This window comes from Pseudarthrobacter defluvii (genome assembly GCF_030323865.1).
In the GTDB taxonomy this organism is placed as follows: Bacteria; Actinomycetota; Actinomycetes; order Actinomycetales; family Micrococcaceae; genus Arthrobacter; species Arthrobacter sedimenti.
The window spans coordinates 1,984,989-2,041,862 of record NZ_CP066362.1 but is presented as its reverse complement, the minus strand read 5'-3'; the positions used below and the strand labels follow the sequence as shown (position 1 = coordinate 2,041,862).

Here is a 56,874-nt window from a genome sequence, read left to right as displayed (position 1 = left end):
CGCCCTGGCTGGAGTTCACGATCAGTGAACCCTCCTTCAGGGCCACGCGGGTAAGCCCGCCCGGGAGCACCCAGACGTTGTCGCCGTCGTTCACCGCGAAGGGCCGCAGGTCCACGTGCCGTGGGCCGAACTTGTCCCCGCCCAGGGTGGGAACCGTGGAGAGCTGCAGGACCGGCTGGGCGATCCAGCCGCGGGGGTCGGCGATGATCCGCTGGCGGAGGGCGTCCAGTTCGTCGTTGGAGGCGTCGGGGCCGATGACCAGGCCCTTGCCGCCGGAGCCGTCCACGGGTTTGACCACCAGTTCCGCGAGGTTGTCCAAGGTGTACTCCCGGGCTTCCTTCTCCTCGAGGCGGTAGGTGTCCACGTTGGCGATAATGGGCTCCTCGCTGAGGTAGTAGCGGATCAGGTCAGGCACGTAACTGTAAACCAGTTTGTCGTCGGCAACGCCATTGCCCACCGCATTGGCGATGGTGACACCGCCGGCACGGGCCGCGTTGACCAGTCCGGGGCAGCCGAGCATGGAGTCCGAGCGGAACTGCAGCGGGTCCAGGAAGTCGTCATCGATCCGCTTGTAGATCACGTCCACCCGCTGCTCGCCGGCGGTGGTCCGCATGTAGACGCGGTTTCCGCGGCAGATCAGGTCGCGGCCCTCCACGAGCTCCACGCCCATGAGGCCGGCCAGGAGAGTGTGCTCGAAGTAGGCGCTGTTGAACACGCCGGGAGTCAGGACGACGACGGTGGGATCGTCAACACCGGCCGGCGCGGTTTTGCGCAGGGCAGAGAGCAGCCGGCGGGGGTATTCCTCCACCGGGCGGATGAGCTGCTGGCCAAAGGCTTCGGGCAGGCCCTTGGCCATGGCGCGCCGGTTCTCCAGCACATAGCTGACGCCGGAGGGCACCCGGACGTTGTCCTCAAGGACCCGGAAGGTGCCGGCGGCGTCGCGGACAACGTCGATGCCGGAGATATGCACCCGGACCCCACCCGCCGGCTCGAAACCGTGGACCTGCCGGTGGAAGTGGGCGCTGGTGGTCACCAACTGGCGTGGAATCACGCCGTCGGACACCACCGTCATCTTGTCGTAGACATCGTTCAGGAAGGCTTCCAGGGCGCGCACCCGCTGCGCGACGCCGCGTTCCAGGACATCCCACTCGGCTGCCGGGATGACCCGCGGCACGATATCAAGCGGAAAGGGGCGTTCCTCACCCGCGTAGTCGAACGTGACACCGCGGTCCAGGAAGGTGCGGGCCATGGAGTCCGCGCGTGCGCTGACGTCCGCCAGGGAGAGCTTCCGGAGTGCCTCCGCCACCTGCCCGTACGAGTCCCTGGCCTGTTGCCCGGGGGCGAACATCTCGTCGTAGGCCCCGGTGCGGCCAGCGGCCTCGGAGTAATCCTGGAATAGGTCTGACATGTCCAATAGCCAACCATCTTTTTGTTTCGAATTCATTGACAGCCACCCATTGTGGCGTGTTGACGCAAAAGGCCCGGTTCGTACTTTACTGGCCTCTTCGGGCACAGTAGGTGAGTGCCAGTCAGCAGAAGCCTCCCCGAACCGGGCCATGGCCGTTTCCGGCCCCTCCTGGCGCAGTTGGCGCCGGGCCTGCTGACCGCGGCAGCCGCCGTCGGCGCGGCATTCCTGGTGCATGGACTGCTGCCTGCACTCCCCGCGATGACCCTGGCCGTGGTGCTGGGGGTGCTCGCCGCCAACCTTCCCGGCGCCGCCGGATGGACCGAAGGGCGGGCACGGCCGGGGTTGGACTTCGCGGGCAAGCACCTGATGCGCGCTGGCATTGTCCTCCTGGGATTGAAGGTCAGCGTCATGGACGTCCTCGGTTTGGGGTGGCTGTCGCTGCTGCTCATCGTGGCGGTGGTGGCCGCCAGTTTCGGCGGGACGTACGCCATCTCGCGCCTCTTCCGCCTCCCGCCGGTGACCTCGCTCCTGGTGGCAACCGGGTTCTCCATCTGCGGGGCTTCCGCCATCGGCGCCATGGCCGCCGTCCGCCGGATCCGGCACGCCGAAACCGTCCTGCCCGTGGCCCTGGTGACCCTCTGCGGAACGCTCGCTATTGGTGTCCTGCCCCTCGTCGCCCATCCCCTGGGGCTGACGGCGGCCGTGTTCGGCGCCTGGACCGGCGCGTCCGTGCACGATGTGGGCCAAGTGGTGGCCACGGCGCAAACCGCCGGGACCGCTGCCCTGGCGATCGCCGTCGTCGTCAAACTCACCAGGGTGCTGCTCCTGGCGCCCGTTGCCGCCATGGCGGGCGCGCACCACCGGCGGGCTGCGCGGTCCGTTGGCGCCGCAGAGGGCAGCACGGCGAAGATGCCGCCGGTAGTGCCGCTGTTCGTGGTGGGATTCGTCGCCATGGTGGCGCTCCGCTCCACGGGCTGGCTCCCCGGAGGCTGGCTTGAGACCGGGGCCACGCTGCAGGACATCCTGTTGGGCGCGGCGCTGTTCGGACTGGGGTCGGCGGTGCGGATCCGCAGCCTCCTCCACACCGGCGGGCGGGCTCTCCTGGCCGCTCTTGCCTCCTGGTTCCTGATTGCCGCGCTGGGCCTGGGGGCCGCATTCCTCATCGCCGGATAATCGAGCCCAACAGCCCGTGATTAGATAGCCGTGTGTCGAATGAGAATCTGCAGCGCCGTGAAGCCGCCGAACGTTCAGCCCTGATCAGCACCACCAGCTACGACATCTCCCTGGATGTCCGGCAGGCAGCTGACCCGGCCGTCCCGGGCTACACAAGCCGCAGCGTCATCACCTTCACGGCAGAGCCCGGCTCCAGCACGTTCCTGGACTTCATCGGCAGCAGCGTGCACAGCGTGCTCCTCAACGGCAAGGGACTGCCGGTGGAGGACGTGGTGCACGGGGCACGGATCCGGCTGGACAACCTGCGGGCCGAAAACCAGGTGACGGTCACCGGAACGGCTCTGTACAGCCGCTCAGGCGAGGGCATGCACCGGTTCGTGGACCCCGCCGATGGCCAGTGCTACCTGTACACCCAGTACGAACCCGCCGATGCCCGACGGGTGTTCGCCAATTTTGAACAGCCCGACCTCAAGGCCACCTACACGTTCCACGTCATGGCCCCCGCGGACTGGCAGGTGGCCTCCAACGGCGCCGAGGCGAACCGCACACTGCTCACCAGCGACCCCGCCACCGCCTGCTGGGACTTCGCCACCACCCTGCCCATGTCCACCTACATCACCACCGTCCTGGCCGGCCCATATTTCAAGGCCGAGGACCGCTGGCAGGCAACGCTCGACGACGGGACCCGCCTCGACGTCCCGTTGGCCCTCTACTGCCGCGCCTCCATGGCCGGATCCTTTGACACGGACCACCTCTTCGATCTCACCAAAAAGGGCCTGGACTTCTTCAACCGGCTCTTCGACTACCCGTACCCCTGGGGCAAGTACGATCAGGCCTTCGTCCCCGAGTACAACCTCGGCGCCATGGAGAACCCGGGCCTGGTCACCTTCACCGAAAGCTACGTCTTCACCTCCCGGGCCACCGACGCCCAGTACCAGGCGCGGGCAAACACGCTGCTGCACGAGATGGCCCACATGTGGTTCGGGGACCTGGTGACCATGCAGTGGTGGGACGATCTATGGCTCAAGGAATCGTTCGCCGACTACATGGGGACGCTCGGCGTTGACCGGGCCACGGACTGGGACACGGCGTGGGTGAACTTCGCCAACAAACGCAAGGCCTGGGCCTACGTGCAGGACCAACTGCCCACCACCCACCCCATCGTGGCGGACATCCCGGACCTCGAGGCGGCCAAGCAGAACTTCGACGGCATCACCTACGCCAAGGGCGCCTCGGTCCTCAAGCAGCTGGTGGCCTACGTGGGGTTTGACGCCTTCATCGCCGGCTCCCGGGAGTACTTCCGGAAGCACGCCTTCGGGAACACCTCGCTGGCCGACCTGCTGGCCGCACTGGATGCAGCCTCCGGGCGCGAGCTGTCCGGCTGGGCCAGGCAGTGGCTGCAGACGTCAGGGATTTCCACGCTGTCCCTGGACTTCGGTTCGGAAGATGCGGCGGAAGGCACAACAACGGACGACGACGGCACGCTGGGCGGGGTGGCCATCGTCCAGGAAGCAACGGACCCGGTCACGGGACGGGAGGAGCTGCGACCGCACCGCCTCCGCGTTGGTTCCTACGACTTTGACGCCGACGACGCACTGGTGCGCACCGGCAGCATCGAAACCGATGTGGCCGGTGCCCGGACGGAGCTCCCCCAGCTCGCCGGACAGCCGAGGCCTGCGCTCCTGCTGGTCAACGATGACGACCTGACCTACGCCAAGGTGCGGCTGGACCCGGCCTCCGAGGCAACGGTCCGTGCATCGCTGGACAGGATTACCGATCCCATGACCCGCGCCCTTTGCTGGACGTCGCTCTGGAACTCCGCCAGGGACGGCGAAAGCCCCGCATCGCTGTACGTGGACGCCGTGGCCGCCTTCGCCCCGGCCGAAACCGGCGTCGGCGTCCTGCTGAACGTCCTCGACAACGCGACGACCGCCGCCGAACGCTACACGCCCCTGGACAGCAGGGATGAGGTGCGTTCCGCCTTCCTGGCAGCGGCCGCCGCCGAACTGGACCGGGCCACGCCCGGTTCGGACCAGCAGCTGGCCTGGGCCCGCACCCTGGCCACCCTGAGCCGGCATGACGGGAGCCTCCTCCCCCGCCTCCGCGGCCTGCTGGACGGCAGTGCTCCCGTGGAGGGGCTCGCGGTGGACGCCGAGCTCCGCTGGCACCTGTGGCATGCCCTCGCCGCCAATGGGCAGGCCGGCGCGGAGGAACTGGACGCCGAACTGGCCCGGGACACCACCGCGTCGGGCCGGGCAGGACATGCCACCGCCATGGCGTCCCGGCCGGACCCTGCCGTCAAGGCCGCGGCCTGGGACGCGGCAGTCCACGGGACAGAGCTCTCCAACCAGATCCTCACGGCGACCATCAGCGGCCTGGTTACCGCCCCGGCGGCTCTGCTGGAACCTTACGTGGAGCCCTACTTCGACTGCCTGCGCACGGTGTGGGCCGGGCGCAGCATCGAGATTGCCAGCCGGATTGTCCGCGGCCTTTACCCGGCGGCGCAGGACCTGGCAGCGGGCACCCGTCCCGAAGAGCATCCGGTGGTCCAGCGGACGGATGAGTGGCTCGCCGCCAACCTGGACGCGCCGCATGCCCTGCGCCGGATCATCATCGAGCAGCGCAGCCACCTGCTGCGCGCACTCACTGCACAGGCCGCCGTCGTGAATTCATCGACACCGAACCAGCCTGCGCACTGACGCCCGGATTCGGTGCGCAGGGACAGTCCCTGCGCACCGACCGGGGACGTCCCTGTACGGGTAAGGTTGCGGAACCTGAACTCAGGGGACGCGGTGGAGCCACTCCTCCGTGCCGAACTTGCTTGCCACCCGTTCCTCTGCGGCTGCCAGCTCGTGTCCGGCCAGCTGTGATGGCGTAGCTCCGTAGCGCTGGCTGAACACCTCGATCATCGCCTCGATGATGGCCATCCGGGCAAGGCCCGTCTGGCGGCGCAGCGGGTCCACACGCTTCTTGGCGCTGCGGGTGCCCTTGTCGGAGAGCTTCTCCTTGCCGATCCGGAGGACCTCCACCATTTTATCGGCGTCGATGTCGTAGCTCATGGTGACGTGGTGCAGCATGCCGCCGTTGGCCAGGCGCTTCTGGGCGGCTCCGCCGATCTTGCCCTGGTCGGTGGCGATGTCATTGAGCGGGATGTAGAAGGCGTTGATGCCGAGTTTTTCCAGCGCGGCCATGACCCAGGCGTCGAGGAACGGGTAGGAGTCGGCGAAGCTCAGGCCGTCCACCAGGGTCTGGGGCAGGTAGAGCGAGTAGGTGATGCAGTTGCCGGCCTCCATGAACATCGCTCCCCCGCCGCTTATGCGCCGGACCACGTTGATGCCATGCTTGGCCACGCCGTCGGGATCCACCTCATTCTGCACGGACTGGAAGCTGCCGATGACCACCGACGGCTCCTGCCAGTCCCAGAAGCGCAGGGTGGGGGTGCGCTCGCCCGCGCCGACAGCCTCCGTGAGCACCTCGTCCAGGGCCACGTTGATTTCGGTGGGCAGCACGGTGGGCGCGATGATGTTCCAGTCGTGGTCTCCCCACGAGGTGGCCTTGGCCAGGGCGCGGCGGACGGTGACGGCCACAGCGTCCGCGGAGAAGCCGAACATTACCGCCCCGGCCGGCAGCGCCGCCGTGACGGCGGCAGCGAGGTCCTTGGCAGGGGTGGTCTCCGGGAGCCCGGTGAGGGCGCGGTTGATGTCCGCCAGTGCCTCGTCCGGTTCCAGGAAGAAGTCGCCGCTGACGGAGACGTTGGCAAGGGCGCCGTCCACGACGTCGAGGTCCACCACCACGAGTTTGCCGCCCGGAACCTTGTACTCGCCGTGCAGGCGCTGTTTGGCGGCGGCATCACGGGCGGGGAAAGCTGACTCAGTCATGCTTCCCATCCTGCCCCAAGAAGGCAGCGTCACGTTAACGCGGAAAGCCCGCACCGTTTCCGGTGCGGGCTTTCCGTTGAAAGCTTGGGCGAAGGAATTACTTCTTGCCGCCGAAGCCCTTGAAGCGAGCGTTGAAGCGCTCGACGCGGCCTGCAGAGTCCATGATGCGCTGCTTGCCCGTGTAGAACGGGTGGGACTCGGAAGAGATTTCGACGTCGATGACCGGGTAGGTGTTCCCGTCTTCCCACTCGATGGTCTTGGAGGAAGACACGGTGGAGCGGGTCAGGAACTTGGTGCCGGAGGCCAGGTCGTTGAAGACAACAGCTTCGTACTTCGGGTGGGTATCAGACTTCATAATGGGACCTTTGTTCGCGCAGCTGGATTTTGCCAGCTGCCAGGTATGAATGGGATGGCTGGGCTCTGTTGCATCAGCCGAAGCTGAAAAAGCAGGACAACCAGCTATCCATCATAGCCGATGCCAGTGGGGCTGACGAACCCTGCAGCCTGCGCTAGGTCCGCGCGCGGAGTTCCCAAAAGGCTACGGCGGACGCGGCGGCCACATTGAGCGAATCCACGCCGTTGCGCATGGGAATTTTGACGGCGAGGTCGACGGCGGCAAGCGTCTCCGGGCTCATGCCTGCGCCTTCGGTGCCAAGCACCAGGGCGAGCTTGTCCAGGTTGCGGGACGCGACGGCGTCCACGTCCTCCGCATCCGGCGTCAACTCCAACGCCGCAACGGTGAAACCGTGATCCTTCAGCACCTGCAGGTCGCCGGGCCAGTTGTGCAGGCGTGCCCAGGGAACCTGGAACACCGTGCCCATACTGACCCTGACGCTGCGGCGGTAAAGCGGATCGCCGCACCTCGGGGAAACCAGGACGGCGTCGATATCCAGCGCAGCTGCGGAGCGGAAGATGGCGCCCACGTTGGTGTGGTCCACGATGTCCTCCAGCACCGCCACCCGGCGGGCCCCGGCCAGAAGCTCCGGCAGCGGCACCGGGGCGGGTCGCTGCATCGCCGCCATGGCCCCGCGGTGGAGGTGAAACCCGGTGATTTCCTCCAGCAAGGCAGCCGAGCCGATGAACGCCGGAACGTCGGGGTACGCCGTGAAGACGTCGTCGAGGTCCGCCATCCACTTTTCGGCGAGGAAGAACGACCGTGGCTGGTGTCCGGCGGCCAGAGCCCGGCGCAGCACCCGTGAGGATTCGGCGATGTACATGCCTTCCGCCGGTTCGCGGAGCTTCCGCAGGTGTACGTCGGTCAGGGTGGTGTAGTCGCTGACGCGGGGATCGTCGGCGGATTCGAGGTAGTGGAAAGTCACCGGGTGATTATTGCAGCAGGTTGGCGATCATGACGGCCAGGGCCACGATGCCCAGGCTGAAGATCACGGCACGCAGGACCCGGGGCGACAGCTTGCGGCCCACTTTTGCGCCCATGAGGCCGCCGATGGTGGAACTCACAGCGATCAGCAACACCACCAGCCAGTTGACCCGGTCGAAGGCGAACAGCAGGTAGGAGATGGCTGCCACCATATTCACGCCGAGGACCAGGAAGTTCTTCATGGCGTTGGCGTTCTGGATGGTGCCCTTGAGGAACACGCCCAGGATGCCCACCAGCAGGATCCCCTGCGCTGCCACAAAGTAGCCTCCGTACACGCCGGCCAGGTACACCAGCACCACCAGGAGGATCCCGTGGCGTTTATCCTTGGCGGCCTGCGCCGGATCGGCCTCGCGCCTGCGGACCCAGTCCTGCAGCCGCGGCTGGAACACGACCATCAGCATGGCCAGGACCAGCAGGACCGGGGCCACGTAGTGGAAGACCTTTTCGGGCAGGTGAAGCAGCAGATATGCCCCCGTGATGCCGCCCAGCACAGACGCCGGCAGCAGGCGCATGACCTGCCGTCCGCGGCCGGCCAGTTCCCGCCGGTACCCGAAGGCCCCGGCGCCCGTGCCGAAGACCAGGCCCATGGCGTTGCTCATGGAGGCCGTCACCGGGGCCACGCCCAGGGCGATGAGCACCGGGAAGGTGACCAGGGTGCCGGAGCCCACCACCGCATTGATGGTGCCGGCCCACAGCCCGGCGATGAACACAATGATGCTGCTGAAGAATTCCAAGGTAGTTGCGCAGGCCTCTGCTAGCGGCGTGCTGTGGCGGTGTAGCGTCCCGCGTTCTCGCTCACCGCAAGCGGCAATCCAAAGGTGGTGCTGAGGTGTTCTTCGGTCAGGACCTCGGTGATGGGTCCGGCAGCCACCACTCCGCCGTCGCGCAGCAGCATGGCGTGGGTGAATCCCGGCGGGACCTCCTCGAGGTGGTGCGTGACCAGGACCATGGCCGGAGCGGCCTCGTCCCGGGCAAGCTCGGCGAGCTTGTGGACCAGCTCTTCGCGGCCGCCCAGGTCCAGTCCGGCTCCCGGCTCGTCCAAAAGGAGCAGTTCCGGGTCGGTCATGAGGGCGCGGGCGATCTGGACGCGCTTGCGTTCGCCTTCGGACAGGGTGGCGAAGGTCCTGTTCAGCAGCGGGCCCATGCCCCAGTCGTTCAGCAGGCGGAAGGCGCGCCGTTCGTCGTCGCGCTCGTAGCCCTCCCGCCAACGGCCCGTGACGCCGTAGGCGGCCGTAACCACGACATTCAGGACGTTTTCGTGTTCGGGAATCTGGGTGGCAAGGGCTGCGGAGGAGAGCCCGATGCGGGGCCGGAGTTCGAAGACGTCAACGCGGCCCAGGATTTCGTCGAGGATGCCGGCCGTGCCACTGCTCGGGTGGAGCCGGGCCGCCGCGATCTGGAGGAGGGTGGTCTTGCCGGCGCCGTTGGGGCCGAGGATGACCCACCGTTCACCCTCGTTGACCTGCCAGTCAACCTTGTCCAGCAGGGTCTTCTTACCTCGGACAACGCTGACGGAGTCCAGTTCCAGAACATCACTCATAGGAGTAGACACTAGGACAAAAAAGAAGATGACTGATAACCGGTGTGAAGGGTGCCTAACGGCCTTGCGGCAGCGGCCCGCAATGAATTCAAGCCACCCGTTCACCGCTGGCTAAGATTGCAGGCATGACTTCGAACGTGACTGCGGTCAGCTATGGCCTGAATATGACCTCCGCCGGGCTGGAGCAGTTGCGTTCCGTCCTTGCCTCCCAGGGCGCCGAGGTGCTGGCTGAAACGGCGTCCGGCGACGACCGCTACCAGGTCCAGGTTCTTGAACTGGTCCTTCCCGACGCGACCGCTGCGAGGCTTGCCGCACTGCGCCGGGCTGTGGCGGAGGCTGCAACGGAGGGTCTTGACACTGCCATCGTACCCGCCGACCTTCGCACCGCGGCCCGCAAGCTGCTGATCATGGACGTGGACTCCACCCTGATCCAGCAGGAAGTCATCGAGCTCCTGGCCGCCTATGCGGGCAAGCGGGAGGAGGTCGCGGCAGTAACCGAAGCTGCGATGCGGGGTGAGCTGGACTTCGCCCAAAGCCTCCACGCCCGTGTGGCCGTACTCGCGGGGCTGCCTGCCGACGTCGTCCATTCCGTCCGCAAGGAAGTGAAGCTCAGCGAAGGCGCCGACCAGCTGGTGTCCGCGTTCAAGGCCGCGGGCCACGCCGTTGCCGTGGTGTCCGGGGGATTCAACCAGATCCTCGAACCGATCGCCGCCGACCTGGGCCTGGACTACTGGCAGGCCAACGAGCTGGAAATCGTGGACGGGGCGCTGACCGGGAAGGTGCTGGGCGCCGTGGTGGACAGGGCGGCCAAGGAAAAGTACCTGCGGGAGTGGGCTGCCGCCGAAGGGATCGCCCTTGAGCACACCGTGGCGGTGGGCGACGGCGCCAACGACCTGGACATGCTCGGCGCCGCCGGCATCGGAGTGGCCTTCAACGCCAAGCCTGCGGTCCGCGCCGTGGCCGACGCCGCCCTCAACATGCCATACTTGGACGCCGTCCGCCACGTCGCCGGCGTGTAGCAGTACTGCCCACCGACCCTCGTGACGCCGAGTGGCTAACTACTGGGCAAGACGGAACTTTGCGGGCCGTATTGGGGCTGCAGAATCTTTTGCCAGCAGCGCCTGGCGTCCGGGCAGCGGGGTAAAGGCCGGGATACGAGTGTCTTCTCCGGGACGGTCCGCCGTAAAGTCAGGCCTTTAGTCTCAAATTTTATTGACCCGCGCGCTGCTAGGGTCGGCACCATGGCGTCGCCCAAGACCGTTGCTGCCATTGTTACGTTCAACCCCGATCCGCAGCGACTCAAAGACAACCTTGAAACCCTGCCGCCGCAGGTTGATGAGCTACTGATCATCGATAACGGATCAAACAACCTTGCAGAGATCCGAGCCCTTATAAACGAATTGGAGTGTCCACACCTCATAGCCAACGGCATCAACAGAGGTATCTCGGGGGCTCTAAACCAAGCTATGGAGTGGTCGGAGGGTCGTGGTGCTGGCTGGGTGCTGCTGCTCGATCAGGACTCGGTTCTTGCCCCGGGGTCGGTGGCAATACTCGGGAAAGCCCTGAAACCCGGGGTTGCCGTCGCCTCCCCCGCCATCGTGGACCGCAATAATTCCGCCACGCATAGCCCGGAAGGGGGCCAGCAACAAGTCGACTACTGCATCACTTCTGGGTCATTGTGCGATATATCTGCGTGGCGAACCGTGGGAGGATACGACGAAACCCTCTTCATTGATTTCGTTGACTTCGACTACTGCATCAGGCTCCGGATGCTGGGTTACTCCTTGGTTCGGGACGGCGACGCAGTTCTACTCCACGAAATAGGCAGGATCACCAAGCACGGTCGGCTGACGGCCTACAACCACTCGGCGTTTCGGCTCCGGCACATGGCCAATGACATGCTTGCCTACGCACACAAACACCGGAAGTCCCCGGCTCATCTCAAGGTGCATCAGCGGGGCATATTCGGCACCTACGCCGTGTTTGCCGCGAAGGCGCTGGTTATATTCCTGTTCGAAGACAGCAAAGTGCACAAATTCAAGGCACTTGCTGCCGGATCAGCAGTAGGAACCCTCAACTTGATTCGAAGATCAATAGGTAACTGACCCAATCGTCCGCAGACCCAGTACGCCTGCGACTCCGTGGGCCAGGCCCGTGGACAACTCTGAAGAGCCCTAAACATGCCATACCTGGACGCCGTCCGCCACGTCGCCGGCGTCTGACTCCCCTCTAACTGCAGATGGCCCCGGCCACCGGGTTAACCGGCGGCCGGGGCCATCTGCAAACTACTGTTAGCTGGAAGCTTCCGCGCTCTTGCCGAAGTAATCCGCTCCGCCGGCGTATTCGGTGTGGCCGGACTCGACGTCGGCCGTTGCCATCCCTGCCACAACCTGCGCGAACTCCTCCACTGAGTACAGCTTCCCGGCTTCCGCGCGCCGGGCCTCGATGGCGCCCGGGGTGGAGCGGTCCAGGAGCGTGGCGGTGACCGTGCCTTCGATCATGTCGCCGGACACCACCACCAGGGAGATGCCCTTCTCCGCCAGGTTCGGGATCAGTTTACGCAGGGCGTCCTCGCCGGCGCGCTTGCTGCGGGCCACCGGCTCGTAGGCCGGCATGGTGGGGACGGTGTTGATGAAGTGGGCCTGGTGGCTGGTCACGAAGACCACCCGCGACCCTTCCTTCATCAGGGGCACTGCCGCATTGAGCATGTTGATCTGCGCGTCGCGGTTCAGCTTGAGCGCATAGTCCTCGCCCATGCCGGTTTCCATGCCGCCGGAGGCGTTCAGGACCAGGATGTCCAGGGACCCGAAGTTCTCCATGGCGGCGCTGGCAAGGGCCTGCACGCCTTCCTGGGTGGTGAGGTCCGCACCCACGGCAACGGCCCGGCCGCCCGCGGCTTCGATCCCTTGCACCACTTTGTTGGCACGTGGTGCCTTCTGGCGGTAATTGACCACGACGGCGGCGCCCTCCGATGCCAGGATCTTGGCTACGTCAGCGCCAATGCCACGCGATGATCCAGTGACGATCGCCGTCTTGTTATCCAGCAGTCCCATACAAGCTTCCTTTGTTCGAAACATCTAAATCGTTGTGGCCTGCAGTCCATCATGCCAGCGGCCCCTGCCGATATCCCCTGTCTGATTTCGACAAAGAAGGACGCAGAGACTAGTTTCCTGCGGCGCCTGCCCTGCGGAGGCGGAGACCGGCAGGGTCAGTGGCCCATGCCCAGGCCGCCGTCCACCGGAATAACAGCGCCGGAGATGTAGGCGGCCTCGTCACTGGCGATCCAGCGGACCACGTTCGCCACCTCTGCGGCCTCAGCGAAGCGGCCGGCCGGGATGCTGGCCAGGTAGTCCTTCTGGGTGGCCTCAGGCAGTTCCGCGGTCATGTCGGTGTTGATGAAGCCGGGCGCCACCACGTTGGCGGTGATGCCGCGGGAGCCCAGTTCGCGGGTAAGGGACCGGGCGATGCCCACCAGGCCGGCTTTGGAGGCAGAGTAGTTGATCTGGCCGGGCGCGCCGTAGAGGCCGGAAACCGAGGAGATGAGGACCACGCGGCCCTTCCGGAGCCGGATCATGCCCTTGGAGGCGCGCTTGATCACCCGGAAGGCTCCGGTCAGATTGGTATCGATGACAGACGTGAAGTCGTCCTCGCTCATGCGCAGGAGCAGGGTGTCCTTGGTGATGCCGGCGTTGGCCACCAGGACTTCCACGGGACCGTGGGCCGCTTCCACTTCCTTGAATGCGGCGTCCACCGAGGCTTCGTCGGTGACGTCCGCCTTGACGCCGAGGATTCCTTCCGGAAGCTGCGTTTCGCTGCGGTAGGTCACGGCCACTTTGTCGCCATTGGCCAGGAACGCCTGCGCGATGGCCAGGCCAATACCGCGGTTGCCGCCGGTCACCAGGACGCTGCGGGGGGCGGACGCTGTTTCTGTCATAGGGGTGCTCCGGAATTCTGCGGCAGGCTGGGCCGCGGTAGCGGGGTGTGGTTTGGGCTGCCTCCGATCTTAGCGGCAGGGCCGCGGCGGGTTTGGGCAGCACTGCCGATGGTGCGAGAATTAAGGGAAGCCTTTGGAGCGTGATCATCCACCGTGACCCTTGAAAACCATGCGGGACGTTCCGCGCCCGGAGAACCGGGCCGGTTCTCCGGCGACGCCGAGGTCCACAGCATTACGGACGCCGCGGCCGCACATTCGGAAGATATGCGCCAGCGGATGATCAAGTACGCCCTGGCCATGGGGATCCGCATGGTCTGCCTGATCCTGATTTTCGTGGTGGACGGGTGGTTCAAGGTCATACCGGTTATTGGCGCGGTCTTCCTCCCGTGGTTTGCCGTGATTATTGCCAACGGCAGCGACAAGGCGGAGACGCCCAGCGACCTGCTGCTGGATTCGGCTCCGCTGGCCGAGCTTGAAAGCCCGCCTCCCCCGGCCAGCACAGACGAACCGGAAAGCGCCGTGCTCCAGGGCGAGCTGGTGAAGGACGATGACCAGGAGCGCGGAGAGCAGGGGCAGGCTAAATGAGCATTTTCGATTTCGCAGCAGGATCTGACGTCGCGTCGGAGACCGCGCTGTGCTCGCGGAAGGCGTGCAGGGCGCAGGCGTCCTGGCAGCTTCTCTGGAACAACCCCAAAATCCACACGCCGGAGCGGCGCAAGACCTGGCTGGCGTGCGCCGACCACCGGGATTGGCTGGAGGACTACCTGCAGACGCGCGGGCTATGGAAGGAAACCCTTCCCCTGGCCGGGGACGGCGGATCGCTGGAGCAGGACATCTGAATGTATCGTTTCCTTTTTTCCAGCAAGTGGCTGGGCTATCTCCTGCTGGCCGCCATCTTTGCCACCGCCTGTGTTTTCCTGGGCCGCTGGCAGATGGACCGGCGCGCGGAGACCCTCGCCGAAATCAACCGTGTGGTCAGCAATTACTCGGCCGCGCCCGTCCCCTTCGCCCAGGCACGGGACCAGTTCAACCAGCTGGACCCGGCGAAGGAGTGGACCCAGGTTGAGCTGAAGGGAACCTACGACACCGCCGGAGAACGGATTGTGCGCAACCGGCCGCTCAACGGCCAGCCAGGCTACGAGATAGTGGTCCCTTTCCGCCTCACCACGGGTGAGACAGTCGTCATCGACCGGGGTTGGTTGCCCATCGGCAACAAAAATCCGGGCAGCCCCGATTCGGTGCCTTCCCCTCCCCCAGGTGAGGTGACCGCCGTCGTGCGTTTGAAGCACGGTGAGCCCGAGCTTCAGCGCGGAGCCCCCGAAGGGCAACTGGCGTCCATCGACCTCCCCACGTACGCTGCGCAGCTGGGCTACCCGCTGATGACCGGCGCATACGGCCAGCTTGCCTCGGAAACGCCGCCGGCCGCCGAGATGCCCGTTGCCTTCCCTAAACCGTCCACGGATGAAGGGACGCACCTGTCCTACTCCCTGCAGTGGTTCGCTTTCGGCGTGCTCATGTTCGTCGGGTTCGGCTATGCGGCGCGGCAGCAGGCGCGGAACGCAGCGATCGACGCCGAGGATGAGGAGTTGCTTGATGATGGGGCCGTGCACGCCGCGGTGACCCCCCGCCGTCGGCCGCCTGCCCCGCGCAAGCGGAAGAAGGCCACCGCCGAGGAAGAAGAAGACGCCCTCCTGGACGCGCAGGGCTACTGAGGCATGGAGAAGTACGACGGCGGCCCGGTCGCCTTGGTCCGTTCCGCTTTGGTGAGGGCGGGGCTCGACGACACCGTGCGCACCTTTCCGTCGGGAGTGCCCACGGCGGCCGCAGCAGCTGAGGCCCTGGAATGCGACCTCGCCGCGATCACCAACAGCCTGATCTTCGAGCTCAGCGGGGAGCCCCTGCTGATCCTGGCCAGCGGCGCGGCCCGCGTGGACACTGCGCTGGTCGCGGCGCAGCTCGGCACGGGCAGAATCCGCCGCGCCTCCCCTGCCTTCGTGCTGGAACACACCGGCCAGGAGGTAGGTGGCGTGGCACCTGTGGGCCACCCGAAAAAGATCCGGACCCTGCTTGACGAATCCCTGCAGCCCCACGAACTGCTGTGGGCCGGAGCGGGAGACCACAACTCGATGTTCAGCATCACCTACACCCAGCTCCGGAGCATTACCGGGGCGCTGGAACTGCAGGTGCGCTAAGCCAGCGTGATCAGGTCCAGGTAGTCCTCGTTCCAGAGGTCCTCGACGCCGTCCGGAAGCATGACGACGCGTTCCGGGTTCAGGGCTTCAACGGCGCCTTCGTCGTGGCTTACCAGGACGACGGCGCCGGTGTAGTTGCGCAGGGCGCCCAGGATTTCGGCACGGCTGGCGGGGTCCAGGTTGTTGGTGGGCTCGTCGAGGAGCAGGACGTTGGCGCTGGAGGCGACGATGGTTGCCAGGGCCAGGCGGGTCTTCTCGCCGCCGGAGAGCACTCCGGCCGGCTTGTCGACGTCGTCACCGGAAAACAGGAATGAGCCCAGGATGCCGCGCACCTCGGCGTCCTTCATGTCGGGTGCGGCTGAGCGCATGTTTTCCAGGACAGTCCGGTGGTGGTCCAGGGTCTCGTGTTCCTGGGCGTAGTAGCCCACCTTGAGGCCGTGGCCGGGGATGACTTCGCCGGTGTCGGGGGCGTCCACTCCGGCGAGCATCCGCAGCAGGGTGGTCTTGCCGGCACCGTTGAGGCCCAGGATGACCACCTTGGAACCGCGGTCGATGGCCAGGTCCACATCGGTGAAGATCTCCAGGGACCCGTAGGACTTGCTGAGCCCGTCCGCTGTGAGCGGGGTTTTGCCGCAGGGTGCGGGGTCCGGGAACCGGAGTGCTGCCACCCGGTCCTGCTCGCGGACCGCTTCCAACCCGCTGAGCAGTCGCTCGGCGCGCTTGGCCATGTTCTGGGCTGCCACAGCCTTGGTGGCCTTGGCCCGCATCTTGTTGGCCTGGTCCATGAGGACCTGCGCCTTCTTTTCGGCGTTGGCACGTTCGCGCTTCCGGGCGCGCTCGTCGGTCTCCCGCTGCAGGAGGTAGCGCTTCCAGTCCATGTTGTAGAAGTCGATCTGGGCACGGTTGGCGTCCAGCAGGAACACCTTGTTGACGGTGGCTTCCAGCAGGTCCGTGTCGTGGCTGATCACGATCAGGCCGCCCTGGTGGTTTTTGAGGAAGTCACGCAGCCAGGCGATGGAGTCGGCGTCGAGGTGGTTGGTGGGTTCGTCGAGGAGCATTGTCTCGGCGTCCGAGTAGAGGATGCGTGCCAGCTCGACACGGCGGCGCTGGCCACCTGAGAGTGTTTTGAGCGGCTGGTTCAGCAGCCGGTCCGGGAGTGCCAGGTTGGAACAGATTGACGCAGCCTCGGCTTCGGCCGCGTAGCCGCCGGCCGCGAGGAATTCGGATTCCAGCCGGTCGTACCGGCCCATGGCCTTCCGCTGGACCTCGGCGTCCTCGCTGGCCATTTCGTCGTGCGCCTTCCGGAGCTTGCCGACAACGATGTCCAGGCCGCGGGCGGAGAGGATGCGGTCCCGTGCCAACTGCTCCATGTCCGGGGTACGGGGGTCCTGGGGCAGGTAGCCGATCTCGCCGCTGCGCGTGACCTTACCGGCGGCGGGAAGCCCTTCGCCTGCAAGGACACGGGTCAGTGTGGTCTTGCCGGCACCGTTGCGCCCCACCAGGCCGATCTTGTCCCCCTTGTCGATGCGGAAGCTCACCTGGTCCATCAGGAGCCGGGCGCCGGCACGCAGTTCAAGATCCTGGACAGTAATCACAGCAGGTAAGGCCTTTCACAACAGGGAACGCCACGGTCCGCACACGGAGTGCCAGGGGACGCTGGGGCAGAGTGGCCGTGAGAACGGCACAGTCCAGTCTACCGTCCGGCAGGCGGCGGACCATCCATACTGCATCCAGGGGAAGGATGCCGTCGGCTTAACTGCCATTTCGGGCCCGGTCCGTCAAGGACAATGAGGACATGGAATTCGACCGGCTGCTGCAAATCCGCCGCATCTACGCGCAGCCTGCAGCCTTGGAGCTGCCGCGCGGGCGGGAGATCGTGGCACGGTGGCCGGGAGCCGACGTCGTTCCCGTGGAGAACCATTGGAACATCCCCGACCTCCACGGCGACGAAACCAACGTGCCGCGGTGGTCCCGGATCAAAACCGAGGCGCTAGTCCTCGGGGTCAAGAAGTCGCTGACCGTGAAGCCGAACGGCAGGTCAGCGGACTTCATTGCCCCCTCCACGGCCAACGGATGTGCCATGGCGTGCGCCTACTGCTATGTTCCGCGGCACAAGGGCTACAGCAACCCGGTCACCGTTTTCGCCAATATCGAGCAGATCGCCGGGGCGCTGGAACGGCACGCCACGCGCCAGGGACTCAAGCTGGAGCCTAACCAGTGCGACCCCGAGCTCTGGGTCTATGACATTGGTGAAAATAGCGACTGCTCGGTGGACGCGCTGATCAGTGACAACGTGGAGGACCTTGTCATGCTGTTCCGGGAACTGCCCAATGCCAAGCTGTCCTTCGCCACAAAGTTCGTCAACCGGCACATGCTCGGCTGGAACCACGGGGGCCACACCCGGGTCCGCTTCTCGCTGATGCCGGCGGACCTGGCGAAGTCGGTCGATGTGCGGACGTCCCCGGTGGCGGAGCGGCTGGCGGCCATTAACGACTTCGTCGACGCCGGCTACGAGGTACATGTGAACTTCTCCCCCGTGATCATTACTGACACGTGGCTGGCCGACTGGGAGGAGCTGCTGCGCCAGTTGGACGCCGCCCTGACCCCTGCAGCCAAGGCGCAGCTGGCCGCAGAGGTCATTTTCCTGACCCACAATGAGCAACTGCACGAGGTCAACCTGGGCTGGCACCCGCAGGCCGAAAACGTCCTGTGGCGCCCTGACCTCCAGGAGGCCAAAGTCTCCTCGAATGGTTTTAGCAATGTTCGGTACCGGGCGCGTGCCAAGGCAGGCTACGTCCAGCAACTGACTGCGCTGATTGGCAGGATCGCGCCTTACTGCCGGATCCGGTACGCGTTCTAAGCACTGCGCTCCCCGGCCGGCTGGCCCGCCCGCGATGGAACGGAAGACTAATGGCCTGCCGGACCACCGCCGTCGGGCGTTTCTCCTGCCGCGCCGTGCCCGTGATCCTTCGCCTTGCCGAAGGGCAGCACTTTCAGGAGCGGGCCAATTACAGCCATGACCACCAGGCCCCACGCGAGCCCGATCACCGCTGAGCACAGGGTGTCCACGAGCCAGGCCAGGAAGCCGCCAACGACGGCAACGCCCGCCACCGGGTGCTCGAGTGCGTGGATCAAGTCATAGGGCGCGTGCCAGCCAAGGTCGTGTGCCCCCTGCACCATAATGTGGCCGCCTACCCAGAGCATCGCGATCGTTCCCACGAAGGTAATCGCAGCCAGTACGGCCGGCATGCCCCTTACCAGCAGGTGGCCAAAGCGCTTGGCGCGCGCAGAATCCTTGGCGGCAAGATGGACTCCAATATCGTCCATCTTCACGATCAGCCCGACGGCGCCGTACACAAGCACTGTGATGGCAATCGCCACCAGGACCAGAATGAAAGCCCGGACCCAAATGGATTCAGTCGCCACCTCGTTCATGGAGATGACCATGATTTCGCAGGACAGGATGAAGTCGGTGGTGATAGCGCCCTTGACGACAGTGGCCTCCGCGTCATGCCCGCGTTCCACAGCCGGCGCTTCCTCGGCCTCATGGTGGCCGCCGCGCAGCTTGTGCCAGACCTTCTCCGCGCCCTCATAGCAGAGGTAGGTGCCGCCCAGCATCAGGATGAACGGGATGATCCAAGGGATGAAGGCGCTGATCAGCAGGAGCGCCGGAAGAATGATCAGGAGTTTGTTCCGGATGGAGCCCCAGAAGATCTTCTTGATCATGGGCAGCTCGCGCGACGGGTCCGCCCCGGACACATACTGCGGGGTGACGGCGGCGTCGTCAATTACGACGCCGGCGGCCTTGGTACCAGCCTTGGCGGCACCGGCTGCCACATCGTCTACCGAGGCTGCCGCGATGCGGGCCAGGGCGGCGACGTCGTCCAGCAGGGCGACGAGCCCGCCGCTCACAGGTGGCCTCCGCCTGGCTGGGGACCGGACGGTTGTGCGTGGGTGGGTGCGTGCGTGATGGGCATGTTCGGAGTATATGGCAGCAGGGCGTAGGCCCTCTCACCCGCTCGGGGGCGAGGTGCTCAGTTTCCGGTGGACTTCTTGAGTTCCTGGGCGAACATCACAATGATGCCGCTGGGACCACGGACGTAAGTCAGCTTGTAGATGTCTCCGTAGGTTGCGACGCCCCGCAGCGGGCGGCATCCATGCTTCGCCGCGATCTCCAGCGAGGCGTCAATGTCGTCGACCGAAAAGGCAACGCGGTGCATGCCGATTTCGTTCGGCAGTGTGGGGTGTGTGTCGATGGCGGCAGGATGGATGTACTCGAAGAGCTCAAGCTGGCCTCTGCCGTCCGGGGTCTGGAGCACGGCGATTTTTGCGTGGTTGCCGTCAAGGCCCACGGCGGTGTCGGCCCACTCCCCGCTGACGGTGTCACGGCCCAGGACCGTAAGCCCGAGGTCAGTGAAGAACGCGATGGCCTCTTCCAGGTCACGAACCGCGATTCCGACGTTCTCAAGTTTGATCGGCATGTGCCACAGGCTACCAACTCACGAACTCCTGGTCAGTGGACCGAGTACCTGACAAACCGGCCGAAATAATGCGTCTCCGTAAGAACCATTAGCTGATTCAGATCATTCTTCGTCCTGATGATCGCCTGCGTTACGGTGCAGGAAAACATCACCTACGGCTTCGAGAACGCCCTGAACTACAGCAGCGATGACTTCCACGAGCACGGACATGCGAACAGAATACGACGGCGCGCACGGAAGTTGCGCGGAGTCCAGTCCGTACCCGATCGGCATATGAGCAGGCCGTGGGCTCGTGAATTGGACGCTCGCAGGGCCGCGGCTTGCTTGCCGACTAATCTTTGTTCAACGAGAAAAACTTCCTTGGGGGATGTATGCAAAGCCCACTGTTCCCTCGGTCTTCAGGCTGACGGTTATTTTACCGAGGTCCGCGAGGTCTCCACCGAAAACAGCCTCAAGGCATAAGCCCATTCTTTGCCGGACAACCACTCGCTGCCTGCAGCCGGAGGGCAATGAGTTCTGCCCGCCCTCGCGGTCGGTCCAAGACCTGGAACGGGAAAAGCTGCAGCAGCACTAAAGGTCCTCGACTCAGTACTTGTAGAAGCCCTCCCCCGAGGCGACCCCCAGCTTGCCCTGGTCGATGTAGTGCTCCTTCAGGTACTGGGCGAACGCCTGGGAACCGGCATCCGGCGAGGAAGAGGCGATGTTGTACGCCGTGGTGAGGCCGACGACGTCGTAGATCTGGAACGGTCCGGTCGGGGCCCCCGTGGCGATGCGCCATGTCTTGTCAATGGTGTGCGGGTCGGCGACGCCCTGCAGCAGCAGTCCGGCGGCCGCGTTCAGCAGCGGAACCAGCAGCGAGTTCAGGACGTATCCGGCCTTCTCCTTCCTGATCTCGATCGGTTCCAGTCCGCTGTTCCGGGCAAAGTCCACAACAGCGGCGAACACCGCCGGGTCCGTCTCCGCGGTGCCCATGACCTCGGCGATGTTCTGCGCCCAGATGTTGTTGGCGTAATGGAGCGCGAGGAAGCGGTCCGGGCGTCCGGTGAAGTCTTTCAGGTCACTGGGCAGCAGGGTGGACGAGTTGGTCGCGAAGATGGCTTTGGCCGGCGCCAGCTCCGCGAGCTTGCGGTAGACGTCTCGTTTGAGTTCCAGCAGCTCGGGAACGGCTTCGATCACGAGGTCCGCGTCGACGACGGCGTCCCCCAGGTCTGCGGTGAGGCGGAGGTTTGCCAGGGCTGCTTCGGTCTTGCCCCCGGTAGCGCCGGCTACCTGTGCCCGGTAGACCCCGGCGAGGCGGGTGAAACGGTCCCGCGCCTTGGCAAGCGCGTCCTCGTCGACGTCGTAGGCGGTGACTGCGAAACCGTGGAATGCGGCCTGGAAGGCGATCTGGGAGCCGAGCACTCCGGTGCCGAGCACGGTGAGTACCTTGATGGAGGACATTATGATTTCCTTTCGGCGCGGGCCCTAGCGGCCGCCGGGATTGTCGGACCCGTAAATACTGCGGATCCAGATGGTCGACAGGACGTCCAGGGCTGCGGTCTCCGCGATGGCGGGACTCTCCCGGTTGAGGACAGCAGTAATGACCCGTTCGTTCATCAGGTTCAGGCTCACCGCGAGGTCGTGCGCGTCGATGCCCGCCGGCGCCGCCCCGCGGGCCTGCTCGGCACGGATGACGTCGCTTGAGAAGTCCACCCAGGACTGCATTGATCTGGACCACAGCCCGCGCACCTCGTCGTTGCGGGCGCGCGCCCCGATGGCGGCGGTCGACACACCGCGGTGCGAGACAAACACCTCAACGAACATTCCGATGGAACGGGTCCACGCACCCGCGGGGTCGCTCTCGAAATCGCGCGGCAGGTGCCCCACCCGGTGCTCGACCTCGGTGATTACCCGGTCCAGCAGGGCCAGCAGCACGGCATCTTTCGAGGGGAAGTAGAAGTAGAACGTGGGGCGCGATATGCCGGCACCCCGGGCCAGGTCCTCGATGGAGACGTCGTCAAAGGCACGGTTTGCCAGGAGGGCCTCGGCGGTGACCAGGATTGCGTCCTGGCGCTCATCGCCCGAAACCCTCGCGGTGCGTCTTCCTCTTTGAGCCATGCGCCCATCCTAGCCCCGGCTCTCAACACGGTGTTGACTATCTCAACATTGAGTCGATAGCTTGGCGGCATGAGCGAGCACGTAGATGTGTTGATTGTCGGCGCCGGGCTGAGCGGTGTGGGTTTCGCCAGCCGGCTGAAGCGCGAGGTACCCGGAAAAACCTTCACCGTACTGGAGTCGAGGAACGCCGTCGGGGGTACCTGGGACCTGTTCCGGTACCCCGGGATCCGGTCCGACAGCGACATGTACACGCTCGGCTACTCCTTCCGGCCCTGGGCCGGCGCCAAGGCGATCGCGGACGGCGAGTCCATCCGCGAGTACATCGAGGCAACGGTCGCCGACGAGGGCCTGGCGCCGCGGATCCGGCTGAACACCAGGGTCATTTCCGCCTCATGGTCAAGCGAAACCGCACTGTGGACCGTGACGGCGGTTCACACGTCCGGGGGCGAGTTCCGGTCCGGCGACACCGCCTCCTCCCCCGAGCCACTCACCTTCACCTGCTCGTTCCTGTCCGTCTGTTCCGGCTACTACCGCTATGACGAGGGCTTCACCCCGGCCATCGACGGGGCCGATACCTTTGCCGGAACGATCGTCCACCCGCAGCACTGGCCGGCCGACCTCGACTATGAGGGAAAGCAGGTGGTGGTCATCGGCAGCGGCGCCACGGCCGTGACGCTGGTGCCGTCCATGGCAAAGTCGGCGGCCAAGGTAACGATGCTGCAGCGCTCCCCCACCTACATCGCCCCCGTGCCCGCGCGGGACCACCTGGCCGACCGCCTCCGGGGCAAGCTGCCCGCGCAACTGGCGTACGACGTCGTACGTTCCAAGAACATTCTTTTCTCCATGTTCACCTACCAGCTCAGCCGACGGCGGCCCGAGACGATGAAGGCGATCCTGCGCAAGTCGGCAGTAGCCAAACTGCCGGCGGGCTTCCCGGTGGACACGCATCTGGCCCCGTCGTACCAGCCGTGGGACCAGCGGGTCTGCGCGATCCCCAACGGAGACCTGTACCGGGCCATCAGTGTCGGCACTGCCGAAATCGTGACCGACACGATTTCCCGGATCACCCCGGACGGGATTGACCTGGCCTCCGGCACGTCGCTGCCCGCCGACGTCATTGTCACGGCCACGGGACTGAACCTGCTGGTGATCGGCGGCATGAAGCTCTCCGTCGACGGCGAGTCCGTGGACGTCGGCAAGACCCTCACCTACAAGGGCATGATGCTGGAGGGGGTCCCGAACTTCGCCCTCACCATCGGCTACACCAACGCGTCCTGGACCCTGAAGGCGGACCTGGTCGCCGGCTACATCTGCAGGCTGATCAAGCAGCTCGACCGCCGGAACCTCCAGTGGGTGGTACCCGTGGCACCCGCCGACGTCGCCAACGGCACGCTGTCAAAGCTGATCGACCTGAAGGCCGGCTACATTTTCCGTGGCGCCGACCAGTTGCCCCGGCAGGGCGCCGCCTCGCCATGGCGGCTGCACCAGAACTACTTCCGCGACTTCGCCCTGCTCCGGGCCGGCAGACTGACCGACCACGTCCGCCTCGGCCGGCGCGGGCAGCCGGTGCGGAAAACCGCCCGGCAACCCGCGACCCCGGCCCGGGATCCCCTCGCGCTGCCGGGGACGGGCCATGTCACCGTCGCGGGGTCACGGCTGCGCTTCCGGAAGACCGGCAGCGGGGATCCGGTCCTGCTGCTGCACGGCATCGGCCAGAGCCTCGAGGACTGGAACGAACAGCACGATCGGCTCTCGGACCGCCACACGGTCTACAGCGTCGACCTGCCAGGCTTCGCGTACTCCGAACGGCTCCCCGGCACGACCACGCTCGCAAAGCTGGCCGGGATCCTGCCGGCCTTCCTGGACGCCGTCGGGGTTACCGGGCCGCTGCCCGTGATGGGCAACTCGCTCGGCGGTGCCGTGGCCATGAAGCTGGCCGCCGACCATCCGGACCGCGTCTCCGCGCTCGTGCTGGCCAACAGCGCCGGATTCGGCCAGGAAGTGGCACTGGTCCTTCGCCTCCTTGCGGTCCGCCCGCTCGCGGCCCTGCTCCTGCGGCCCGACGAGAAAGCATCACGCCGGACGGTACAGTCGCTCTTCTACGACAAAACGCTGGTCACGGACGACCGCATCGGCCACGCGCTCGCCCTGTCGCAGCGGGAGGCGCACCGCCGGACGCTGGTCGACGTCGCCCGCGACCTAGGAACGATTTCCGGTGTCCGGGCCGAGTGGCGCACCGCTCTGATCGGCTCGCTGGCCAAGTCCGACGTTCCGGCGCTGGTGGTGTGGGGCGACCACGACCACATCCTGCCGTTCAGCCACCTTGAAGCGGCCGCCGCGGCGCTGCCCCGCGCCGAGTCCCACGTCTTCGCCAAGACCGGACACATGCCGCAGATCGAACGGCCTGACGAGTTCGCGGCCGTCGTCGAGGACTTCCTCACGAGGATCTCCGCAGACCGTCAGGCGGCAAGCATCTAAGGGCGCTTCCCGACGACGGCAAGGACTTCGGGCGCCACGTCCAACGCCGGCATTGTGCCCACCCCAAAAGCAACAAGCCTCCAGGTTAGTGGAACCCCTACAAAGTGGCGTGCGTTCTGCCCCGGTAGCGTCGGCTGTACATTAGATTCCGCTTGTACAACCCCGACAGGACCGCCATGAGCAGCACCACAACCAAGACCACTCCCACAACGGACCGCCACCGCTGGAACGGCACTGACCTCGGGCTGATCGCCGTCTTCGCCGCCCTGGTCGCAGCCGCAGCCTTGGTGCCGGGCCTGGCCCTGAACGGTTTCGGCGTCCCCATCACCTTCCAGACCCTGGCGGTGATGCTCACCGGACTGGTGCTTGGCCCCGCCCGCGGGTTCGCCGCCGTCGGGCTTTACACGCTCCTTGGCCTGGCCGGCCTGCCCATTTTCAGCCAGGGCCGCAGCGGCCTGGCCATCCTCGCCGGGCCGTCTGCCGGCTACATCATCGCCTTCCCCATCGCCGCATTTGTCGTGGGATGGCTGGCCACCCTGGTGATCCGGCGCACCACCAAGGCCCGCGCCCTCTGGTTCTTCCTTGCCGCGACAGCCACGAGCATCGTCTTCGTGCACACGCTGGGGATCATCGGAATTGCGATGAACTCCAAGGCCACCCTGGAGCAGGCCTTCATGAGCGACCTCGTCTTCTACCCCGGCGACATCGTCAAGAACGTCCTGGCAGCTGCCATCGCCGTCGCCCTTCACCGGGCCTTCCCGGACGTCCTGGTGCGCCGCGTCCGGCGCCGTGCCCTGCCCGCCGAGAGCGCCTAGGCCGCCATGCCCGCCGTGGCCTTCGCCCAGGCGTCCGTCGCCGTCGAACGGGAGGACACCCCGCACCCCAAAGTGCTCCTTCACCCGGTCGACCTCCGGCTGGAGGAAGCACGCATCGGCATCATCGGTGCCAACGGTTCCGGGAAATCCACCCTGCTGCGCCTGGTCAACGGACTCATCCAGCCCACCACAGGGACAGTAACGGTCGACGGCGACGACACAGTCCGCGCCGTCCGGAAAGTCCGGCGCAACGTGGGGTTCGTCTTCACCGATCCGCTGTCCCAGCTGGTGATGCCCACAGGCCGCGAGGACGTGGAACTGTCCCTGCGTCGATCTGTCCGGAACGCGGCCGAGCGGCGCAGCCAGGCCGAAGCCGCACTGCAAAGACTGGGCCTGCTGCACCTGGCGGACCAGAGCATCTACGAACTGTCCGGCGGCGAACGGCAGCTCATGGCGCTCGCCGCCGTACTGGCCGTCGACCCTAAAGTGCTGGTCCTGGACGAGCCCTCCACCCTCCTGGACCTGCGCAACCGCGAACTGCTCCGCAGGACGCTGGCGGGCCTGGACCAGCAGGTCATCCTGTCCACGCACGACCTCGAACTGGCCCTGGACATGGACCGGGTCCTGGTGATCGCAGACGGACGCGTAGCCTTCGACGGCGCCCCTGCAGAAGCAGTGACTGCCTACCGTTCCTGGTGCATGCAGGGGCTCAACACGGCGCGGGATGTTCCGTGAGGGGCCACGGCTTCCTCCTTGCCAACTATGTGCCCGGCGATTCGCTTCTGCACCGGGCACCGCTGGCACTGAAGTTCCTCCTGGTCGTAGCCTGCGGCCTGGTTTCCTTCATCATTGTGGACTGGCGCATCTCCGCAGCGGTACTGGCTGCGCTGTGCGTTCTCTTTTTGGCTTCCGGAGCCGGAGTGAAAAGGCTCTGGCGCGCCATCCGGCCGCTTGCCCCCGTGCTGTTGGTGATTGGTCTCTTCCAGTGGTGGCAACTCGGCGGCCCCACGGCGGGGCGGATCGTGTTGAACATCCTGCTCTGCGTGGTGGCCGCGTCCCTGCTCACCGCCACCACGCCGATTCAGCGGCTCCTCGACGGCGTGGTCCGGGCTGCCCGTCCCTTTACCAGGTTCGGCGCGGATCCGGAGCGCTTTGCCCTGACCATCGGCATCATGCTCCGCAGCATCCCGTTCATCGCCGGCACCTTCGCCGACGTCCGTGACTCCGCCAAGGCCCGCGGCCTGGAGCGCAATCCGCGGGCCCTGGTCCTGCCCGTCCTCATCACCTCGGTGGCATACGCACGCCAAACGGGTGAAGCGCTCGCGGCCCGTGGCCTGGGCGAAGCCGAGGACTAGAGCCGGCCTAGAGGCGCCGGTACTCCAGCAGTGCGGCCGTCCCCATTCCGCCCGCCATGCTGATCATGGCCAGCGCCAAGGCTTTCGACGTCCCTGCCCTCCGCGCCTGCGCGAGCAACCGGGTCACCAGCACCGCCCCCGAGGCACCATAGGCGTGCCCCAGCGCCAGCGCCCCGCCATCGAGGTTGGCCCGGTCCGGCTCGATTCCCAGCTGGTCCAGGCACGCGAGGGTCTGGGACGCAAAGGCCTCATTGAACTCCACCAGGTCCACGTGTTCTGCGGTCACACCGGCCTCCGCGAGTAGCCCACCGGCGGCCCGCACAGCACCGATCCCCAGCACCCTGGGCTCGACGCCGGCGGTTGCGGTTCCGCGCACCAACAGCGCGTCGCGTGCCCCAAGTTGGCGGGCACACTCCAGGGACGTGATAGCGACGGCGGAGGCACCATCCGCGTCAAAGCAGGAGTTCCCGGCGGTGACAGTTCCTCCTGGCACGAAGGCGGGCGGGAACCGTCGCATGACGGCCGGGGTGAGGCCGCGCCGGGGGCCACTGTCACAGGAGATCATGCCTGCGGCCGTGGCCAGCGGGACGATTTCGCCGGCAAAGCGTCCGTCCCTGATTGCCGCCAGGGCTTTCCGGTGGCTGGCCAGCGCGAAGTCATCCTGCCGCTCCCTGCCGATGCCGTATTCCTGCGCCACCGTCTCCGCCGCAACGCCCATGTCCGGATCGCCGAAGCTTTCCGGCACAAACTGGGCGCGCCGGTAGAAGTCCGCGCCGCCGTCGTCCGTCCTGTGGGCCCGCAGGGGTGCGGTGCTAGTGCTCTCCACTCCCCCGGCCAGGTAAAGCGGGTTGCCGCCTGCTGCAACCAGCCGGCCGGCGAGGACAATGGCGTCCAGCCCGGAACCGCACTGTCGGTCGACGGTGATCCCGGGGACACTAACTGGGAGTCCGGCCTCGAGCAGGGCCAGCCGGGCCACGTTGCCGCCGCCGCCTACTGCGTTGCCGATGACAACGTCGGAGACGGAGGCGGGATCGAGTGCAACCTCCGAGACCAGCTCCCGCAGGACGGGTGCCAAAAGTTCATGGGCGCGCAGGCTCCGCAATGCGCCGTTGACGGGGCACACCGGGGTCCGGCGCGCGGCGATGATGACGGGCTGGCGTTCCGGCGGCAACAGGTCAGCCGGCAAGGAGCCGCGCCCTTGGATCCCGGGAACTGATCCACTCCAGCAGCAGGCTCCGGCTGACCTTGCCGCGGTCCGTGGTGGGCAGTTCCGGCAGGAGGTAGTACTGCAGGGGACGCTTGTGCCGGGACAAGAGGTCTTCCAGGCCAGCCCTGAGCTGGGTTGCCGTGATCCCGCCGTGGGACGCAACCACGCCGGCCACCACCCGCTGGCCGCGCAGATCGTCCGGCATTCCGGCGGCGAGGGCAGCCGCCACACCGGGGACTGCGGCCAGAGCCAACTCCACCTCGTGGGGGTACACGTTCCGGCCGGCGGTAAGGATCATGTCGGCGCGCCGGCCGAGGATGTGCAGTTCCCCGTCCTCGAGATAGCCCTGGTCCCCCACCGTGTACCAGTTGCCGAAGGACCGCAGAGCCTGGCCGTCATCGCCCCACAGGTAGCCGTTGCTGACCATGCCGCTGCTGACGCAGATGTTGCCGTAGCCGCCGTCCGGGACCTGGGTGCCGGAGTCGTCCATGATCCGGACTTCGACGCCGGGAAAGGGACGCCCGATTCCGGTTCCACCGGGGGCCGCAGCCTGGCCGGGTGCCAGTCCCAGGCCGGAAACGAAGCTCAGTTCGGAGGCGCCGTAATACTCGTAGATGGTGGCGTTCGGGGCCCAGCGCCGGGCCGCTTCCAGTGTGCGGGCATCCAGCTTCGAGCCGGCGCAGATGATGCTGCGGATCCCCGACGCATCCACGCAACCCGTCATGCCGCGTTCGCTGAGCATCCGCAGCATGGTGGGCACCAGGACCAGCCGGGTGACGCGGTCGTGCGTGATGGCGGCGTGGACGTCGCCGACGTCGAACGTCTCCAGCGTCTGGAACTCGGAACCGGCGTAGAGGCATTCAGCCAGGGCGTAGAGATTGAGGCTGGCGGCCAGCGGCCCCGGGGCAAGGGTGACGTCATCCTGGCGAAGGCCGAAGAACTCAATCGAGGCATCGAAAGACTGCTGCCAGGACTGGCGGGAGCGGGTGAAGGCCTTGGGTACCGACGTGGTCCCGGAAGTGAGGCCGATCAGGAAGGTGGACTCCGGCGGTCCATCCACGAGGTCCTCGTCCGGGGACACCGGCGCCGCAATACTGTTCGCCTCCACATGCCTGACGATGTCCTCCTGCAGGGGCGCGGGCCAGTCCGGATCGAGGACCGCGCACTGCCGGTTGCCGGCCACAGCAGCGGCGAACCTCACGGCAAAATCCACGGAATTGGCTTCGCGGAGCGTGGTCACCGACTTCGTCCCGGCCACCAGCCCGGCGGCCGCATCGCACAGCCCTGCCCAGTCAAGCCGGCGCCCGCCAACCACGACGGCGGTCTCGTGCGGCCGGTGATCAGCCCAGCGCTGGATCTTGTTCAGGAATGGCACGGACCAACTTTACCGGCCGGCACGGATTGAGGACCGGGCCCGCGGGTATTGTGACGATATGAGTTTCAATGACAACGCGCAGCTTGATCCCAGCCAGGTCCAGGACCGAAGGGGCATGGGGACCGGTGTGAAGGTCGGCGGCGGAATCGGCGGCGGCCTGGTCTTGCTTGTTGCGCTCCTCCTGGGCATCAACCCGAACATGCTCGGCGGCCTGACCGACGGCGGCACCGCCGGGCAGTCCCAGGGCACGGCTCCGGCCTGTAAAACCGGAGCGGATGCGGATGCGCGGCTTGACTGCCGGATCACCGGCACGGTGAACAGCCTCAACGCGTTCTGGCCGGGCTACCTCCAGCAGTACAAGGTGCAGTACCCGCGGCCGGAGGCAGTGATCTTCAACGGCAGCACCAACACCGGCTGCGGGCCCGCCACTTCCGACGTGGGTCCCTTCTACTGCCCGACGGACACCACCGCCTACTTCGATCCCGGATTCTTCCAGGAACTCGTGGACCGGTTCGGCTCCTCCGGTGGTCCCCTGGCCCAGGAATACGTGGTGGCCCACGAGTTCGGCCACCACGTGCAGAACCTGCTCGGTGACCTGAAGCGGGCGCAGCAGGATCCGCAGGGACCGGAGTCCGGGTCCGTCCGAACCGAGCTGCAGGCCGATTGCTATGCCGGGCTCTGGGCCAAGTACGCTTCCACCACCAAGGACCCCGCCACCGGGCAGCCCTACCTGGAACCCCTCACCCCGCAGGATGTGAATGACGCCCTCTCTGCGGCGGCCTCCGTGGGCGATGACCGGATCCAGAAGGCAGCCACCGGCCGTGTCTCCCCCGAAGGCTGGACCCACGGATCCAGCGAGGAACGCCAGCGCTGGTTCTCCCGGGGCTACCAGTCGGGCGACATCAAGCAGTGCGACACCTTCTCCGCCGCCACCCTCTAACCCCCGGTTCACCCCATCGATTGCTCCGCACTTGTCGTTTAGATCGCTGAAAACGACAGTTACGCAGCAATCGATGAGCCAACGACGACGGCGGGCCACCTTTCCTGCGAAAGGTGACCCGCCGTCGTCGTACTTATTTAGATGTTGAAGCCGAGGGCCCGCATCTGGTCCTTGCCGTCGTCGGTGATCCGTTCGGGACCCCATGGCGGCATCCATACCCAGTTCAGGCGCCAGTCGTCCACGACGCCGTCCAGGGCCTGGCCAACCTGCTCCTCGAGTACATCGGTGAGCGGGCAGGCGGCGGTGGTGAGCGTCATGTCGATCAGGAGCGCACCGTCGTCGTCGGAGTACTTGAGGCCGTACAGCAGGCCCAGGTCCACAACGTTGACGCCAAGCTCAGGGTCGATGACGTCCTTGAGCGCCTCTTCGACGTCCTCCAAGGCCGTGCGGCCCGGCGTAATTTCGGTCATGACAATGAGTCCTTACTAAGCCTGTACTGGGGCCGGAGCCGCGACGGTGGCTGCGCCGGCGCCCTTGGCGTAACGGTCGTAGCCTTCTTCTTCGAGGCGGTCGGCCAGCTCGGGGCCGCCTTCCTCAACAACCTGGCCGTCCACGAACACGTGCACGAAGTCCGGCTTGATGTAGCGCAGGATACGCGTGTAGTGCGTGATGAGCAGCGTGCCCATGTTCCCCTCGGAGTGTGCACGGTTGACGCCCTCGGAGACGATCTTCAGCGCGTCGACGTCCAGGCCGGAGTCGGTCTCGTCCAGCACGGCGAACTTGGGCTTGAAGAGTTCAAGCTGCAGGATCTCCACGCGCTTCTTTTCGCCGCCGGAGAAGCCTTCGTTAACGTTGCGCTGGGCGAAGTCGGCGTCGATGCGCAGCTTCTCCATGGCGTCCTTGACGTCCTTGGTCCAGGTACGCAGCTTGGGTGCTTCGCCGTCGATGGCGGTCTTGGCGGTGCGCAGGAAGTTGGTCATGGTGACGCCAGGAACCTCCACCGGGTACTGCATGGCCAGGAAGAGGCCGGCGCGGGCGCGCTCGTCAACGCTCATGGCCAGCACGTCTTCGCCGTCCAGGGTGATGCTGCCGCTGGTGACGGTGTAGCGGGGGTGGCCCGCGATGGTGGAGGCCAGGGTGGACTTGCCGGAGCCGTTGGGGCCCATGATGGCGTGCGTCTCGCCGGTCCTGATGGTCAGGCTGACGCCCTTCAGGATCTCCTTGGTGCCCTGTTCCGTCTCAATGCTGACGTGCAGGTCCTTGATCTCAAGAGTTGACATGCTCTTCTTTCTTTTTCGCTCGTAAGTCTGGTGCTGCGCGGCGCTCAGTTGACTGCTGCGCCGTTCAAAACGTTGGTGACGTCCACGTAGACGTCGTCTCCGTCGAGTTCGACGGCGAACACCGGGACAGGATCGTAGGCGGGGAGCTGCAGGGGCTGGCCGCTGCGCAGGTCGAACTGGGAGCCGTGGCCCCAGCACTCGATGGCGCAACCCTCCACGTCGCCCTCGGACAGGGAAATGTCCGCGTGCGAGCAGGTGTCGCCGATGGCGTGGATCTCCCCCATCGAGTCCCGCACCACGGCCACGGGGTAGCCGTCGATCAGGATCCGCAGTGCCTGCTTGACCTGGATGTCATTGGCGTTGCAGACCAGTTCGCCCTTGGGTGTGCCGCTCATACGTTCCTGTCCGTTCCTAGTTGTCGGTTGCCGCGAGTTCGCGCTCAACAGCTTCGGTCAGGCGCTCTTCGAGGGCCGGGACCTTGATCTGCTGGATGATCTCGTTGAGGAAGCCGCGGACCACCAGGCGGCGGGCAACATCCTCGGGGATGCCGCGGGCCATCAGGTAGAACAGGTGCTCGTCGTCGAACCGGCCGGTGGCGCTGGCGTGGCCGGCACCCTCGATCAGGCCGGTCTCGATCTCGAGGTTGGGCACGGAGTCCGCACGGCAGCCGTCGGTGAGGACCAGGTTCTGGTTCTTCTCGTAGGAGTCGGTGCCTTCAGCCTGCTTCTGGATCAGCACGTCGCCCACCCAGACCGTGTGTGCGCCCTTGCCCTGCAGCGCGCCCTTGTACAGGACGTTGGACTTGCAGTTGGCCAGGTTGTGGTCCACGAAGGAGCGGTGCTCCAGGTGCTGCCCCGCGTCGGCGAAGTAGAGGCCCAGAAGCTCGGCCTCGGCGCCTTCACCGGCGAACCGGACGTTGGAGTTCAGGCGGACGATCTTGCCGCCGAGCGTTACTGCGATGTGCTTGTACACGGCGTCCTTGGCAACCTCGGCGTCGTGCTGGGCCAGGTGCTTGGCGTCGTCTTCCCACAGCTGCACGGAAACCACCGTCAGCTGGGCGCCCTCGCGGACCAGGACCTCGACGTTGCCGTTGTGGTCGGCGATGCCGCCGTGCTCCAGGATCACTACGCCGCGGCTGTTGGCCCCGGCCTCGATCACCACGTGGGAGTTGCTGCGGCGGCCCGCGCCGTTGCCGGTCAGGACGACGCGCACGGGAGCGTCCAGCTCGGCGTTGGCCGGGATGGAGATAAGCTGGGCGCCACCGGCGTTGGCGGAAGCGACGACGGCGGCACGGTCGGCGGGGACCAGGGTGGCACCACGGGGGGCCTCACCTGCGCCGAGGGTACGCTGCACGACGGCGGCGGGCGCCTCGACGGAAACGTCCAGGCTGCCGTCTTCCGACGGAGCGTCGGACAGCAGGTTGGCGAGTTCACGCACCGGGGTGAAGCGCCATTCCTCTTCCCGGCCGTTGGGCAGGGCGAAGTCGGCCACGTCGTGGCTGGTGAGGCGTTCGGCGCGGGAGGCCATGACCTGCGTGCCGTGGCTGTGGTGGCGGTCAACCTTGGAGGCGACCAGGTGTTCGCCTTCCTCGGTGAAACCGGCGATCGACGGTGCGCCGATGCGCGCCTTTTCGGTAGTTGCTTCGGCAGTCATTAACCGACGGATCCTTCCATCTGGAGTTCGATGAGGCGGTTCAGCTCAAGGGCGTATTCCATGGGCAGTTCGCGGGCGATCGGCTCGATGAAGCCGCGCACGATCATGGCCATGGCCTCGTCCTCGGGCATGCCGCGGGACATGAGGTAGAAGAGCTGCTCCTCGCTGACGCGGGAAACGGTGGCCTCGTGTCCCAGCTGGACATCGTCCTCGCGGATGTCGATGTACGGGTAGGTGTCCGAGCGGGAGATGGTGTCCACCAGGAGGGCATCGCAGCGCACGGTGTTGGCTGAGTGCTTGGCGCCTTCACGGACCTGGACCAGGCCGCGGTAGGCGGCACGGCCACCGCCGCGGGCAACGGACTTGGAGATGATGGAGCTCTTGGTGTTCGGCGCGATGTGCACCATCTTGGAGCCGGTGTCCTGGTGCTGGCCCTCGCCGGCGAATGCGATGGACAGGGTCTCGCCCTTGGCGTGCTCACCCACCAGGTACACGGCCGGGTACTTCATGGTGACCTTGGAGCCGATGTTGCCGTCAACCCATTCCATGGTGGCGCCGGCTTCGCAGACAGCGCGCTTGGTCACCAGGTTGTACACGTTGTTGGACCAGTTCTGGATGGTGGTGTAGCGGACGCGGGCGCCCTTCTTCACGATGATCTCCACGACGGCGGAGTGCAGCGAGTCCGAGGTGTAGATCGGAGCCGTGCAGCCTTCGATGTAGTGGACGTAGGAGTCCTCGTCGGCGATGATCAGGGTGCGCTCGAACTGGCCCATGTTTTCCGTGTTGATGCGGAAGTAGGCCTGCAGCGGGATGTCCACGTGGACGCCCTTGGGCACGTACACAAAGGAGCCGCCGGACCACACTGCGGTGTTCAGCGACGCGAACTTGTTGTCGCCCACCGGGATCACGGTGCCGAAGTACTCCTGGAAAATCTCCGGGTGTTCCTTCAGGGCAGTGTCGGTATCCAGGAAGATGACGCCCTGGGCCTCGAGGTCCTCGCGGATCTGGTGGTAGACCACCTCGGACTCATACTGGGCGGCAACGCCCGAGACCAGGCGGCTGCGCTCGGCTTCCGGGATGCCCAGCTTCTCGTAGGTGTTGCGGATGTCTTCGGGGAGGTCTTCCCAGCTGGCAGCCTGCTTCTCGGTGGAGCGGACAAAGTACTTGATGTTGTCGAAGTCGATGCCGGAGAGGTCTGCACCCCAGGTGGGCATGGGCTTGCGGTCGAAGTACTTCAGGCCCTTGAGGCGGAGGTCGAGCATCCATTCCGGCTCGCTCTTCTTGGCCGAAATGTCCCGGACTACCTCTTCATCGAGACCACGCCGTGCATTGGCGCCAACGTCGTTCTTGTCGGCCCAGCCGTACTCGTAGTTGCCGATGCCGTGGAGCTCGGGATTCTTTTCCAGAATCTCCGAGATCACAGTGTTTTCAGCTACTGCTTTCTCTGATAGTTGGTCCGTCATCACGGCCTTTCTTGCTGATGGTTGATTACTTCGTCCAGGCCGGCGGGGGCTGCCGCCGGCGCGGGCGCCGGTTTGGCAGACAGCCTGCCTGTAGGTATGTGGGTGGTGCAGACGTGGCCGCCCCGCGCCAGGGTGGAAAGCCGACGCACGTCCACTCCCACCAGCCTTGAAAAGACTTCGGTTTCGACGTCGCAGAATACCGGGAACCGGGCTGCGAGCTGTTGGATGGGGCAATGGCCCTGGCAGAGCTGCACGCTGGACAGCGCCGCCGGAAGCGGTGCCTTCGCTTCGATGGTCGCGGCGGAAGCCACGAAGTTGTCCCGGCTCAGTGCGGCTGAAAGTGCGGTGGCACGGTCGCGGATGTCCGGCCCGGCCTGTTCGATTTCAGGCGCGTACCGGCGCTCCATGTCCGCGAACCGCTCCTCGGCGAAGGCCCGCACCGCATCCGGGCCGGCAACCTTCTGCAACTCCTGGAGCGCCAGCGCGGCGATGTCCAGGTAGTCATTGCCCAGGCTTGACTGGCCCTGCGAACTGAGGACGTAGCGGCGGGCCGGGCGGCCGGCACCGGCACCGGGCTTGGCAACCCGTTTGACTTCGATGACGCCGGCGCGTGAGAGGTGGTCCAGGTGGCGCCGGACTGCCGCCGGGGTGAAGCCCAGCATGTCCCCCAGTTCGGCGGCGCTGACCGGTCCGTGTTCCAGGACGGCAGCAAGCACCCGGTCCCGGGTGCGCTCGTCCGCATCAGCCACAGGGCTGGATGCGGCACGACCGGGCCCGGCCACGGGCACAGCGGTGGTGTTGGTCATGGAATACACAACACAATCATGTCGTAATTTAGTCCCGGGCTCCAGTAAGGGCAGGCTGACCTGGGGCGTTTGAACCGATTATGACTGGGCAACATTTCGCGCGCCCACGCCCGGTACCCGCGCAGGGTTGGCGGGACAGCGCTAAATACTACATCCCGTAGAATACTGTGGTGCGATCCCCCCAGTCCCCCGTCCTGTCCATCCATGGGCTTATCAAGGACGTAGGCCCCTTGTCCAGCATGGACGGCAAGATGCTTCGGGTTGTCAGCGGCGTTTCCCTCGTTGCGGAGCGCGGACAGGTAACTGCCCTGCTCGGCGCCAACGGCGCCGGGAAGACGACAACCCTCGAATGCGCACAGGGCCTGCAGAAGCGAACCGGCGGCAGCATCTCGCTGCTGGGCCAGGACCCGGCGACGGCCAGCGCTGAACTGCGCTCCCGCGTAGGTGTGATGCTCCAGGACGGCGGCCTCCCGCCGTCGGCCAGGCCCCTGCCGCTGTTGCGGCACATCGCCGGGCTGTACGCCCGCCCCTGGCCGCTGGAGCACTTGGTGGGCCGGCTGGGGATCGATACCTTCAGCCGCACGAGCGTCCGCAGGTTGTCCGGGGGCCAGAAGCAGCGGCTGGCGCTTGCGGCCGCCCTGATCGGACGGCCGGAAGTCCTGTTCCTTGACGAGCCCAGTGCGGGCCTGGACCCACAGTCGCGGCAGCTCGTGTTCGACCTGATCGCCGAACTGCGCGACGGCGGGATGGGGATCATCCTGACCACCCACCTCATGGATGACGCCCAGCGCCTGGCGGACTACGTGTACATCATCGACGGCGGCCGGAACGTCGCCGAAGGAACCGTCCAGGAACTGCTGCAGCGAAGCCCGGCCACGGAACACGGCGCAGACCACGTCCGGACGCTCGCGTTCGAGGCCCCGGCCGGACTGGACCTGGCCGCGGTGCTCCCGGACGACGTGGACTTCTCCGAAGCCCGGGCCGGCAGCTACACCGTGACCGGCGCGCTCACGCCGCGCCACCTGTCCGCGCTGGCGCAGTGGTGGGAAGCGAAGGGCATCATGCCGGCATCACTGAGCCTTGAGGCGCGTAGCCTTGAAGACGTCTTTTTGGATATTTCGGGAAAGGACATCCGATGAGCGGGGCAGCATTGCAGGAGACGCAGCAACCGGCGTCCCTGGCGCGCCGCGTCCTGCTGCAGGGCAAGTACGAGGCACTGACCATGCTGCGGAACGGCGAACAGCTGATCCTGGCAATCGTGCTGCCGCTGCTGGCACTCGTCGGCCTGACCGTGACCCCCTTCCTGGACGGGATGGGCTCCAGCCGCATCAACGTGGCCGTTCCGGGAATCCTGGCCCTGTGCGCCATGTCCACCGCCTTCACCGGGCAGGGCATCGCCACCGGTTTCGACCGCCGCTACGGTGTGCTCCGCTTTCTGTCCACCACGCCCCTGGGGCGGAGCGGCCTGATTGCCGGTAAGGTCCTTTCGGTCCTGGCCGTCCTGTCCATCCAGGTGGTGGTGGTGGGCCTTGTCGCCCTGGCCCTGGGGTGGCAGCCGACGGCGGCCGGCTGGCTTCCGGGGCTGGCCCTGCTCGCGCTTGGGGCGGCGGCGTTCACCGCGCTGGGGCTGCTGGTGGCCGGGACCGTCCGGCCGGAGGCGACGCTGGCCATCACCAACCTGCTGTGGATCCTGCTGGGCGCCATGGGCGGCATCGTGATCCCGGCCGAAAGGCTGCCCGCCGCGGCGCAGGCGGTGGTGCATTTCCTGCCGTCCGGCGCTTTGGGCGAATCGATGCGCGCCGCCTTCCTGGGCGGGGCCGTGAACGGCGGCGCCGCCCTCATCCTGCTGCTCTGGACGGTTATCGCCGGGGCTGCAGCCATCCGTTGGTTCAAGTGGAATTGAGATAATCGTGACCACGGCTTCACGCCTTCCCAAGCTCGCCGGCCGCCTGGCCTCGCGGCTCCCCCGCACCGTGGATGTCCGCATCCGCCGGCTCGCCGTAGCGTCCCTGATCGGCCAGACGCTTTTGGTGGTGACCGGAGGCGCAGTCCGCTTGACCGCATCAGGCCTGGGCTGCCCCACGTGGCCGCGCTGCACCTCGGACTCGATCGTGAACACCCCCGAGATGGGCATCCACGGCTTCATCGAGTTCGGGAACCGGCTCCTGACCTTCGCGCTGGCCGCGGTGGCCGCCCTCATGCTGGTGTACCTGTGGAACCTGCGGAAGGAACGCAAGGACCTCTTCCTGCTGGCCCTCGGGTTGCTCGCCAGCATCCCCGCGCAAGCGGTGATTGGCGGCGTCACGGTCCTCACTAACCTCAACCCGTGGGTGGTGGGCCTGCATTTCCTGGTGTCGATGGCCCTGGTGGTGTTCGCCACCCTGCTGGTGAACCGCGCTTTTGGCCGCACTGGCCGCTTCCTTGCCATCCGGCCCGCCGCACTGCCTTCCGTGCTGCGTCCGGTGACGGCCGCCGTCGCCCTTTTCTCCGCCGTCGCCGTGATGCTCGGCGTGGTGGTCACGGGGGCCGGCCCGCACGCCGGCGACGCCAATGCTCCCCGCAACGACCTGGACTGGGACCTGTTCTCGCACATCCACGCCGTACCGGCCTACCTGGTCACCGCCGGTACCGTCGTGGCCCTGGTGCTGGTCTTCCGGCGCCGCATCACCGGCCCGTTCCGCACCGCCGTGCTGATGCTCCTGGGCGTCACCATCCTCCAGGCCATCATCGGCTTCACGCAGTATTACAACGGCATCCCGGCGCTGCTGGTCGCCGCCCACATGCTGGGCGCCGCGCTGCTCATGGCCGCCTCCACCAACGCCTGGGACATCGCCCACTCCAGCGCGGTGGAAACGCGCAGCTCCGCAAGATAGACGGTTGCAGTAAGCGGCCCGCCCAGGATTAACGGCAGGCGCCCCGGCCCCGATTGGGACCGGGGCGCCTGCCGTTAATGGTGCTGCCCGTGCTACCGGTCGGCCAAGGCCCTCCCCTGCAGCCCGGCGTCGAACTCCGCCTCCAGGTCCTCGAGACCGTCGGCATTGATGCGCAGGACCTTCGCCGTGGCAATGTCGTAGAACAGACCCACGGCTTGCACCTTTCCGGCCGCCAGCGCCGGCCCGGCCACCGGGTGTTCCTGCAGCTTGGCCAGCTGCAAGGCCACGTTGACCATGGCCAGCTGGTCCACCCTGCTGTAGCCGGCCGCCGCAGCCTGCCTGCCCACCGGATGTCCGGCCAGCAGTTCCGCGTAGCTCGGGCGGACGTGATCCAGCCAGCCCGTGAAGGCCTGCCCCAAGGCGCTGTTACCGCCGCCGTCAGCCTCTGCAAGCATTGCCTTCATGGCACCGCAGTTGGAATGGCCGCAAATGACCAGGGATTGCACGCCAAGGCCGTTGACGGCGAACGAAAGGGTGGCGTCGATCGAGGCCTCCCGGCCTTCGCCCGTGCACACCACATTGCCAATATTCCGCAGGGTGAGCAGGTCCCCCGGACCACTGGTGGTGATCAGGTTCGGATTGACCCGCGAATCGACGCACGCCACGAACAGGCTGTCCGGGTTCTGCCCTTCCGTGAGTTTGTGAACCAGCGGCCGCACCTGGTGCGCGAACCGGCGGTGGTATCTGTTGACGCCCAGCAAGAGCGGCACCTTGCGTGGCGGCAGCGGCAGTTCGACGGGGTCCTCACGGCGGGGAGCCTGGTTGGCGGCGTCCCGGAACACGGTGTTGCCGTGCTCTTCAAAGATCACGGCGCCGGCCGTGGCCTGGTGCTGGGACTGCCAGGCCAGCAGGGCCTCGCGAAACGAGTGGTCCACGTAGTCGGCGTTCAGCTCCACCACCACGTCCGCGCCGGCGGGAACGGACTGGAGGACACCGCTGAGCTTTGGCAGCGCGAAGAAACTGCACGAGCCGCCGATAGTCACCCTCCAGGGCGACGACGGCGCTGCTGGGCGGTGGGCACGGATGGGGCTGCGGAGGACACGCCACAGGACGTTGGCGGCGGCCAGGGCCAGGCCAATGATGACACCTTCAAGCAGGTTCAGGAACACGACGCACACGAGGGTCACGGCGTAGATTGGGAGGTCTCCGGTCCGCAGGCTGGTGCGGATGTCCGCCAGTTTGATGAGCCGCGCGCCGATCACCACCAGCAGCCCGGCCAGGACCGCCAGCGGGATCAGCTGGAGCAACCCGGCGAAGAGGGCCGAAAAAGCGAGGACCCAGACGCCATGCAGGATTGCGGAACTGCGGGTGGCGGCCCCCGCCTCCACATTGGTGGCGCTGCGGACAATAACTCCTGTGACAGGCAGTCCACCGAGTGAACCCGAAACGACGTTGGCGGCGCCCTGGCCAATAAGTTCCTTGTTGAAGTTGGTCCGTGGGCCCGTTTGCATCTTGTCCACGGCTACCGCCGACAGAAGCGATTCAATGCTCGCGATCAGGGCCATGGTCAGGATGGCGAAAGCGAAGGCACGCCAGTTCCCGTCGGGGAGTTGCGGCAGCGCGATGGCATCGATGATGGAGCCGTCCAGGGAGATCCGCTCAACCCCTGGAGCGAAAGCCACGGCGAGGGCAGTACCCGCAGCGACGGCGGCAAGGGGGCCGGGGACACGCCGCACAACGGCCGGCAGGAACTTCCAGCAGAGCAGGATCGCCACCACGGCCAGTCCCAGCAGGGCTGCATGCAGTTCCAGGTTGGTAATAGCTGCCGGCAGCGCCGCGAGGTTTTCAAGCGCAGATCCAGCGGGCTTGGAGCCAAGGAGCACGTGCAACTGTTGCACGATGATCGTGACGCCGATTCCGGCGAGCATGGCCTTGACCACCACCGGCGAGACAGCCAGGGCGGCGCGGCCCACACGGCTGATCCCGAGGAGGAGTTGTACGACGCCGGCCGCTGCGGTGATGGCGCAGGTCACCTGCCAGCCGAATTCCTGGACCAAGCCCGCCACGACGACGGTCAGCCCCGCTGCCGGTCCGCTTACCTGCAGGGGCGAACCGCCAAGGCTTCCGGCGACAATGCCGCCAATGGCGGCGGCGATCAGGCCCGCCATGATCGGAGCGCCGGAGGCGGCCGCAATGCCAAGCGAAAGCGGGAGGGCCACCAGGAATACCACCAATGACGCCGGCACGTCGGCCCCCAGGTGGCGATAAAAGTGCCGGGGCCCGAAGGGGAAGCGGCCACGGCTCTCTTGACCCGGCGGCGTGTTATACCCTGGCGGACTGTGGCTGGGAGCGGGGACTGCGGAGGGATGGGCTTCCATGGAGTTTCCTTTGCGTCAGCGTACGGGTCCGACCCACCGTAAGCAGGATTTCCGCTCTAATGACAGAAAACGTGATTGATGTGACAAATATGTCATATGGTTGACTGGGGCAACAGAAATTTGTGCACCCCGCCAATCCGGACCCGCACCGGGCATCTGGGCAAGCCGTTGGGATCCGGGGCGGCAGGCTTAAACAGAACAGCGGCCCCCACGCAAAGTGGGAGCCGCTGGTCCAGTCCGGGCTGGATAGCGGTGTCAGCCGATAATGGCGTGCCCGATAAAAGGGTCCACCGCGAGGGCGATGAAAAGCAGCGTGAGGTAGCTGATGGAGCCGTGGAACACCTTCATGGCGCGCTTGTCCGGGATGTCCTCACGCTGGGCGCGGCCGTAAAGGGCGTGGGACTCGTAGAGGAACCAGGCACCTGCCAGGACGGCGGTAAGGGTGTAGACCCAGCCGGCGCCACCTGCCGGGATCATCAGCAGCGAGCAGGCCACCATGGCCCAGGCATACAGGACCACCTGGACGGACACCACCTTTGCGCCGGCGATGGCGCCGAGCATGGGGACGTTGGCGTTCCGGTAGTCCTCGCCGTAGCGCATGGACAGAGGCCAGTAGTGCGGCGGGGTCCACAGGAAGATCACCATGAACAGGATGATGGCGGGCCACTCCACGGAATTCGTAACGGCGGCCCACGCAATCAGCACGGGGAAGCAGCCCGCTGCACCGCCCCACACAATGTTCTGCGCGGTGCGGCGCTTAAGAATCATGGTGTAGATGACCACGTAGAAGAAGATGGCCCCCAGCCCCAGCCAGGCAGACAGCGGGTTGGCGCCGAACCAGAGGATCGCGATGGCGGCCGCGCCAAGCAGCCAAGAGAACACCAGTGCCTCGCGCGGGGTGACCTCACCGGTGACCAGCGGCCTGTTTTCCGTGCGGTGCATCAGCTTGTCGATGTCACGGTCGATGTAGCAGTTAAAGGCCCCGGCACTGCCGGCGGCGAAGGCTCCACCCACCAGGGTGGCGAGAATCAGCCCGATGGACGGGAAGCCACGCTCCGCGTAGATCATGGTGGGCAGGGTGCTGACCAGGAGCAGCTCGATCACCCGCGGCTTGGTGAGGGCGAGATACGCCTTGGCCTTACGGGCAAACCCGGTGCCCGAGGCCCGGGATGCTTTCAGCGGCGTATCTGTTGTGCTCACGGTGGCAGTCACCCGTTCTGTGTGGCAGTTTGAGGCTGGCGGTGCAGCTCCGGTCGTGCGGCCCGGGCCCGGGCACGACACTAAGGAAGGAAATGCATCAGGTGCGTGCAACAGCCGGGGAACCCCGGACGGCGATAGAGATGCACGCCCGGCGTTGGCCTCCAAATATCATACCGCGCCGAGGGCCGTGTCCCCGCCCGGTGATATGCGCATTTGATCGCTCACGCGCCCATTCGAGCAGATTAACTCACGGCGCCGAGATGGTGATTCACAAAAGGGGAAATTGCGTCCACAACGTGAGATTTGGCCTGCCCGGAGTATGGATAAGAGCTAAGCTGTCACCAGATCAGCACACAGCAAGAAAGCGGTGGAAAACGCATTCCCGCAGCTGTCCGTGACTGAATGCAAGGATCAACGTTTCGATGGTGGACGGCTGGTACACACCGCAGCGGGCGCCACATGCGCGCCTTCAACCGGACCGGTGTACCGCCGCCGCCAGCACAGAGAGGGGCCCGGTTTTCGTGCCACATTTGGAAGAGCAAGAACTGTCATGGACCAGCTTGGACCAGAAGGCGGTGGACACCATCCGCGTCCTGGCTGCCGACGCCGTGGAGAAGGTGGGCAACGGACACCCGGGAACCGCCATGAGCCTGGCCCCGGCCGCCTACCTTCTCTTCCAGAAGCTGATGCGCCATGATCCGCGCGATCCGCAGTGGCTGGGCCGTGACCGCTTCGTCCTGTCCCCCGGCCACACGTCGCTCACCCTCTACATCCAGTTGTTCCTCTCCGGCTACGGGCTGGAACTGAAGGACCTGGAGGCGCTGCGCACTTGGGGCTCGCTGACTCCCGGACACCCGGAGTACAAGCACACCGCCGGTGTGGAGATCACCACCGGCCCGCTGGGCCAGGGCCTGGCATCCTCGGTCGGCTTTGCGTACTCGCAGCGCCGCCAGCGCGGCCTGTTCGACGCCGACGCTCCCGCCGGCCAGTCGCCGTTCGACCACACCATCTGGGTCATCGCCTCCGACGGCGACCTCCAGGAAGGCGTCACGGCCGAAGCCTCGTCGCTGGCCGGGCACCAGGAACTCGGCAACCTCGTGGTCATTTACGACGAGAACCACATCTCCATCGAAGACAACACAGACATCGCCTTCACCGAGGATGTCCTGAAGCGTTACGAAGCCTACGGCTGGCACACCCAACGCGTGGACTGGACCCGCACCGGCGAATACAAGGAAGACGTCCAGGAGCTTTACAGCGCCCTGCTGGCGGCCAAGGCCGAGACCTCCAAGCCGTCCATCATCTCGCTGCGCACCATCATCGGCTACCCGGCCCCCAAGAAGCAGAACACCGGCAAGATCCACGGCTCCGCCCTCGGTGGCGACGAGGTCGCGGCGCTGAAGGAAGTCCTCGGCTTCGACCCGGCCAAGTCCTTCGAGGTGGACCAGAAAGTCCTGGACCACGCCCGCCAGGTGGTGGAACGCGGCGCCGCAGAACGCAAGGAATGGGAAGAGTCCTTCACCGCATGGCAGGAAGCCAACCCCGAAGGCGCCGCACTCCTGCAGCGCCTCGAGGCCCAGGAACTGCCCGACGGCGTCGACGCAGCCCTCCCGGTCTTCCCGGCCGGAAAGGACGTTTCCACCCGCGCGGCGTCGGGCAAGGTCCTGAACGCACTCGGCCCGGTCATGCCCGAACTATGGGGCGGTTCGGCCGACCTCGCGGAGTCCAACAACACCACCATCGAGGACTCGCCGTCCTTCGTCCCTGCCTCCAAGCAGACCGATGCCTGGTCCGGCAACCCTTACGGCCGCGTCCTGCACTTCGGCATCCGTGAGCACGCTGCCGCCTCGATCGTGAACGGCATCACCCTGGCCGGCAACACCCGCGCTTTCTCCGGCACCTTCCTGATCTTCTCCGATTACCAGCGGCCCGCCATCCGCCTCGGCGCCCTGATGGGTGTGCCGTCCCTGTACGTCTGGACCCACGACTCCATTGGGCTCGGCGAGGACGGCCCCACCCACCAGCCGGTTGAGCAGCTCGCCTCACTGCGCGCCATCGTGGGCCTGGACGTTGTCCGCCCCGGCGACGCCAACGAGGTGGCAGCGGCCTGGAAGACGATGCTGGAAAACCACGCCAACCCGGCAGGCATCGTCCTGACCCGCCAGAACATTCCCACCTGGGAACGCGGCGAGGGCGACGCCGACGGCAATACCTTTGCATCCACCGCGGGTGTGGCAAAGGGCGGCTATGTCCTGGCCGAGGCATCCAAGGACGGCGCCACCGTTCCGGCCGACGTCATCCTGATTGCCACCGGTTCCGAGGTCCAGCTCGCAGTCCAGGCCCGCGAAGCGCTGCAGGCCGAAGGCATCGCAGCGCGGGTCGTGTCCATGCCATGCGTTGAATGGTTCAAGAAGCAGGACGCCGCCTACCGCGAATCCGTCCTGCCCGCCGCCGTCAAGGCACGTGTTTCGGTTGAAGCCGGACTGGCCTTGGGCTGGCGCGAATTCGTCGGTGACGCCGGCCGTTCCGTCAGCCTTGAGCACTACGGCGCTTCCGCCGACTACAAGCGGCTCTTCCAGGAGTTCGGCATCACGGCAGAGGCAGTTGCCGCCGCCGCCAAGGACTCCCTCGCCGCCACCCAGGCCTAAACCCAAATTTCAGGAGAAACAGCAATGACTACTCCCACCCAGCAGCTCTCCGACGCCGGAGTTTCCATCTGGCTCGACGACCTTTCCCGCGGACGCCTGGAAACGGGCACCCTCCGCAAGCTCATCGAGGAGAAGAACGTGGTTGGTGTTACCACCAACCCGTCGATCTTCCACGCCGCCATCACGTCCGGCACTGACTACGACCAGATCATTGCCGGCAAGGCAGCAGAAGGTGCCAGCGTGGAGGACACGATCTTCGAGATCACCACCACCGACGTCGCTGACGCGTGCGACCTGTTCGCCCCCGTTGCCGCCGCCACCAAGGGCGTGGACGGGCGCGTTTCCATCGAAGTGGACCCGCGCCTCGCCTGGGACACCGCAGGAACCATCGCAGAGGCCAAGCACCTCTCCCAGCGCGTCAATAGGAACAACGTCCACATCAAGATCCCCGCAACCATCGAGGGCCTCGAAGCCATCACGGCAACCCTGGCCGAAGGCATCAGCGTCAACGTGACCCTGATCTTCTCCCTGGAGCGCTACCGTGCGGTCATCAACGCCTTCCAGTCCGGACTGGAACAGGCCAAGGAAAACGGCCATGACCTGTCCAAGATCCACTCCGTCGCCTCGTTCTTCGTCTCCCGCGTGGACACCGAAATCGACAAGCGCCTCGACAAGATCGGCACCGACGAAGCCAAGGCCCTGAAGGGCAAGGCCGGCCTGGCAAACGCCCGCCTGGCCTACCAGGTCTATGAGGAGCTCTTCGCCACCGAACGCTGGGCCCTGCTGGCCGACGCCGGCGCACTCCCCCAGCGCCCGCTGTGGGCCTCCACCGGCGTCAAGGACCCGGCCTACCCGGACACCCTGTACGTCACCGAACTGGTCGCGCCCGGCGTCGTGAACACCATGCCGGAGAAGACCCTGGACGCCACGTACGACCACGGTGTGGTCACCGGCGACACCGTCAAGGGCACCTACGAAGGCGCCAACGCCACGCTCGATGCCCTGGAGAAGCTCGGCGTCTCCTACAACGAGGTCGTCGCACTCCTCGAAACCGAGGGCCTGGACAAGTTCGTGGCCAGCTGGAAAGAACTGCTGGCCGACGTCGAAGGCGCCCTCGCCTCTGCACGGAAGGCTTCCTAACACCCATGAGCACTCTCAGCTACGACGCCACCGGCGCAGCGCAGAAGGCGCTTGAACAGCACCTTCCCGCCCTCGTTGAGGACCGAATTGCCACGCGGATATTCGCCAAGGACCACACGCTGTGGGGTCCCGACGCGGAGTCCGAATCGGCAATCCGGCTCGGATGGGTGGAGGCAGCCACAGTCTCCCAGCCCTTGGTCAAGGACATCCTGGAACTCCGTGATGCCCTGCGTGCCGAAGGAGTCAGCCGGATCGTGCTTTGCGGCATGGGCGGATCCTCGCTGGCCCCCGAGGTCATCGCAGGCACCGCCGGCGTCGAGCTGACAGTGCTGGACAGCACTGACCCGGACCAGGTCAGGGCTGCCCTCGCGGACCGGCTGGCCCAGACCGCCATCGTGGTCTCGTCCAAGTCCGGTTCCACCCTGGAGACCGATTCCCAGCGGCGAATCTTCGAACAGGCCTTCACCGATGCCGGCGTGGATGCCAAGAGCCGGATCATCATTGTCACGGACCCGGGGTCGCCGCTGGACAAGGCCTCCCGGGAGGCCGGCTACCGGGCCGTCTTCAACGCCGACCCCAACGTCGGCGGCCGCTACTCCGCCCTGACCGCGTTCGGCCTGGTCCCCTCCGGCCTGGCCGGCGTGGACATCCAGGCCTTCCTGGACGAGGCCGAGGAAGCTGCGGAAATCCTCAACGATGACGCACCCGAGAACATCGGGCTGGCCCTCGGTACCGCCCTGGGCGGTACCAATCCGTTGCGGAACAAGATCGTCATCGCCGAAGACGGGTCCGGCATCGTTGGCTTCGCCGACTGGGCGGAACAGCTCATCGCCGAATCAACCGGCAAGCTGGGCACCGGCATCCTTCCGGTGGTTGCAGGTCCGCAGGCCCCCGAGGTCACGTCGGGCGCGCCCGACGTCCTGGTGGTCCGGCTCGTGGCAGCGGACGCCGACGTCGAACTCGGCGAAAACCAGGTGGCCATCGCCGGCGGCCTCGCCACCCAGATGATGGTGTGGGAGTTCGCCACCGCCGTGGCCGGCCGCCTGCTCGGCATCAACCCCTTCGACCAGCCCGACGTCGAGGCCGCCAAGGTGGCAGCCCGCGGACTTCTGGACGCGCAGCCCGAACCCACTCCGGCCGCGTTCGTTGACGGCGCAATCGAGGTGCGCGGCGGCGACTGGCTCGGCGACGCCGCCACGGCGGAAGCTGCCGTCAAGGCTCTGCTGGACACGCTGGCCTCCGACAGCTACCTGAGCGTCCAGGCCTACTTTGACCGTCTGGCGTTCGCCGGGCTGGAGGGCATTCGTGACGAACTGGCCGCCACCACCGGCCGCCCGGTCACCTTCGGCTGGGGCCCGCGCTTCCTGCACTCCACCGGCCAGTTCCACAAGGGTGGTCCGGCCATTGGCGTCTTCCTCCAGGTCACCGCCGCTCCCGCCGAGGATCTGGGGATCCCGGACCGCCCGTTCACCTTCGGCGAGCTGATCGCCGCGCAGGCTGCAGGCGACGCCCAGGTCCTGGGCGAACACGGCCGTCCCGTGCTGCGCCTCCACCTCACTGACCGTGCCGCCGGTGTGGCCCAGCTGCAGGACGTCGTCGCTGCACTGTCCACCCGCGCATCCGCAACCGAAAACTAAGGCGCAAAAGCAATATGCCAGAAACTGAATACGGCCGGAAGGGCGCAGGCCGCGGGCGTAATCCGTTGCGTGATCCTCGTGACCGTCGTTTGAACCGGATCGCAGGTCCGTCGTCGCTTGTGTTGTTTGGGGTGACGGGGGACCTCGCCCGGAAGAAGCTGATGCCGGCGGTGTATGACTTGGCCAATCGTGGGTTGTTGCCGCCGAGTTTCGCGTTGGTGGGTTTCGCCCGCCGGGAATGGGACAAGGAGGATTTCGCCGCTGAGGTGAAGGCCTCCGTGCAGGCACACGCCCGGACGCCGTTTGATGAGGCGGTCTGGAACCAGTTGTCCGAGGGCATCCGGTTTGTCCAGGGCGAGTTCGACGACGACGCAGCCTTTGAGCGTCTGGGTGAGACGATCAAGGAACTCGACGACGTCCGCGGCACCCGCGGGAATCACGCGTTCTATCTGTCGATCCCGCCCAAGGCGTTCGAACAGGTCTGCCGGCAGCTGTCCAAGCACGGCCTTGCGCAGGCCGAGGGCGACAAATGGCGGCGCGTGGTGATCGAGAAGCCGTTCGGCCACGACCTGGAATCGGCGCGGAAGCTCAACGACATCGTCGAATCGGTGTTTCCGCCGGATGCAGTGTTCCGGATCGACCATTACCTGGGCAAGGAAACGGTTCAGAACATCCTGGCGCTGCGGTTCGCGAACCAGTTGTTCGAGCCGTTGTGGAACGCCAACTACGTGGACCATGTCCAGATCACGATGGCCGAGGACATCGGCACCGGCGGCCGGGCAGGGTACTACGACGGCGTCGGAGCGGCACGGGACGTGATCCAGAACCACCTCCTGCAGCTGCTGGCGCTGACGGCGATGGAAGAGCCGATCTCGTTCAACGCCGATGACCTGCGCGCGGAAAAGGAAAAGGTCCTCGCCGCGGTCAAACTCCCCGAAGACCTCTCCACGCATTCGGCGCGGGGACAATTCAGCGGTGGCTGGCAGGGCGGGGAGCAGGTCCTGGGCTACCTGGAGGAGGAAGGCATCCCGGCGGACTCCACCACGGAAACCTATGCGGCGGTGCGGGTGGACATCCACACGCGGCGCTGGTCAGGAGTGCCGTTCTACCTGCGTGCCGGCAAACGCCTGGGCAGGCGGGTGACGGAGATTGCGGTCGTATTCAAGCGCGCCCCCAACCTGCTGTTCCGTGACCACGGTGAGGACGACTTCGGGCAGAACGCGGTGGTCATCCGTGTACAGCCGGACGAGGGCGTCACCATCCGGTTCGGGTCCAAGGTCCCGGGCACCCAGATGGAAGTCCGGGATGTCACGATGGACTTCGGCTACGGGCACTCCTTCACCGAATCCTCCCCCGAGGCCTACGAGCGGTTGATCCTGGATGTGTTGCTGGGTGAGCCGCCGTTGTTCCCTCGGCATGAGGAAGTGGAGCTGTCCTGGAAGATCCTCGACCCGTTTGAGGAATACTGGGCGTCGCTGAACGAACAGCCTGAACCCTACGCCCCCGGCTCCTGGGGCCCCGCCAGCGCTGATGAGCTGCTGGCCCGTGACGGACGAACCTGGAGAAGGCCATGATCGTTAACCTGCCAGATACCACCACGTCCAAGGTCTCCAAGAAACTCATGGCCCTGCGCGAGCAGGGTGGAGTGATCGCCCTGGGCCGGGTCCTGACCCTGGTGGTGGTCACCAAGTCCGGGCTCGAGGAAGAAGCGATCGAGGCCGCGAACGACGCCTCCCGTGAACACCCCTGCCGGATCATCGTGCTCGCCGACGCCGGGAAAGACGCCAAGGATCGGCTGGACGCGCAGATCCGCGTTGGCGGGGATGCCGGGGCCTCGGAGGTCATTGTGCTGCGCGGCTACGGTCAGCTCGCGCACGAATCCGAGTCCCTGGTCGCGGCGCTGCTGCTCCCGGACGCACCCATCGTGGCCTGGTGGCCGCACGGCGCCCCCGAGAACGCCTGCGAAACCTCCATCGGCGCCATCGCACACCGCAGGATCACCGACTCCGCGAACGAACCGGATCCCCAGGCCGCCCTGGAACGCATCCACCAAACCTACAAGGCCGGCGACACCGACCTCGCTTGGACCCGCCTTACCAACTGGCGCATCCAGCTCGCTGCGGCCCTTGATGAAGTGGACTCCTCCCCGGTGACGGCCGTCGCCGTCGAGGGTGCCTCGGACTCACCCTCCACCATCCTGCTCGCGGCCTGGCTCACGCTGACCCTGGATGCCCCCGTGACCATCGTGGCGGACCCGGCTGGAACCGGAATCCGGCGCGTCCGCCTCACCCGCCCAGGCGGCGACGTCCAGCTGTTCCGGCCGGGACTGTCCGTGGCGGAACTGACCCAGCCGGGCCAGCCGGCCCAGCGGATCTCCCTCCCGCGCCGCAGCCTCCGCGACTGCCTCGCAGAGGAACTCCGCCGTCTGGACCCGGATGAAGTGTTTGGTGAAGTGATTACTATTGGACTGCCACGTACCAATCTAAGGAGCGTCCGACCCAGTGAGCGTTGACCCACGAGTAAGCATCCATCCTGATTCGTCCGTCCTCATGGCCGCCATCGCCGCACGCCTGATCACCAAGCTCGTCGATGTGCAGGACAAGTACGGCGAAGCCACCGTGGTGCTCACCGGGGGAACCGTGGGGATCGGCACGCTGAAGGCCGTTGCGGACTCACCGGCGGCGCCCGCCGTCGACTGGTCCAAGGTCAACTTCTGGTGGGGTGACGAACGCTTTGTTGGTTCTGCTGATCCGGACCGCAACACGAAGCAGGCGTTTGAAGCGTTGCTCTCCCATATTCCGGTGGACCCGGAACGCATCCATTCGCCCGGCTCGTCTGACGATTTCGACACTCCCGAGGAGGCCGCGGATGATTACGCCCGGCAACTGAGGGAAGCGGCAGCGGCCGAGCATGCGGCCGATATGTCCGACGACCGGCCAGAGGAGCCTTCGTCGCTGCCCCGGCTCGACGTGGTGCTGCTCGGTGTGGGACCCGACGCCCATATCGCATCGCTGTTCCCGGAACAGGCTGGGATCCGGGAAAAAGACCGCACGGTGGTGGGCGTCCGGAACTCTCCCAAGCCGCCGCCGCTGCGCATTTCCCTTACCCTTCCCGCCATCAACAGGGCGGCCGAGGTGTGGATGGTAGTAGCCGGCGAGGACAAGGCCGGCGCCGTGGGACTTGCCCTGGCCGGGGCCAACCCGGTGCAGGTGCCTGCCTCGGGCCCCCGCGGTACGTCCCGCACTCTGTGGCTGATTGACGAGAACGCGGCCTCACGTGTCCCGCAGCAACTGGTCCGGAAGGACGCCGCGGGCGCGTAGCTTTTCCAGCGCTCCGGCCAGGACGTCTTCGGCGTCCTGGCCGGAGCGCCGCTCTTTAACGTATTCCAGATGGCTCTTGTAACCGTCGTCGAAGGGGTCGTCCGGAGCTACCGCCTGGCTGTCACGGGTAGCAGTGCCGCCGCAGCGCCGGCAGTCCCATGTCCGGGGAATCTGGTCCTCAGGCATCTTCAAGAACACGGGCTGGGTCTCGTGGCCCTTGGCGCACCAGTAAGACACCCTGATGCGCGGCAAAGGCTGGGAGGACGAGTCATCATTCGATTGCAGCGTCGAGCCGGAACCTGCGATCACGCCCGCGCGGGTGCCCCGGAAGCCTGATGCTGGGTGGACCATGGCAACTCCTGCCTCATGTCTGCGTTCAGGAACAAAAAAACTGTGGCTGACGGATTCCGTCAACCACAGTTTAGTTGGCAGTCCCAGCGGCCGGCAGGGCCGAAAGGACCTTGTGTCGCGTTGCCCAGCGCCTAGGAGTCCCCGCCGCTGAACCGCATGATCAGGCCGAGCGCGATGATCACCACGCCCCAGGTGACGCCCAGGATGATGGTGAAGCGGTTGAGGTTCCGTTCTGCCACACCTGAAGAGCTGAGTCCTGAACTCATGCCGCCGCCGAACATATCGGACAAGCCGCCGCCGCGTCCCTTGTGCAGGAGGATCAGCAGCGTCAGCAGGAGGCTGGTGATGCCCAGGAGGATCTGCAGAATGACATGAAGAACGTCCACGACGGCCTTTCAGAAGTTGGATTTGCGGGAGTGTGCGCTGGTTGCGGGTTAGTCCGCGACCAGGTGGCTCTCGAACCTGACAATATTAGCAAACTCCGCCGGGTCAAGGCTGGCGCCGCCCACCAGGAGGCCGTCCACGTCGCGCTCCTGGAGGATGGCAGCGGCGTTGTTGGCCTTGACCGAACCGCCGTAGAGGAGGCGGGTCTTGGCGGCCACGTCGGCGCCGAAGAGGCTTTCGAGTTCTGCCCGGATGGCGGCGCACATTTCTTGTGCGTCCTCCGGTCCGGCCACCTCGCCCGTGCCGATGGCCCAGACGGGCTCGTACGCAACCACCAGTTCGGCGGCCTGTTCGTTGGTTAGCCCAGCCACTCCGGCCCGCAGCTGCTGCAGGGTGTGGTCAACGTGGGTTCCGGCCTGGCGGATCTCCAGGCCCTCACCGACGCAGAGAACCGGAATAACGCCGTGCTTGAAGGCGGCCTTGACCTTGGCATTGAGGACGTCGTCGGATTCGTTGTGGATGGTGCGGCGTTCGCTGTGGCCCACCAGGACGTACTTGCAGCCGAGCTTGTTCAGGAACTGGCCCGAAATGTCGCCGGTGTAGGCGCCGGAATCGAACTGCGAGAGGTCCTGGCCGCCGTAGGCGACCTGCAGGTCGTCACCCTGGACCAGGGTCTGCACGCCGCGGAGGTCGGTGAACGGCGGGAAGACGGCAACCTCCACGCGGCTATAGTCGTGCTTGGCATCGGAGAGGGTCCACGCCAGCTTCTGCAGGAGGGTGATGCCCTGCACGTGGTCCATGTTCATTTTCCAGTTGCCCGCGATGAAGGGTTTGCGGTCGAAAGCGCCGTTCGTTGACGTAGTCACGTAATCTCCAAAAGGTTCTTGATATGTGTGCGGCCGGCAGGCTGCCGCGGGCAACCTGCCGGCCGGAGGACTGCGGGGCCGTACTACCGGTCCAGGACGCTGAGGCCCGGGAGTTCCTTGCCTTCAAGGTATTCCAGGCTTGCGCCGCCGCCCGTGGAAATGTGGCCGAACTGGTCGTCGGCGAACCCCAGGGTGCGTACTGCTGCAGCGGAGTCGCCGCCGCCCACCACTGTGAAGCCGTCGGTTTCGGTCAGGGCCTGCGCAATGGCGCGCGTGCCTGCCGAGAATGCTTCGAACTCGAAGACACCCATGGGGCCGTTCCAGAAGACGGTGCGTGCGCCCTTGATCTGTTCAGCAAAGGCGGCGGCGGTATCGGGTCCGATGTCCAGGCCGATGCCCTGCGCGCCGAAACTGCTGCCCTCAATGGCGTCGGCGGCAACCGTTTCGTGAGCGGCGTCGGCGGCAAACTTCTCCGCCACGACCACGTCCGTGGGAACCACGAACACGGTCCCTGCGTCCGCGGCCCGCTTCAGGTAGTCCTGGACCACGGGGATCTGGTCTTCCTCGAGCAGGCTCGAGGCGACCTTGTGGCCCCGGGCTGCCAGGAAGGTGAACAGCATGCCGCCGCCCACCAGGATGGTGTCAGCCTTGCCGATCAGGTTGGCGATGACCGCGAGCTTGTCCGAGACCTTCGAGCCGCCGAGCACCACGACGTAAGGGCGCTGGGTGTCGGTGGTCAGCTTCCGGAGGACCTCCACCTCGGTGTGCACCAGGTCGCCCTGGTACGACGGCAGCCGGGTGGCGACGTCGTAGACACTGGCGTGCTTGCGGTGCACGGCGCCGAAGGCATCGTCCACGTAAGCGCCGTTGCTGCCGGTGAGGGCTACCAGTTCATCGGCGAAGGCGCCGCGTTCGGCGTCGTCCTTGCTGGTTTCTCGGGCGTCGAAGCGGACGTTCTCGAGGACCAGGGCTTCGCCGTCCTGCAGGGACGCCGCCGCAGACTTGGCGGCATCACCGACGGTGTCGGCGGCAAGGGTCACCTTGAAGCCGGCCAGTTCGGCGAGCCGGTCCGCTGCGGGCCGCAGGGAGTACTTGTCTTCCGGAGCGCCCTTGGGGCGTCCAAGGTGGGCTGTTACCAGCACGCGGGCACCGGCGTCCGTGAGCTTTGCCAGCACTGGCAGTGAGGCCTTGATACGGCCGTCGTCAGTGACTGTAGAGCCGTCGAGCGGCACATTCAGGTCACTTCGAACCAGAATGTGCCGCCCGCGGACACCTTCAGCGATCAGTTCGTTGAGGGTGTGAGATGTCATGTGTCTAACCCTAGCCCAGCTTGGATGCCACAAGCTCCGTGAGGTCGACGAGACGGTTGGAGTAGCCCCATTCGTTGTCATACCAGGAAACAACCTTGACCTGGTTGCCAATGACCTTGGTCAAGCCGGAGTCGAAGATGGAGGACGCGGGGTCGCCCACGATGTCGGAGGAGACGATGGGCTCGTCCGTGTAGGTCAGGAAGCCCTGGAGCTCTTCGGACTCCGCGGCGCGCTTGAGGGCAGCGTTGACTTCCTCAACGGTGGTCTCGCGGGACACGGTGACGGTGAGGTCGGTGGCGGAGCCGGTGGGCACGGGAACACGGATGGCGTAGCCGTCCAGCTTGCCCTTGAGTTCCGGCAGCACCAGGCCGATGGCCTTGGCGGCACCGGTGGAGGTGGGAACCATGTTGATGGCGGCAGCGCGGGCGCGGCGCAGGTCCTTGTGCGGTCCGTCCTGGAGGTTCTGGTCGGCGGTGTACGCGTGGACGGTGGTCATGAGGCCACGTTCGATGCCGAATTCGTCGTTGACCACCTTGGCCAGCGGGCCGAGGCAGTTGGTGGTGCAGGATGCGTTGGAAATGATGTTGTGCTTGGCGTTGTCGTAGAGGTTGTGGTTGACACCCATCACGATGGTGATGTCCTCGTCCGAGGCCGGAGCGGAGATCAGGACCTTCTTGGCCCCGGCGGCGATGTGCTTCTGCGCGTCGGCCGCCTTGGTGAAGAAACCGGTGGATTCGATGACGATGTCCACGCCCAGTTCGCCCCAGGGGAGGTTGGCGGGGTCGCGCTCGGCCAGGACCTTGACCACGTTGCCGTTGACGACGATGTTGCCGTCCTTGACCTCGATGGTTTCCTTCAGGCGGCCGCCGACCGAGTCGTACTTGAACAGGTGCGCCAGGGCTTCGGGGCTGGTGAGGTCGTTGACTGCAACGATCTCCAGGTCCGCGCCTTGGGCAAGCGCTGCGCGGAAGTAGTTGCGGCCGATACGGCCAAAGCCGTTGATACCAATACGGGTCGTCACTTTTACAGTCTCCTTGGTGCTTTGAGAAGCACTACTAGTTGAGCGGGCGTTGAAGCCAACTAACAGATCCCGCACGCCATTGGGCAGAGATGATTTACACGGAGGGCGACCAGCCTCATTGCTGAAGGCTAACCGCCTTCCGTGACCTATCTTACGTTTAACTGGGTCCGCCCCCGCAAGTGCGGGGGCGGCCGGTCCACATCCCGGCCGGTTTAAGTCGGAATGTGAAGTTTATTACAGCGATGTATAACGCGCATCACTACGGGAGGGTGATGAGTCCCGTGGCGTTGGCGCGTGCTGCCTCGAAGCGCTGGGCAACATCTGCCCAGTTCACGATGTTCCAGAACGCCTTGACGTAGTCGGCCTTGACGTTGACGTAGTCCAGGTAGAAGGCGTGCTCCCACATGTCCAGCATCAGCAGCGGGATGGTTCCCAGTGCGGTGTTGCCCTGCTGGTCGTAGAGCTGCTCGATGACCAGGTTTCCGCCGATGGGCTCGTAGGCCAGGAAGCCCCAGCCCGATCCCTGCAGGCCGAGGGCTGCGGCGGAGAACTGGGCGCGGAAGGCATCGAAGGAGCCAAAAGCGTCATCGATTGCGGCAGCCAGCTCACCTTCGGGCTTGTCGCCGCCGTCCGGGGAGAGGTTCTTCCAGAACACGGAGTGGTTGACGTGGCCGCCGGTGTGGAACGCGAGGTCCTTGGAAAGCCGGTTGATGTTGGCGAAGTCGCCCTTTTCACGAGCCTCGGCCAGCTGGGCCAGCGCGTTGTTGGCGCCTGCCACGTAGGCGGCGTGGTGCTTGCTGTGGTGCAGCTCCATGATCCGCGCAGAAATGTGCGGTTCAAGGGCGGCGTAGTCGTAGCTGAGTTCCGGCAAAACGTACTCGGTCACAAAATCCTCCAATATCGTGGACCCGGAGGTCCGGTTGGTAACTCTCGGATTGTGCATCCGGGCAGCTGGTGCCCGGAATTCTTCTTGATTCTATGGGGCGCTTACTCGTCCAGCATTTCGGGCGTCACATTGGCGTCCGTTCCGGGAACGCCGAGGTCAAGTGCGCGTTTGTCAGCCATGGCCAGCAGCCGGCGGATGCGCCCGGCAATGGCGTCCTTGGTCATGACGGGGTCGGCCAGCCGGCCAAGCTCGTCGAGGCTGGCCTGCTTGTGCGCCACGCGAAGCTCGCCGGCGTATTTCAGGTGGTCCGGAACGTCGTCGCCCAGGATCTCCAGCGCACGCTCCACGCGGGCACCGGCGGCCACGGCGGCCTGGGCAGAGCGCCGCAGGTTGGCGTCATCGAAGTTGGCAAGCCGGTTGGCGGTGGCGCGGACTTCCTTGCGCATGCGGCGTTCCTCCCACACCATCAGCGCGTCGTGCGCGCCCATGCGTGTCAGGAGCGCCGCGATGGTGTCCCCGTCGCGGATGACCACGCGGTCCACTCCCCTGACCTCCCGCGCTTTGGCCTGGATGTCCAGCCGGCGGGCGGCGCCAACCAGGGCCAGGGCAGATTCGGGCCCGGGGCAGGTGACCTCCAGCGACGACGATCGGCCAGGTTCGGTCAACGAGCCGTGGGCCAGGAACGCACCGCGCCACACGGCTTCGGCGTCCGCCGCGGAACCATTGACGACGGCGGATGGCAGCCCGCGCACGGGACGGCCCCGTCCGTCCAGGAGGCCGGTCTGGCGGGCCAGCGCCTCGCCGTCACGGACAACCCGCACCACGTAACGGCTGGCGCGCCGCAGTCCGCCGGCGGAGACTACGATGATTTCGCTCTGGTGGCCATAGACCTCGGCGATGGCGGCGCGGAGCCTGCGGGCAGTGGACGCCAGGTCCACTTCCGCCTCGATGACGATCCTGCCGGAGATGATGTGCAGTCCCCCGGCGAACCGGAGCATTGCGGAGACTTCAGCCTTGCGCACTGATGACTTCTTGATGTCCAGACGGGACAGTTCTTCCTTGACTGATGCTGTCAGTGCCATGGCACCTTCCTAACTGTTCCCAAAAATGTCCTGGTACGCCGTGGCCAGCCGAAGCGGCTCGTGGACGGGCCGGCGTCCCGACGCCCCTACTTTACCCAAGACAACTTCCGCTCCGAGCATGCCGGCAGCCTTCTCGAACTCCTGCCTGTCCGGCACCGACGCCGGATCGGCCAGGACCACGTCCACGCTGAACTCCGGGGCGTAGCGCCGAAGGACGTGCAGGTGGTCCGCGGCCGTCATGCCGCTGGTTTCCTTGGTGTCCGTGGCAAGGTTCATGGTCAGGCAGCGCTTGGCCGGCGTGCTGCACAGGGCCTGCCGCATCTCC

At 66.0% G+C, this 56,874-nt stretch carries 54 protein-coding genes (2 of these 54 running past the window's edge); 23 read left to right on the top strand and 31 right to left on the bottom strand.

Translation table 11 applies throughout. The features are described from left to right. A protein-coding gene (locus JCQ34_RS09385) for a circularly permuted type 2 ATP-grasp protein (RefSeq protein WP_286404109.1) crosses the window boundary here: on the bottom strand, positions 1-1,408 show its 5' portion. It extends 149 nt beyond the left edge of the window; 1,408 of the gene's 1,557 nt are visible here — the first part of the coding sequence; it begins with the start codon at positions 1,406-1,408; its stop codon lies beyond the left edge, outside the window. 168 nt (positions 1,409-1,576) lie between these two features. On the opposite strand from JCQ34_RS09385, the gene JCQ34_RS09380 reads away from it, so the two are divergent. Both JCQ34_RS09380 and pepN read left to right on the top strand, forming a co-directional pair. Then, positions 1,577-2,581, top strand: coding sequence for a YeiH family protein (locus tag JCQ34_RS09380; protein ID WP_434738947.1), 1,005 nt, complete (start codon positions 1,577-1,579; stop codon positions 2,579-2,581). 32 nt (positions 2,582-2,613) lie between these two features. Then, a complete protein-coding gene (gene pepN, locus JCQ34_RS09375; protein WP_286404104.1) occupies positions 2,614-5,280 on the top strand; it encodes an aminopeptidase N in 2,667 nt (888 codons plus the stop codon). Between the two features lie 81 nt (positions 5,281-5,361). Here the strand turns inward: pepN and JCQ34_RS09370 are convergent, their stop codons facing one another. The 5 genes from JCQ34_RS09370 to JCQ34_RS09350 form a co-directional block, all read right to left on the bottom strand. After that, positions 5,362-6,459: a lipoate--protein ligase family protein gene (locus JCQ34_RS09370; protein ID WP_286404101.1), complete on the bottom strand. Its 1,098-nt coding sequence runs from the start codon at positions 6,457-6,459 to the stop codon at positions 5,362-5,364. A 97-nt stretch (positions 6,460-6,556) separates the two neighbouring features. After that, positions 6,557-6,814 (bottom strand): type B 50S ribosomal protein L31, encoded by a 258-nt coding sequence (locus tag JCQ34_RS09365; RefSeq protein WP_018761303.1) that lies wholly within the window; start codon positions 6,812-6,814, stop codon positions 6,557-6,559. 154 nt (positions 6,815-6,968) lie between these two features. Further along, on the bottom strand, positions 6,969-7,778 hold the full coding sequence (locus tag JCQ34_RS09360; protein WP_286404097.1) for a TrmH family RNA methyltransferase: 810 nt from the start codon (positions 7,776-7,778) through the stop codon (positions 6,969-6,971). Positions 7,779-7,785: 7 nt separating this feature from the next. Then, positions 7,786-8,571 (bottom strand): sulfite exporter TauE/SafE family protein, encoded by a 786-nt coding sequence (locus tag JCQ34_RS09355; protein WP_286404094.1) that lies wholly within the window; start codon positions 8,569-8,571, stop codon positions 7,786-7,788. Between the two features lie 20 nt (positions 8,572-8,591). Beyond that, the gene (locus JCQ34_RS09350) at positions 8,592-9,377 is read right to left on the bottom strand and encodes an ABC transporter ATP-binding protein (RefSeq protein WP_286404092.1); all 786 of its coding nucleotides are present in this window, start codon (positions 9,375-9,377) and stop codon (positions 8,592-8,594) included. Between the two features lie 125 nt (positions 9,378-9,502). Here JCQ34_RS09350 and serB point away from each other — a divergent pair, with 125 nt between their 5' ends. Both serB and JCQ34_RS09340 read left to right on the top strand, forming a co-directional pair. After that, positions 9,503-10,396 (top strand): phosphoserine phosphatase SerB, encoded by an 894-nt coding sequence (gene serB / locus JCQ34_RS09345; RefSeq protein WP_286404089.1) that lies wholly within the window; start codon positions 9,503-9,505, stop codon positions 10,394-10,396. A gap of 222 nt (positions 10,397-10,618) precedes the next feature. Continuing rightward, entirely contained in the window at positions 10,619-11,482 is an 864-nt protein-coding gene (locus JCQ34_RS09340; protein WP_286404086.1) for a glycosyltransferase family 2 protein, read from the top strand. Between the two features lie 186 nt (positions 11,483-11,668). On the opposite strand, the gene JCQ34_RS09335 is transcribed toward JCQ34_RS09340, so the two are convergent. Both JCQ34_RS09335 and JCQ34_RS09330 read right to left on the bottom strand, forming a co-directional pair. Continuing rightward, complete coding sequence (locus JCQ34_RS09335; RefSeq protein WP_286404084.1) at positions 11,669-12,430, bottom strand: SDR family oxidoreductase; 762 nt, start codon at positions 12,428-12,430, stop codon at positions 11,669-11,671. Positions 12,431-12,585: 155 nt separating this feature from the next. Then, entirely contained in the window at positions 12,586-13,311 is a 726-nt protein-coding gene (locus JCQ34_RS09330; RefSeq protein WP_141160471.1) for a beta-ketoacyl-ACP reductase, read from the bottom strand. A 153-nt stretch (positions 13,312-13,464) separates the two neighbouring features. Between JCQ34_RS09330 and JCQ34_RS09325 the strand changes: the two genes are divergently transcribed. The 4 genes from JCQ34_RS09325 to JCQ34_RS09310 are packed head-to-tail and all read left to right on the top strand — an operon-like array spanning position 13,465 to position 15,503. Further along, positions 13,465-13,896 (top strand): DUF3099 domain-containing protein, encoded by a 432-nt coding sequence (locus JCQ34_RS09325; protein ID WP_286404082.1) that lies wholly within the window; start codon positions 13,465-13,467, stop codon positions 13,894-13,896. Further along, positions 13,893-14,150: a hypothetical protein gene (locus JCQ34_RS09320; RefSeq protein ID WP_286404081.1), complete on the top strand. Its 258-nt coding sequence runs from the start codon at positions 13,893-13,895 to the stop codon at positions 14,148-14,150. The genes JCQ34_RS09325 and JCQ34_RS09320 overlap by 4 nt, the downstream gene beginning before the upstream one ends. Beyond that, complete coding sequence (locus tag JCQ34_RS09315) at positions 14,151-15,023, top strand: SURF1 family cytochrome oxidase biogenesis protein (protein ID WP_286404079.1); 873 nt, start codon at positions 14,151-14,153, stop codon at positions 15,021-15,023. Positions 15,024-15,026: 3 nt separating this feature from the next. Continuing rightward, positions 15,027-15,503, top strand: coding sequence for a YbaK/EbsC family protein (locus JCQ34_RS09310; protein WP_286404076.1), 477 nt, complete (start codon positions 15,027-15,029; stop codon positions 15,501-15,503). Here the strand turns inward: JCQ34_RS09310 and abc-f are convergent. Then, entirely contained in the window at positions 15,500-17,098 is a 1,599-nt protein-coding gene (abc-f, locus tag JCQ34_RS09305) for a ribosomal protection-like ABC-F family protein (protein ID WP_286404074.1), read from the bottom strand. The genes JCQ34_RS09310 and abc-f overlap by 4 nt on opposite strands. 200 nt (positions 17,099-17,298) lie before the next feature. Here abc-f and JCQ34_RS09300 point away from each other — a divergent pair, with 200 nt between their 5' ends. Beyond that, the gene (locus JCQ34_RS09300) at positions 17,299-18,363 is read left to right on the top strand and encodes a spore photoproduct lyase family protein (RefSeq protein WP_286404071.1); all 1,065 of its coding nucleotides are present in this window, start codon (positions 17,299-17,301) and stop codon (positions 18,361-18,363) included. Between the two features lie 47 nt (positions 18,364-18,410). On the opposite strand, the gene JCQ34_RS09295 is transcribed toward JCQ34_RS09300, so the two are convergent. From JCQ34_RS09295 to JCQ34_RS09280, 4 genes are all read right to left on the bottom strand, one after another. After that, complete coding sequence (locus JCQ34_RS09295) at positions 18,411-19,415, bottom strand: DUF808 domain-containing protein (RefSeq protein ID WP_236802673.1); 1,005 nt, start codon at positions 19,413-19,415, stop codon at positions 18,411-18,413. A gap of 122 nt (positions 19,416-19,537) precedes the next feature. Further along, positions 19,538-19,984 (bottom strand): VOC family protein, encoded by a 447-nt coding sequence (locus JCQ34_RS09290; RefSeq protein ID WP_286404066.1) that lies wholly within the window; start codon positions 19,982-19,984, stop codon positions 19,538-19,540. Positions 19,985-20,569: 585 nt separating this feature from the next. After that, positions 20,570-21,424 (bottom strand): 3-hydroxyacyl-CoA dehydrogenase, encoded by an 855-nt coding sequence (locus JCQ34_RS09285; RefSeq protein ID WP_286404065.1) that lies wholly within the window; start codon positions 21,422-21,424, stop codon positions 20,570-20,572. A gap of 24 nt (positions 21,425-21,448) precedes the next feature. Continuing rightward, positions 21,449-22,081, bottom strand: coding sequence for a TetR/AcrR family transcriptional regulator (locus tag JCQ34_RS09280; protein ID WP_286404063.1), 633 nt, complete (start codon positions 22,079-22,081; stop codon positions 21,449-21,451). 69 nt (positions 22,082-22,150) lie between these two features. Between JCQ34_RS09280 and JCQ34_RS09275 the strand changes: the two genes are divergently transcribed. The 4 genes from JCQ34_RS09275 (at position 22,151) to JCQ34_RS09260 (ending at position 26,729) form a co-directional block, all read left to right on the top strand. Beyond that, on the top strand, positions 22,151-24,559 hold the full coding sequence (locus JCQ34_RS09275) for an alpha/beta fold hydrolase (RefSeq protein ID WP_286404060.1): 2,409 nt from the start codon (positions 22,151-22,153) through the stop codon (positions 24,557-24,559). Between the two features lie 176 nt (positions 24,560-24,735). Continuing rightward, positions 24,736-25,374 (top strand): biotin transporter BioY, encoded by a 639-nt coding sequence (locus tag JCQ34_RS09270; RefSeq protein WP_286404059.1) that lies wholly within the window; start codon positions 24,736-24,738, stop codon positions 25,372-25,374. A gap of 6 nt (positions 25,375-25,380) precedes the next feature. Further along, positions 25,381-26,109, top strand: a complete 729-nt coding sequence (locus JCQ34_RS09265) for an energy-coupling factor ABC transporter ATP-binding protein (protein ID WP_286404058.1) — start codon at positions 25,381-25,383, stop codon at positions 26,107-26,109. Further along, positions 26,106-26,729 (top strand): energy-coupling factor transporter transmembrane component T family protein, encoded by a 624-nt coding sequence (locus JCQ34_RS09260; protein WP_286404056.1) that lies wholly within the window; start codon positions 26,106-26,108, stop codon positions 26,727-26,729. The genes JCQ34_RS09265 and JCQ34_RS09260 overlap by 4 nt, the downstream gene beginning before the upstream one ends. Before the next feature lie 7 nt (positions 26,730-26,736). Here JCQ34_RS09260 and JCQ34_RS09255 read toward each other — a convergent pair whose 3' ends face one another. Both JCQ34_RS09255 and JCQ34_RS09250 read right to left on the bottom strand, forming a co-directional pair. Continuing rightward, positions 26,737-27,915, bottom strand: a complete 1,179-nt coding sequence (locus JCQ34_RS09255) for a thiolase family protein (protein WP_286404055.1) — start codon at positions 27,913-27,915, stop codon at positions 26,737-26,739. Further along, positions 27,905-29,311 carry a class I adenylate-forming enzyme family protein gene (locus JCQ34_RS09250; RefSeq protein ID WP_286404053.1) on the bottom strand — a complete coding sequence of 469 codons (1,407 nt, stop codon included), beginning with the start codon at positions 29,309-29,311 and terminating at the stop codon, positions 27,905-27,907. Before JCQ34_RS09250 ends, JCQ34_RS09255 begins: the two co-directional genes overlap by 11 nt. Positions 29,312-29,369: 58 nt before the next feature. On the opposite strand from JCQ34_RS09250, the gene ypfJ reads away from it, so the two are divergent. Then, positions 29,370-30,251, top strand: coding sequence for a KPN_02809 family neutral zinc metallopeptidase (ypfJ, locus tag JCQ34_RS09245; protein ID WP_236802647.1), 882 nt, complete (start codon positions 29,370-29,372; stop codon positions 30,249-30,251). Positions 30,252-30,388: 137 nt separating this feature from the next. Here ypfJ and JCQ34_RS09240 read toward each other — a convergent pair whose 3' ends face one another. The 6 genes from JCQ34_RS09240 to JCQ34_RS09215 are packed head-to-tail and all read right to left on the bottom strand — an operon-like array spanning position 30,389 to position 35,453. Beyond that, a complete protein-coding gene (locus tag JCQ34_RS09240) occupies positions 30,389-30,721 on the bottom strand; it encodes a metal-sulfur cluster assembly factor (protein WP_058267279.1) in 333 nt (110 codons plus the stop codon). Positions 30,722-30,736: 15 nt separating this feature from the next. Beyond that, positions 30,737-31,531 (bottom strand): Fe-S cluster assembly ATPase SufC, encoded by a 795-nt coding sequence (gene sufC, locus JCQ34_RS09235; protein WP_286404049.1) that lies wholly within the window; start codon positions 31,529-31,531, stop codon positions 30,737-30,739. Positions 31,532-31,575: 44 nt separating this feature from the next. Next, positions 31,576-31,926 (bottom strand): non-heme iron oxygenase ferredoxin subunit, encoded by a 351-nt coding sequence (locus JCQ34_RS09230; RefSeq protein ID WP_286404045.1) that lies wholly within the window; start codon positions 31,924-31,926, stop codon positions 31,576-31,578. Between the two features lie 16 nt (positions 31,927-31,942). Continuing rightward, complete coding sequence (sufD, locus tag JCQ34_RS09225; protein WP_286404042.1) at positions 31,943-33,184, bottom strand: Fe-S cluster assembly protein SufD; 1,242 nt, start codon at positions 33,182-33,184, stop codon at positions 31,943-31,945. Then, positions 33,184-34,647, bottom strand: a complete 1,464-nt coding sequence (gene sufB / locus JCQ34_RS09220; RefSeq protein ID WP_286404038.1) for a Fe-S cluster assembly protein SufB — start codon at positions 34,645-34,647, stop codon at positions 33,184-33,186. Before sufB ends, sufD begins: the two co-directional genes overlap by 1 nt. After that, a complete protein-coding gene (locus tag JCQ34_RS09215) occupies positions 34,647-35,453 on the bottom strand; it encodes a helix-turn-helix transcriptional regulator (RefSeq protein ID WP_286404036.1) in 807 nt (268 codons plus the stop codon). Before JCQ34_RS09215 ends, sufB begins: the two co-directional genes overlap by 1 nt. Positions 35,454-35,623: 170 nt before the next feature. Between JCQ34_RS09215 and JCQ34_RS09210 the strand changes: the two genes are divergently transcribed. Genes JCQ34_RS09210 through JCQ34_RS09200 form a run of 3 tightly spaced genes read left to right on the top strand, consistent with a single transcriptional unit; the run spans position 35,624 to position 38,326 of the window. Next, positions 35,624-36,592 (top strand): ABC transporter ATP-binding protein, encoded by a 969-nt coding sequence (locus JCQ34_RS09210; RefSeq protein WP_286404033.1) that lies wholly within the window; start codon positions 35,624-35,626, stop codon positions 36,590-36,592. Next, a complete protein-coding gene (locus JCQ34_RS09205) occupies positions 36,589-37,356 on the top strand; it encodes an ABC transporter permease (protein ID WP_286404031.1) in 768 nt (255 codons plus the stop codon). Before JCQ34_RS09210 ends, JCQ34_RS09205 begins: the two co-directional genes overlap by 4 nt. Positions 37,357-37,363: 7 nt before the next feature. Next, a complete protein-coding gene (locus tag JCQ34_RS09200; protein ID WP_286404028.1) occupies positions 37,364-38,326 on the top strand; it encodes a COX15/CtaA family protein in 963 nt (320 codons plus the stop codon). A 92-nt stretch (positions 38,327-38,418) separates the two neighbouring features. Here JCQ34_RS09200 and JCQ34_RS09195 read toward each other — a convergent pair whose 3' ends face one another. Both JCQ34_RS09195 and JCQ34_RS09190 read right to left on the bottom strand, forming a co-directional pair. After that, a complete protein-coding gene (locus tag JCQ34_RS09195; RefSeq protein ID WP_286404026.1) occupies positions 38,419-40,704 on the bottom strand; it encodes a bifunctional SulP family inorganic anion transporter/carbonic anhydrase in 2,286 nt (761 codons plus the stop codon). 255 nt (positions 40,705-40,959) lie between these two features. Then, a complete protein-coding gene (locus JCQ34_RS09190; protein ID WP_286404024.1) occupies positions 40,960-41,916 on the bottom strand; it encodes a heme o synthase in 957 nt (318 codons plus the stop codon). A 518-nt stretch (positions 41,917-42,434) separates the two neighbouring features. Between JCQ34_RS09190 and tkt the strand changes: the two genes are divergently transcribed. The 6 genes from tkt to pgl are packed head-to-tail and all read left to right on the top strand — an operon-like array spanning position 42,435 to position 50,649. Continuing rightward, positions 42,435-44,552 (top strand): transketolase, encoded by a 2,118-nt coding sequence (tkt, locus tag JCQ34_RS09185; protein WP_286404402.1) that lies wholly within the window; start codon positions 42,435-42,437, stop codon positions 44,550-44,552. 24 nt (positions 44,553-44,576) lie between these two features. Further along, a complete protein-coding gene (gene tal / locus JCQ34_RS09180) occupies positions 44,577-45,692 on the top strand; it encodes a transaldolase (RefSeq protein WP_286404021.1) in 1,116 nt (371 codons plus the stop codon). 5 nt (positions 45,693-45,697) lie between these two features. After that, positions 45,698-47,329, top strand: a complete 1,632-nt coding sequence (locus tag JCQ34_RS09175) for a glucose-6-phosphate isomerase (RefSeq protein WP_286404018.1) — start codon at positions 45,698-45,700, stop codon at positions 47,327-47,329. Positions 47,330-47,343: 14 nt separating this feature from the next. Beyond that, positions 47,344-48,903 (top strand): glucose-6-phosphate dehydrogenase, encoded by a 1,560-nt coding sequence (gene zwf, locus JCQ34_RS09170; RefSeq protein ID WP_286404015.1) that lies wholly within the window; start codon positions 47,344-47,346, stop codon positions 48,901-48,903. Further along, positions 48,900-49,841, top strand: a complete 942-nt coding sequence (locus tag JCQ34_RS09165) for a glucose-6-phosphate dehydrogenase assembly protein OpcA (protein WP_286404011.1) — start codon at positions 48,900-48,902, stop codon at positions 49,839-49,841. The genes zwf and JCQ34_RS09165 overlap by 4 nt, the downstream gene beginning before the upstream one ends. Beyond that, entirely contained in the window at positions 49,831-50,649 is an 819-nt protein-coding gene (pgl, locus tag JCQ34_RS09160; protein WP_286404009.1) for a 6-phosphogluconolactonase, read from the top strand. The genes JCQ34_RS09165 and pgl overlap by 11 nt, the downstream gene beginning before the upstream one ends. Here pgl and JCQ34_RS09155 read toward each other — a convergent pair. From JCQ34_RS09155 to JCQ34_RS09120, 8 genes are all read right to left on the bottom strand, one after another. Next, positions 50,602-51,000, bottom strand: coding sequence for an RNA polymerase-binding protein RbpA (locus JCQ34_RS09155; RefSeq protein WP_286404006.1), 399 nt, complete (start codon positions 50,998-51,000; stop codon positions 50,602-50,604). The two genes, pgl and JCQ34_RS09155, sit on opposite strands and share 48 nt — an antisense overlap. A gap of 131 nt (positions 51,001-51,131) precedes the next feature. Continuing rightward, positions 51,132-51,386 carry a preprotein translocase subunit SecG gene (secG, locus tag JCQ34_RS09150; RefSeq protein ID WP_142133911.1) on the bottom strand — a complete coding sequence of 85 codons (255 nt, stop codon included), beginning with the start codon at positions 51,384-51,386 and terminating at the stop codon, positions 51,132-51,134. Positions 51,387-51,434: 48 nt separating this feature from the next. Continuing rightward, positions 51,435-52,250: a triose-phosphate isomerase gene (gene tpiA / locus JCQ34_RS09145; protein ID WP_286403999.1), complete on the bottom strand. Its 816-nt coding sequence runs from the start codon at positions 52,248-52,250 to the stop codon at positions 51,435-51,437. An 83-nt stretch (positions 52,251-52,333) separates the two neighbouring features. Beyond that, positions 52,334-53,560: a phosphoglycerate kinase gene (locus JCQ34_RS09140; RefSeq protein ID WP_286403997.1), complete on the bottom strand. Its 1,227-nt coding sequence runs from the start codon at positions 53,558-53,560 to the stop codon at positions 52,334-52,336. A 10-nt stretch (positions 53,561-53,570) separates the two neighbouring features. Then, the gene (gene gap, locus JCQ34_RS09135; RefSeq protein ID WP_142133914.1) at positions 53,571-54,581 is read right to left on the bottom strand and encodes a type I glyceraldehyde-3-phosphate dehydrogenase; all 1,011 of its coding nucleotides are present in this window, start codon (positions 54,579-54,581) and stop codon (positions 53,571-53,573) included. A 259-nt stretch (positions 54,582-54,840) separates the two neighbouring features. Next, on the bottom strand, positions 54,841-55,467 hold the full coding sequence (locus JCQ34_RS09130; protein WP_286403994.1) for a superoxide dismutase: 627 nt from the start codon (positions 55,465-55,467) through the stop codon (positions 54,841-54,843). Between the two features lie 101 nt (positions 55,468-55,568). Continuing rightward, positions 55,569-56,549, bottom strand: a complete 981-nt coding sequence (gene whiA, locus JCQ34_RS09125; protein ID WP_142133916.1) for a DNA-binding protein WhiA — start codon at positions 56,547-56,549, stop codon at positions 55,569-55,571. A 9-nt stretch (positions 56,550-56,558) separates the two neighbouring features. Continuing rightward, a protein-coding gene (locus tag JCQ34_RS09120) for a gluconeogenesis factor YvcK family protein (RefSeq protein WP_286403991.1) crosses the window boundary here: on the bottom strand, positions 56,559-56,874 show its 3' end. 704 nt of this gene lie beyond the right edge of the window; the window shows 316 of its 1,020 coding nt (coding positions 705-1,020); its start codon lies beyond the right edge, outside the window; its stop codon occupies positions 56,559-56,561.

Bases quoted from the DNA above. Each gene is read 5' to 3' on its own strand.
- JCQ34_RS09370 (WP_286404101.1), bottom strand. From the start codon at position 6,459: ATGACTGAGTCAGCTTTCCCCGCCCGTGATGCCGCCGCCAAACAGCGC.
- JCQ34_RS09365 (WP_018761303.1), bottom strand. From the start codon at position 6,814: ATGAAGTCTGATACCCACCCGAAGTACGAAGCTGTTGTCTTCAACGAC.
- JCQ34_RS09350 (WP_286404092.1), bottom strand. From the start codon at position 9,377: ATGAGTGATGTTCTGGAACTGGACTCCGTCAGCGTTGTCCGAGGTAAG.
- serB (WP_286404089.1), top strand. From the start codon at position 9,503: ATGACTTCGAACGTGACTGCGGTCAGCTATGGCCTGAATATGACCTCC.
- JCQ34_RS09340 (WP_286404086.1), top strand. From the start codon at position 10,619: ATGGCGTCGCCCAAGACCGTTGCTGCCATTGTTACGTTCAACCCCGAT.
- JCQ34_RS09335 (WP_286404084.1), bottom strand. From the start codon at position 12,430: ATGGGACTGCTGGATAACAAGACGGCGATCGTCACTGGATCATCGCGT.
- JCQ34_RS09330 (WP_141160471.1), bottom strand. From the start codon at position 13,311: ATGACAGAAACAGCGTCCGCCCCCCGCAGCGTCCTGGTGACCGGCGGC.
- JCQ34_RS09320 (WP_286404081.1), top strand. From the start codon at position 13,893: ATGAGCATTTTCGATTTCGCAGCAGGATCTGACGTCGCGTCGGAGACC.
- JCQ34_RS09315 (WP_286404079.1), top strand. From the start codon at position 14,151: ATGTATCGTTTCCTTTTTTCCAGCAAGTGGCTGGGCTATCTCCTGCTG.
- JCQ34_RS09310 (WP_286404076.1), top strand. From the start codon at position 15,027: ATGGAGAAGTACGACGGCGGCCCGGTCGCCTTGGTCCGTTCCGCTTTG.
- JCQ34_RS09300 (WP_286404071.1), top strand. From the start codon at position 17,299: ATGGAATTCGACCGGCTGCTGCAAATCCGCCGCATCTACGCGCAGCCT.
- JCQ34_RS09290 (WP_286404066.1), bottom strand. From the start codon at position 19,984: ATGCCGATCAAACTTGAGAACGTCGGAATCGCGGTTCGTGACCTGGAA.
- JCQ34_RS09285 (WP_286404065.1), bottom strand. From the start codon at position 21,424: ATGTCCTCCATCAAGGTACTCACCGTGCTCGGCACCGGAGTGCTCGGC.
- JCQ34_RS09280 (WP_286404063.1), bottom strand. From the start codon at position 22,081: ATGGCTCAAAGAGGAAGACGCACCGCGAGGGTTTCGGGCGATGAGCGC.
- JCQ34_RS09275 (WP_286404060.1), top strand. From the start codon at position 22,151: ATGAGCGAGCACGTAGATGTGTTGATTGTCGGCGCCGGGCTGAGCGGT.
- JCQ34_RS09270 (WP_286404059.1), top strand. From the start codon at position 24,736: ATGAGCAGCACCACAACCAAGACCACTCCCACAACGGACCGCCACCGC.
- JCQ34_RS09265 (WP_286404058.1), top strand. From the start codon at position 25,381: ATGCCCGCCGTGGCCTTCGCCCAGGCGTCCGTCGCCGTCGAACGGGAG.
- ypfJ (WP_236802647.1), top strand. From the start codon at position 29,370: ATGAGTTTCAATGACAACGCGCAGCTTGATCCCAGCCAGGTCCAGGAC.
- JCQ34_RS09240 (WP_058267279.1), bottom strand. From the start codon at position 30,721: ATGACCGAAATTACGCCGGGCCGCACGGCCTTGGAGGACGTCGAAGAG.
- sufC (WP_286404049.1), bottom strand. From the start codon at position 31,531: ATGTCAACTCTTGAGATCAAGGACCTGCACGTCAGCATTGAGACGGAA.
- JCQ34_RS09230 (WP_286404045.1), bottom strand. From the start codon at position 31,926: ATGAGCGGCACACCCAAGGGCGAACTGGTCTGCAACGCCAATGACATC.
- sufD (WP_286404042.1), bottom strand. From the start codon at position 33,184: ATGACTGCCGAAGCAACTACCGAAAAGGCGCGCATCGGCGCACCGTCG.
- sufB (WP_286404038.1), bottom strand. From the start codon at position 34,647: ATGACGGACCAACTATCAGAGAAAGCAGTAGCTGAAAACACTGTGATC.
- JCQ34_RS09215 (WP_286404036.1), bottom strand. From the start codon at position 35,453: ATGACCAACACCACCGCTGTGCCCGTGGCCGGGCCCGGTCGTGCCGCA.
- JCQ34_RS09205 (WP_286404031.1), top strand. From the start codon at position 36,589: ATGAGCGGGGCAGCATTGCAGGAGACGCAGCAACCGGCGTCCCTGGCG.
- JCQ34_RS09195 (WP_286404026.1), bottom strand. From the start codon at position 40,704: ATGGAAGCCCATCCCTCCGCAGTCCCCGCTCCCAGCCACAGTCCGCCA.
- tal (WP_286404021.1), top strand. From the start codon at position 44,577: ATGACTACTCCCACCCAGCAGCTCTCCGACGCCGGAGTTTCCATCTGG.
- JCQ34_RS09175 (WP_286404018.1), top strand. From the start codon at position 45,698: ATGAGCACTCTCAGCTACGACGCCACCGGCGCAGCGCAGAAGGCGCTT.
- zwf (WP_286404015.1), top strand. From the start codon at position 47,344: ATGCCAGAAACTGAATACGGCCGGAAGGGCGCAGGCCGCGGGCGTAAT.
- JCQ34_RS09165 (WP_286404011.1), top strand. From the start codon at position 48,900: ATGATCGTTAACCTGCCAGATACCACCACGTCCAAGGTCTCCAAGAAA.
- JCQ34_RS09155 (WP_286404006.1), bottom strand. From the start codon at position 51,000: ATGGTCCACCCAGCATCAGGCTTCCGGGGCACCCGCGCGGGCGTGATC.
- JCQ34_RS09140 (WP_286403997.1), bottom strand. From the start codon at position 53,560: ATGACATCTCACACCCTCAACGAACTGATCGCTGAAGGTGTCCGCGGG.
- whiA (WP_142133916.1), bottom strand. From the start codon at position 56,549: ATGGCACTGACAGCATCAGTCAAGGAAGAACTGTCCCGTCTGGACATC.